Consider the following 57,671-nt stretch of genomic DNA (forward strand, 5'->3'; position numbering starts at 1 on the left):
AGGCCGGTATCGAGGTACACCGGGGTGGCGCTTTGTTCGGCGCTGAGGGCCCAGACGATGGCGTCGAACGGGCGGCGCGGGCAGAGCTTGCGCCAGTACGCCAGGTGCTCTTGGCTCGGTTCGGCCTGAACGCTGCCGCCCCAGAGAAACACCACGCCCTCCCCTTCGAACCAGAACTGCTCGCCCAGCCCAGGCTGCACCGCCTCGATCTGCGCCGGCTCGCCCACCACCAGGATGATGCGCACCTGGCGCCGCCAGAAATAGCCGTAATAGCGCTTCAGCTCTTCCAGCAGCCGGCTCGGCTGCCAGGCTTGTTCCGCCAATTGGGCCGCCTGGCGCCGGCGCTCCAGCGCCTCGGCCAAGTGCCCATGGCCGGCGGCGAAGCGCCAGGCGGCCAGCTTGCCGAGGGCCATCAGGCCCATGCCGTCGAGTACCACGAAGGCCAGGCAGGCCAGTAACCAAGCCACGCTCCAGCGCCATTTGCTGAGGTCGCCCTCCAGCGCGAACAGCGGGTTGTCGGCCCAGATCAGGGTTACGCCCACGGCCAGTGCGCACAGCACAAATAGCCAGAGGCTGGTTTTTCCGTTCATTACGCATTCCTTGTCAGGGTAACGGGCTGCACCACACAGCCGTGCAAGGCGCCATCGCCGAGCAGTACACATTGAGCGGCCGCGGTAGCCTGGGCATCGGCCAAGGCGGCCATCAGGGCCAACTGGCCGGCGGCCTTGCCGGGCCTGCCGAGCGAAGCGTCGAGCCCATGCACCTGGCCCGGCGCCAGGCCATCGAGCCGCGCCAGGGTGGCGGCCGGCACCTGGCTGGCCCAGGTGAACGGCGCGGGCGCCCCAGGGGCTAGCCGCCCCCAGTTCAAGGCTTGCGCCCACCAGCCATCGCCCTGCTCGGCCGCCACTGGCCGGTGCAGGTGCGCCAGGGCCGGCACGCCGTGGGTGTTGCGCCAGGCCGGGTGCGCCAACAGCACGGCAGACACGTGCTCGGCCTCCCCCTCGCGGGGCTGCAGGAACAGGTTGATCTCCAGGCTCAGCACCACCGCGCAAGTGCGCTCGGCGTCCAGCCAGGTGTCTAGCCACATCAGCCCGCCAGGCCCGGCGAGGGCGCCCTGCACCTCCAGCGGCCAGGCCGGCAGCACGGCTTGCCAGAGGGCGATCACCTCACGGTTGGCCAGGGCACCGTCGTGGCGCAGGCGTAGGTACACCGGTGTGTCCTGGCGCAGCCGCGGGGGTGGCCCGAGCAAGGTCGCCAGTTGTTCGAACGCGAGCACCAGGCGCTGGCGGTAGTGCGCGACCGCAGGGCCCTCGGCGCCAAGCTCAAGCTGGCTGCAGCGCACCACGCGGTTGGCTGTGGGCAGGTACAGCGGCTGCAACGGCTTGAGGCCGCTGGCCAGTGCCCGGCCCAATTGGTTACAGCCCGCCGCCGTGCAATAGGCCATGGCCAACACCGCCAGTGGCCGCTGCGCCTCGGCCGTCATCAGCCGCGCCTGGCGCGCGCGCTCGGCGTTCCATTGGCGGGTGTATTCCACGCCCCGCTCGAAGGCGCGCATGCGCAGCGCCACCAACAAGGTGCCGGCCGCGCACGGCAGCAGCGTGGCGCACAACAACGACCACTGCGTGTACGGCGCCCAGCGCGGCGGCCAGCACCACAGCAGCAACCCGCCGAGGGCCAGCGCCACCACCAGCGCCGCCACGCACCAGCGGATCAGCCTGGGCGCCTCGGGCGGCGCGAGTTCAGCCGGCAGTTCGTTCAGGCGCACGGGCATGGGCACACCCCCGCGCGATTCAGGCAGGTGTACCGCATCAGCTCACCTGCCCGCTTTCGTGCAACTGGTAGTTCGACAGGTCACCCCGCTCAACCTGCACCGGCACGCGGCCTCTGCGGCGGGCCAGCTCCACCTCCGCGTGGCTCATCAGCTCAAGGATAAAGGCATGGGCCTCGCCGGTGTGGGGGTGTTTCCAAAAGGCACTGGCGCGGTAGCTGGCCTCGCTGTCTGCCTGGTATTCGTCTTCCTTTTCGACGTTCAGCAGGGTCGCCTGCAACACCTGGTAATTGCTGTTGAGCCGCGCACGGCGCTGGTCCTCACGGCGAAAGGCCCACATGAGGGTGCCCGCGAGCCCACCGAGCGCCAGGGCGATCAGGCAAAGAATAACGACGCCACGCAGCGGAAACAGCTGATGGCGCAACCAGGCGCTTTGCGGCAGCGCCGGGGAGAAATACACCGTCACTACCGTGCCCGGCTCCAGCGCCTCCGGGACCTTGCGCAGGGTACCCTCAGGCATTTCGACCCAGCTGTAGCTGCCGGTTTTCAACTTCACACTGCGTTGCACGGTGCCTTCAGCGTCCAGGTACTGCGCGCGCTTCTCGGCCATCTGGTACCCCAAAAACCCCGCCCAGCTAAATAACGCCAAGGAAATCCCCAAGATCACACGTAACAGCATCTCAAGCCCCCTGGTGCTGGCGTGGCATGAACGACAGGTCCAGCGCCAGGCCCAGGACCTGGCCGTTCACGCGGTGCACCTGCACCGGCACCTTGCCACCGCGAATGTGCGGTTGCGGGTCTACCGCGAAGTCATCTTTCTCCACCCGGTAGGTGATGCCGGTTTGCGGGTCAGCCCAGTTGGCGACCAGGGTGTATTGGAACAGGTCGTTGATGATCAGCTCGTCACTCAGGAACACCTGCTGCACATTGGCCTGAACGGTGTGCACGGTGGTGGCGGGCATGGCGGGCGGCCGCGCCTTCATCGCGCGCTGATGGGCCCAACCCATGCCCACGAGCAGGGAGGCCATCGGCAGGAACATCATCACGTAAATGCCCTCGTGGGAGGTGTACGTGGCAAACGCGAGTAAGGCGAAAAAGCCAATGATGAAGCAGAACAGGCTTCGGCATAGGCCTTTGAACAGGAAACTGAGCACGGGTAAGTCCTTTTAGTGGGTGCCGGGTTGGGCCGAGGGGGTAATGGGGGTTGGGGCGTTAACGGCGCAGCGGGCGGTTTTATTCGCCACAAAGATGGGCTTGCCGCCCTCCGGGCCAGGGATGAAAGAATTGGGATTACTGAAACTTCTGGAAACCGTGTACCCCATCCGCCACCCGGCAGAAGGGAAATCGATACCTCGCAGGGTTTTCAGGTAAAGGCCAGGAACAGGGCTCTCGACAACCGGTTGATCGGGCCCTTGAGGGTTCAGGCGGGGCGACACGCTGTAGTAGTTAGGGTCATACCAATCGTTGACCCATTCATAGCCGTTGTCGGTCATTGCATACAGCCCGAGTGGATTGGGCGGAAAATAATCGACAGGGGTGAGTGTAAAGGTGTCCCTGGGCCAACCCATGGATTGCGCGTAATCCATTCTGTTGCCATCTGTTGATAGGTTCCTGCCTCGGTACAGGTCGTCATCATAGGAAGAGGCGCCTACATAACTAATGTCCCAGTCGCCGGTATCGGTTGAAATGGGTACGAACAGGCCGCGGCTGCGGGCGGCGTATTCCCATTGGGCTTCTGTCGGGAGGGCGAACGGCAGGCCGGTTTCGGTAGCGGCCCATTTGCAGAATGCTTCAGCTTCGTACCAGTCGATCAGGGCGGGTAGGTTGGGGATGGTTGAGCCGAGTTGGTCACCCTCAAGCAGATATTTCCGAATAGGCTCCCCTTTCGTACTCAAATAGGTGTGATACGCATCATTGGTGATCTTGAATTTGGAGATTGAGTATGAAGACAACTCCACCTCGTGCGTGGGTTTGCTGGACTCATTGATGTCCACGTAGCCTTTCTTTTGGCCGTAGTGGACGCCATAGTCGCCCATTATGAAGGTACCGCCCTGGACCCATACCAACTCATCAGTGAGTTGATCTAAAACCCTTCGAATCCGCTGAGCGTCAACCTCCGGCGCTGCCGTATCAGGACGTGCAGCCTGAGGGTAATTGCAACCTGAAATAGTTACAGCCGTAGTAATTCCAACGAAGCAGCAGGCAAGGCCTCGACAGTGGATTTTGGGGCGAGAATTGAACACAGGAAAATCCTTTTAATGTGCACCAGTAGTGAGTGGGCTTTCCCCAGAGATGGGACCGGGGGAATTGACGACGCAGCGGGCGGTTTTAGCACGCAAAGAATAAAATCTCATGCCGGAAGGCTGATTCACATAGGCGGCATCCGGAGCTTCGTAAGTGCGCTGCACGGTCGCACCGATGTTGAAATGTGGATCAGACACGGTAGCCCCACGCAATGTCTTGGCAGGCACGCCGCCAGTAACTTCATTCTTAAATACGCCCGTAACTGGGCCTTGTGGATCAACCCCCGGAGACGACTTGTAGTAATTCGGATCGTACCAATCCTTTACCCACTCCAGCCCGTTATCAGTCATGGCATAGATACCGAGCGAACCAGGCGGATAATAATCAACGGGGAGCGGAGCATGATAATCAGTACCCCACCCCATTTTTAAACTGTATTGGTTTCGATCCCAATCGGTCGCGGCATTCAGCCCTCTGATACCCCTGTCATTTTCAGCGACAGGCGCCACCCGAACCACATCCCAAGTGCCACTAGCCGTTGCGACCGGAATGTCCAACCCTCGAGCTCTGGCTGCGTATTCCCATTGCGCCTCAGTAGGTAGTGAAAACGGGAGATTGGTAATGCTTGCCAACCAATTACAATATTTCTCGCTCTCATACCAATCAAGGTGGGCCGGATTGTTTGGCGCAGACCTGAACTTCTCAACCGCTCGGCTTGCAGATTCATTATAAGAGCCATTAGTAGCGAGCAGATAGAGCTGGTAATCTCTGTTGGTAATTTTAAATTTTGCGATATGAAAATCACTCAATTTAACAGCATGGACGTAGCTATTATTCCCCGACAAAGACATCATAAGCTTGCCCTGGCTATAATCGCCCATCATGAAGCTGCCTCCCTCAATAAAAACCAAGCCTTTCATGATCGAGAGTTTAAAATTCTCAACATCAAGCTCTGAAAACAATGGCCCGCTTGTTCTGACCTCTGGCTCGACCTGATCACAGCCGACCTGGGTAGCGGCAAGCAACAACACAAAAGCCTTAGAATAACGTACAGGAAATTCATTCATACCGAGCGCCGAACCACGTCAGAAGAACCATCAAGACAACAGGCGGAGTCGCATTTCGGCTCAATACCAAGGGCCACTTTCATGAAGATATTATTGCTCGCACCTAATACCCTCAAGTAGCTCCCGGTTTTTCTGGATTCTTCTTGTGCGCCTGTACTACGCTGTGCTCCCCAAGGCGGCGAATGCAACTCTGCAGCAATGCCATACCTCATACTCCAAGTTGGATCATGCTCATATTTCGGCTGCGCTTCCTCCACGCTGCCCTTTATGCGCACTGTGGCGTTATGCGTGGCAGCGGGCTCCCTTTTGACAATCCGGTGCGGGCTGCCAGATAAGGTATTGGCTTCTCCATACACTTCAGCGGTCCCGACACCATGAAGGTTAGGAGCAGCTACAATCGGATGGGGAGAATTGACGGCACAGCGGGCTGTCCTCCCACCGAGGGAGATATAACCTTCATGTTGTTCTGACGCCTTCAACAGCGCCAGGGGATTGTCATAGCTCCTGCGTACCGTTACGCCAAAACGCCACGTCGAGGGAGAATAGTCATCTCCTCTCAACACCTTCATGTACAAATCGGTACCAAAGCCATACGGAACGACAGGGTGCGGGGGGCCTTTCGGATCCAGCCTTGGAGAGTAGCTATAATAATCTGGATCATACCAATCACTGACCCATTCAAAACCGTTGTCAGTCATGGAATCAAAGCCATGTTTATTCGGCGGATAGCTACCCACTGGAATAAGTGTAAACACACTATTACGCCACCCTTGAGATTTTGCATACTCTGTTCGCGACCAAAATGTTGATATATTTACCCCCCGAACCCCATCGTCATCCGAGCCCATTGGCGCCACTTGATAATCCTGCCAGTCCCCCGTGTTGGTCGCGACGGGTACAAACTCCCCACGGCTTCGTGCAGCATATTCCCATTGAGCTTCAGTCGGGAGCGAGAACGGCAAACCGGACTGATCGGCCAGCCAACTACAAAATCTTTGTGCCTCGAACCAATCTACAGTAGCGGGCAGATCAGGCACTCGTACAAACGCCTCGAGCCGGTCATTAAGGTCTTGCCGCAGAGGCAAATCATTCGCAGCGAGATAAATCTGATAGGCACGATTAGTGATTTTGAACTTCGACATCGAATACGACGAAAGCTCAACCTCATGCGCTGGCTTACTGGACTGCTGAATATCAATATAACCAGCTTTTGTTCCGTAATCTTTGCCATAGTCCCCCATGACAAATACGCCTCCCTCCACCCACACCAGTTCGCGCTTTAATTGAGCCACCAGTTCAAGAACAGCCCCAGCATCCGCCTTTTCAGGAAGAAAATGACTTACAGACGTTTCATCAGGTGATGAGTCACAGCCCAACATCGCCAAAAAAAATCCAGCGAGAAAATACTTACCTGCTTGATAAACCATCAAACTGCCCCCCGGATCGGACCAAAAATACAAGCATGCGGATAGTTCGGGTTGTCACAATCCGACAGTTGATAGCTTAAGGAGGTATTAACTGAAAGCGCATACCCTGTGTAACCCTTCTCTTTGAGGCGGCCTTGCAAGTCACGAACGATAGAAATCCCATAACGACTTGCGGCCAAAAACTCAGCGCGTTCATTTCGGCGCTCCAGCAAGCGTAAATTGAAGGCTTTAGGGCTGCCAAACATCAAAAACCTGATAAGCTCTTTTCTCTTCTCGAAAAAAAGTTCTTGCTGATTAACGCCCTCCGGCAGGGAACCATCGATATTAACTCTACATAACACACACCACCACTCGCGCTTTGTCTGTACGGACTCCAAAATCTTCAGCACGGCAGCTTTTCGATCCTGATACAAGTCCGGCCCCATACGTCCAAAACCCCAGCTAGTGTGATCCAACCTATCCCAGTATCTATAACGTGTTAATAAAAACAATAAAATCGCTTTGGCCTCGGGAGTCCACAAGAGCAAGTCTATACTTTGCCCCAAAACCTCTTCAGCCAATTTGTTTCTTCGCCGAGAAGCCTCTATATTATCTTTAGCAACATCTTTAATTCGAGAAGCTTCGGCACGCACATATTCAACGATACGTTCCGGCGACCACAAAATTTCGCCATAATCTACCTGTTCTTTCTTATCTTCAAAAACCACCCTCATCAAGCAATGTGCAGTGTATGCACCAAATGTCAATGCATCCATGACCACCAGCGTCGTATAATTCGAAACATACAACTGATACGCCACCCACTTCCCAAACTCCCACAACTGACCGACATTCACTTCCGCGATTAAAGCCCCCTTCGCCCCACTCCCAGCACACACACTTGCGGACACATGGAAATAAAACTTCCCATTGACAAAAGTGCAGAAAAACTTACCCCCTATGCCTCGCCCTTTCAACTCAGCCAGGCTCCCCCCCAACGTGGCAAAGTCCACAAACTCGCCACTCGCCCCCGTTTTGGCCACCGCCTCCGGCTCCAACGGTTTCATCCACTGCAGGCTGCCCTTCAAACTCTGTTCCAAACGCAGCCCAGCGAACGCTTCAAACGAAATGGCCAGCCCTTCTTCCTCAGCCTCCAGTTGCTGATGAAAGAGCTTGCTTTCAGTTCTGATTTGACGAAACCGCGGCAACCGGCTACCGGGCTGCCCTGCCAGGGTTTGCTTGGTCAGGTCAGGGGTGGTCAGCACTTGCATCTGCGCCTCCAACTGGAGGGATGCGCCTAGAAAACCCGAATGTTCATGAGCCACCGCCAGCCGAAAGATCCCGAGGTCCATCCCGCGCAAACCACGGTAATCCGCCACCTTGAGGTGCCAACCCAAGCGGTTAGGCCGATAAAAGGTCGCTGAATACATGGCCGACGCCAGTGCCAGGCTATAACTGCCTTCGGCCTTGATGGCCATGTTCTTCTTGTTGGGGTCATATTCCGCGCTGGCGCCCAGGTTGGCGGCGTGGCGCATAAACTGCGCGGCATAAGACACGTCCACGCTGTCACGGGACTCATCAGCGCCTACCAACGAGTTATTCCAGGCCTCTGCCCACTCCAGCAGGTTGGCCCCAAATGCGTTCCATTCAAGGGTTCTGTCGAAATTGAATGTGTCCAGCAGCGCCTTGCCCCAGGCAAAGTCCTTGAGCTCCGCCTTGAACTCCGGTTGCTTGGCCTTCAGTTGCTCTTTGAGCTTTTTCGTGTCGATCCGGGTTTTGCCGCGTTTGTCTGTGCGGTAGATGCTTTCCTGTGCACCGGTCACATCCTTGGGTTTGATCTTGACGGTCTTGACCTGGCCGGTTTTGCCAAGGGCGTCGTAGTGTTTCTTTTTGACGTAGACGTAGCGCTTGCCGACTTTTTTCGGGTTGCCGTCTGCATCTTTAACCGTGCGCCGGGTATTGGCGATCGGCAGCAACTCGACAACATCGTCATACTTCAAGTTGCTGGTGGAAAACTGCCCCAGCTTTTCCAGGACGGCCTTGCGCTGCGCGTCCAGCTTATCTTCAGCATGGTCGATCGCTTCTACCTTGGCTTCGATCTCCAACAACGCCGCATCACGCTGGGCCTGGGTTTTGCCGTAGTACTCGATGGCCGTGGAGTAGTCCTCCATGGCCAGGTGAAAACGGTTCATGCTCTCGACCAGGTCTTGCCAGTGCAGTTCGAATTCGCCGGCAACGCTGGGGCTTAGAAACAGAAACTCTTCTGTGTCTGGGCGGAAGTAACATTGCCCGGAGGCATACTCCACCACGGTCACGCTGGGCTCTCGGGCCGTGACACCGACACCGGCGGGTACTTCGCTTTTACTCATCGTGCTGCCTTCCTTATTCGAAAAACACTTTCAGCGTCTTGGCATCCAGGCCGTAGTGGCTCTGGGTATAACCTTCGTCGTCGGTGACGCCGCGCAGGGCCGTGCCGTCGTCGTTTTCAACGCGGTAGCGCACGTTGCGCCGAGGCGCGCCCGTTCCGCGTTCCACCACCTGAAACCGCCCCTGCGTGGCACTGCGAAACACTGGGTCTTCAACCCTCACCGGTGCGAACGCCTTCGCCAGCGACGCCGCCCCGCCCCACTCGATATGCTCGTTGCGAATGCGGATGTCGCCGGGCGCGCCGATCTCGATGGAGCCGTCCTTGAGCTTGATGTAGGCACCCCGGCTGACCAGGGTGATGCCGTGTTCCGCGGCGATGACGGCCTCGCCGGCGCGGCTGTCGAGGTTGAGGTTTTGCTCTGCCCGCACGGCGATGGCGCCGGTCTGCGCTTCGATCGAGACGGGCCCGCGGGCGGCCAACAGCTTCAGCCCCAGGCGTTGGGCGAACAGGCTGATGGCTTCGCCGGCGGCGACCCGAAGGCGCTTCACCACGTTGACTTCAGCGCCTTGGCCGGCGGTGGCGATCAGCTCTTTGCCGGCGGACAACTGCAGGTTTTGCGGGGTGACGACGGCAATGCCGGCGGGCGCCGAGGCCACCAGGCCGGGTTCGGCGAGGGCACTCAGGGCGGCCTTGAGTTGCTGCTGGGCGGTGAGGTCAGAGACCACCAGGCTTGAGGTTCTGGCACTGCTGGCCAGGGTTTTGGCGATCTCCAATGCCTGCTCCAACTGGGCCACGGCGGCGCTCATGTCGAGGGCAGTGCCCCCCGCCTTCACCTGCTCATCAGCACTGACCAACACCCCCTTCCCCGCCCTTAACACCCCCCAGGCATCGGTACGCAGTTCAAACCCCTCGCCGCGCTTGTGCTTCGCGGCATCCACCAGATGCCCCAAGTTCAACTGGCTCTTGCCGCCAAACTCGGTGCTCAGCTTCACGTGCTCCTCACCGCGGCGGTCTTCCATGCGCAGCTTGTTGTTGGCCGGGGTGCGCAGCACGTTGCGGGTTTCGTTGAAGCGGTTCACGGGGTCCACATGCTGTTTGTCGTGCAGCGCGTGGGCGATGTAGGGGCGGTCGGGGTCGCCGTGCTCGAAGGCGATCGCCACTTCGGTGCCGGGTATCAGCGGCAGGTGCAGGCCGTGCTTGGCGCCGGCGTAGGGCCGGGCCAGGCGTAGCCATTGGCTCTCCTCGCCCTTGGGCCAGGGGTGCAGGTCGAACACGAAGCGCACGCGGTAGCGGCCGTCGTTGTCGAGGTCGGCGTAGGGGCGGCCGGGGTCGAAACGTTCGGTGACCCGCGCCGGCAGGGTGCCGGCCATCACCGGCTTGGGCTTGAGTGGCGGGCGGTAGGCGACGCTTTCTATAAAGGGGATGCCGCTGAACTGCACCTGGTAGTTGCGCTGGCGGTGGCCGCGCACGCGGGTGTGGGTGATGCTCACGCCTTCGGCGAAGGCCTGCGGCGGGCCGTTGCTGATGGGCAGGGTTTGCCCGGGGGCAAGGCTGGCGCAGCTGCTTTCGCCGCTCAGGCGGGTTTGCCCGTTGAGGTAGCGTTCGTGCAGCAGCCGCGCGCTGAAGTAGGCGCTGGGGCTGGGCAGTTGGCGGCCGCGGTCGATGGTGTCGCCGACCTCGACGAAGCAGTCGTCGAGGTGGTAGGCCAGGCCGCGGGTGGTGGTGGCGTTGCCGCGGGTGTGGTCCACGCCCACGTCTTCGTCGTAGGCGCGGCCGGCGTCGACCCCGCCGTTGGACAACGGGCTGAGGTCCATGTAGCTGTAGTGGCGCACGCGCACGGCTTTTTCCACCACCTGGTGCTCGGCGCGCAGGGCCCACACGGCGTCTTCGCCGTCGTTGGCCAGGCCCGCTTCGGCCACGCAGGGCAGCGCCGTGACGGTGGGCGGGGTGAACTGGTCGTCGTGAAAGTGCATCACGCCGATGCCGCCGCTGTGGATCTCGGCGAAGCGGTACCAGATGCCCACCTCGGCCAGCAGGCGGTCGATAAAGGCCAGGTCGCTTTCGGCGTACTGCATCACCTGTTCGCGCTTGGCGTACTCGCGGGCGAGTTCGAAGCGGCATTCGTAGGTGGGGAATTGGTTGTGCTCCACCAGCACGCTTTTGACGATTTCCGGGATGCTCTGGTGCTGGAAGATCCGCGAGTACTGGCCGCGGCCGAGCAGCGCCAGGCGCGGTTGCAGGGTGACCTGGTAGTGGGTTTGCTCCTTGCTGCGCTTGAGGTGCTTGAAGCCGGTGATGAAGCCGAAGATCGAGCGCAGTGGGGCCGGTTGTTGAACCTGCTGGCCGACCCAGGCGGGTTTGACCGGGGCGGCGTGCAGCACCAGGCTGGCCTCCTTGGCCAGGACCTGGTCGGGGTGGATGTCCAGCGCGCTGGAGTCGAATTCGATCTGGTAACTGAAGGGCTGGCTGAGGTGCTCTTCGCCGTCGAAGGCGATGACGTCAATGGCGGCGTCGAGGCCTTGAATGGTGAGGGAATAGCGGGTGTAGGGGGCGAAGGCTTGGCTCATGGGCGGCGCGCCTGTGGGGCGGGCCACCGTGAGGGAGCGTGTGGCGGCATGGCTGGGCATCCTTGGACGGCGGAAGGTCGCGGGGGATTGTTTCCCGGTGCCCTGGCCGCTGTATGCCAGACAAATCGCAAAGTGGTGCGTGAAAATGGGAAAGTTGATGTAGGAATCGCCTGCAAACGCCGCTTGGCCTGATCGGCGTCATGCTTTGCAAAACTGCCACCCTGCCCCAGGCGCCGTTCCCATGTAAGATACGCGCCCTTCTATCCGCGTAACCGGCGGGGCGCGTGCCCTGCCCCTGAGGAACCGCCTCGCATGAGTGACCCGCAAACCCCCGCGCAGCTGCACCGGGGCCTTAAAAACCGCCACATCCAGCTGATCGCCCTGGGCGGGGCGATCGGTACCGGGCTGTTCCTGGGCATCGCCCAGACCATTCAGATGGCCGGCCCATCGGTCATCCTCGGCTATGCCATCGCCGGGCTGATTGCGTTCTTCATCATGCGCCAGCTCGGCGAAATGGTCGTGGAGGAGCCGGTGGCCGGCACCTTCAGCCACTTCGCCAACCGTTACCTGGGGCGTTTCGCCGGGTTCATGTCGGGCTGGAACTACTGGGTGCTGTACGTGCTGGTCGGCATGGCCGAGCTCACCGCGGTGGGCGTGTACGTGCAGTACTGGTGGCCGGAGGTGCCCACCTGGGTGTCGGCGGCGGTGTTCTTCGCGCTGATCAACCTGATCAACCTGTGCAACGTGCGCCTGTACGGCGAGATGGAGTTCTGGTTCTCGCTGATCAAGGTGGTGGCGATCGTCAGCATGATCGGCTTCGGTGCCTGGCTGCTGGCCAGCGGCCAGGGCGGCCCGGAGGCGACCGTGGCCAACCTCTGGGCCGACGGCGGTTTCTTCCCCCATGGCGTGGGCGGGCTGGTGATGGCCATGGCGGTAATCATGTTCTCCTTCGGTGGCCTGGAGCTGGTGGGCATCACCGCCGCCGAGGCCGACGACCCGCAGCGCAGCATCCCCAAGGCCACCAACCAGGTGATCTGGCGCATTCTGCTGTTCTACGTGGGCGCGCTGGCGGTGTTGCTGTCGCTGTACCCGTGGCAGAAGGTGGTCAGCGGCGGCAGCCCGTTCGTGTTGATTTTCCACGCGCTGGACGCCCAGGTCGTGGCCACCCTGCTCAACGCCGTGGTACTGACCGCGGCGCTGTCGGTGTACAACAGCTGCGTGTACAGCAACAGCCGCATGCTGTTCGGCCTGGCGCGCCAGGGCAATGCCCCGCAAGCGCTGCTCAAGGTCAACCGCCGTGGCGTGCCGTTGGCGGCGCTGGGGGTGTCGTCGCTGGCCACTGGGCTGTGCGTGCTGGTGAACTACTTCCTGCCGGGCGAGGCGCTGGGCCTGCTGATGGCGCTGGTGGTGGCCTCGCTGGTGCTGAACTGGTGGATCATCAGCATCACCCACTGGCGCTTCAAGCGGGTCAAGCAGGCTGAAGGCCACAGCACCCGTTACCCCAGTTGGGGCTACCCGCTCACCAACGCGCTGTGCCTGGTGTTCCTGGCGGGCATCCTGGTGGTGATGTGGTTGACGCCAGGCATCCGTATTTCGGTGATCCTGCTGCCGATCTGGCTGGCGGTGCTGGCCGCGGCGTACTTCACCACCCAGCGCCGATAGCGGCCAGCCGAGTGGCGCAAGGCGTGATATGGTTGTACTACAACCACATCATGCCTTGCAGCGCCAGCTGAGCCGAACCGATGCCACGCACACCTGCCTCCCCCAGCGTTACCCTGACCATCCTCTCCATCGTGCTCTACACCTTCATTGCCTTCCTCTGCATCGGCTTGCCGATCGCGGTGTTGCCTGGCTATGTGCACGACCAACTGGGCTTCAGCCCGGTGGTGGCGGGCCTGGTGATCGGCGCGCAGTACCTGGCCACCTTGTTGATCCGCCCGTTCGCCGGCCGCCTGGCCGACAGCCAGGGCACCAAGACCATCATCAACTGGGGCCTGTACGGGATTGCCGGCAGCGGCGTGCTCACGCTGATCGCCACCCTCTGCGAAGCCTGGCCGAGCGTGAGCCTGGTGCCGTTGTTGGCCGGGCGCCTGCTGTTGGGCTGTTCCCAGGGGATGATCGGCGTCGGCACCGCCAGTTGGGGCATCGGCGCGGTGGGCGCGGAGAACACCGCCAAGGTGATTTCCTGGAACGGCATCTGCTCGTACGGGGCGATTGCCTTTGGCGCGCCGATTGGCGTGGTGCTGACCGGTACCCTAGGCTTCAACACCCTGGGCCCGCTGTTGATCCTGCTCGCCCTGGGCGGGGTGGCGATGCTGCGCAACAAGCCGTCGATGCCGGTGGTGCGCGGCGAGCGCATGCCGTTTTGGTCGGCGTTCGCGCGAGTCGCGCCGTATGGCCTGGCGCTGACCCTGGCGTCGATTGGCTATGGCGCGCTGACCACCTTCATCACCCTGTATTACCGCGAGAACGGCTGGGCCGGCGCGGCGTATTGCCTGACCGCCTTTGGCGTGTGCTTCGTGATCGCCCGGTTGATTTTCATCAATGCCATCAACCACTACGGTGCCACCGCCACCTCGCTGGCGTGCATGGCGGTGGAGGCGCTGGGGTTTCTCGTGCTGTGGCTGGCGCCCTCGCCGGCCTGGGCGCTGGTGGGCGCCAGCCTGACCGGTTTCGGCCTGTCGCTGGTGTACCCGGCGCTGGGGGTGATCGCCATCCGCCAGGTGCCCAGCAGCAGCCGTGGCGCCGGGCTGGGGGCGTTCGCGGTGTTCTTTGACCTGGCGTTGGCGGCGGCCGGGCCGCTGATGGGCGCGCTGGCGGCCCATACCGGGTACGGGCCGGTGTATTTGATGGCAGCGCTGTTGGCGTTGCTGGGGTTGGCGCTGGTGGTGCTGATGGGCCGCAAGGCCCGAGGCTGACCTGGCGGGCCCTTGCCTGGCGCGGCGCTATTGCTGGTCCGCCGTCTGCAACCCGGCCCGGCTCGGCTGGCTCAGCGCCTGGCCAAAGAAGGTGCCCGCCTCGGCCACCAGGCCCTTGTGGATCGACACCCGGTCGACGCCCTCGGCATCGGCGCACAGCGCCGGCGAGCGGGCGGCCTGCTCATCGGTGCAGGGCGCCAGGAACACAAAATGCCCAGCCCCGGCCAGTAAACGGTATTCCGGGTGCTGCGGCAGCTTGCGCGCCAGGGCGCCGGCGTTCTTGTCCGGGGCCACCAGTTGGTCGTGGTCGCCGGCGTAGATCAGCGTCGGTACCTTTACCTCTTCCAAGGTGTGGCGGCCGAACATCAATGACAACGGCGCCATCAGCAGCAGCGCGCGCACCCGTGGGTCGGCATGGGGGGCGAGGTCGTCGCGGTCGGCCACCAGTTCGCCGTGGGCCTTGCAGGCATCGAGGTCGGCGGGGAATTTCAGGCAGTAATCGCGCAGGCGCTGCAGGTCGGGCTGGGCGCCGGAGAGGATCAACGCGGTTTCGCCACCGGCCGAGTAGCCGATCACACCGACCTGCTCGGCGTTGACGAACGGCGACAGCATCGGCTCGCCCAACGCGGCGGTGATCGCCGCGGAAATCTGCATCGGCCGGCCGTAGAGGTTGCTCAGTTTGCCCAGGCGGCTTTGGTCAAGGTAGTTGTCGCCGGGGTGCAGCACCGCCACCACCACGAAGCCCTGGCGGGTGATCGAGGTGATCAGGTCGTGCAGCGCCAGTGGCGTACCGTTGTTGCCGTGGGAGAGCATCAGCATCGGGAAGCGGCCGATGGCGATGCGCGCGTCTTCCCCGGCGGCCACTTCGAAGCCATCGATCACGCTGCCGCGCACCCGGGAAGGCGTGGGGTAGAAGGCGTAGGCGTTCATCGGTTGGCCATCGAGCGGGTCAGCGAAGGTCAGCCGGTGGTAGCCCACCGAGTAATGGGCCGGCGGCGCCGCCAGGGCCTGCACCGAAACGAGGCTCAGGCTCAACAGCCACAGCACGGTTGCACAACTGCGCATCATCCGTATGCCCTCTTTCACTCCAATACCCCTCGTTCACTGTAGCCGACATCGCCGCCCACGCGCGGATCAACAGGACGCAGCAAAAGACGGGCCAGGTGGTACAGCAGTCACAAAAAAAGCCGCTGAGCCCAAGGGCACAGCGGCTTATCTGTTACGACTGCGCCGCAGCGCGGCGGTTCAGGCGGCGCTGAACTGGCCTTCGATGCTCGCCTGGGCATCGGCCATCGCCTTGCCGCGGGCTTCGTCGCCATAGGCCAGGCCTTCGGCGGTGACCACGCTGACGTCGGTGATGCCCAGGAAGCCCAGCAGCAGCTTCAGGTAGTCGATGTGCGCGGCGCCCGACGCCTGGTTGGCGTGCAGGCCGCCGGCGGTAGATACCAGCACTACTTTTTTGCCGCCGCACAGGCCTTCGGGGCCGTTCTCGGTGTAGCGGAAGGTTTTGCCGGCCACGCAGATGCGGTCGATCCACGCCTTGAGCTGAGTCGGGATGGTGAAGTTGTACATCGGCGCGCCGATCACCAGTGCGTCGGCGGCGAGGAATTCTGCCAGGGCCGCGGCGTTGAGCTCGGCTTCGCTGCCGGTGCCTTGCAGGCTGGCGGCGGAGAAGTGGCCCAGGGCGTCTTGCGCCAGGTCGCGGTAAGTCACTTCAACACCCGGTTGCGAGGCCTTCCAGGTGTTGGCGACCAGGGCGGTCAACTGGCGCGATGCAGAGTGGTCACCGAGGATGCTCGAATCGATATGCAGCAGTTTCATGTGTGGCTCCTGGAAAGGGTGCGGTTCGTCAATGAGGCCATCCTACCCAAAGTGCCAATGGATGATTAGCGGGCGAAAATGCATTAGATTGTTCCACCAGTAGAACGATGGGGGCCGGCATGCGCGACCTGAATGACCTGTATTACTTCGCCAAGGTGGTCGAAGCCGGTGGCTTCGCCGCGGCCGGGCGCCAGTTGGGCGTGCCGAAGTCGCGGCTGTCGCGGCGCATCGCCGAGCTTGAGGAGCGCCTCAACGCGCGGCTGCTGCAGCGCACCACGCGCAAGCTGCAGCTGACCACGGTCGGCGAGCGCTACCTGCGCCACTGCCAGGCGATGCTGCTCGAAGCGGAAATGGCCGACGAAGTGGTGGCCAGCGTCAGCAGCGAGCCGCGCGGGCCGTTACGGGTCAGCTCGCCGGTGGGCCTGGCCACGCAGTTCCTGCCCGGCATGGTGCGCGACTTCATCGCCCGCTACCCGCTGGTGCAACTGGAGCTGATGCTGGTGAACCGCCGGGTCGACCTGATCAACGAAGGCATCGACGTCGCCCTGCGCGTGCGCGAGCCCGGCGATGAAGACCCGAACCTGGTCACCCGCCGCCTGCGCGAGGCGCGCACCGAGGTGGTGGCCTCGCCGGGCTTTGCCGCCGAGCACCCGATCCACCACCCCAAGGACCTCTACGCCCTGCCCTTTCTGAGCGCGCTGGACGCCGACCGGCTGGGCCGGATAAGGCTGTTCAACGAGGCCGGTGAGCGTTTTGAACTGGCGATGCCGGCGCGGCTGGGCATCGACGACTTTGAAGTGCGCAAAACTTCGGCGCTGGCCGGGCTGGGCTTTACCGTGCTGCCGATGATGCACTGCGAGGAAGAACTGGCCAACGGCAGCCTGGTGCGCCTGCTGCACGGCTGGGCCTGCCCCGGCGCCTGGCTGCAGGCGGTGTACCCGCACCGGCGCGGCGTATTGCCGGCGGTGCGGGCCTGGATCGACCACCTTAACCATGCCTTCAGCCGCTGTGAGGACCGCCCGCTATGACTCCCACACTGCGCAATGGCGGAGATATCAACGTCCGGATGTAGCCAGCATCGACATACATGATTAGTGGGCAGGTTCCACATGTCCTGATGAGGCAGCCTCAGCAATCGATTTTGTGAAGCATCTAAATTGCCCAGAGGCAGGGAAAACCTAGATCGCTGGAGTCAGATCGTTAGGAAACTAGCGAGAAGTCCCCGCTCAAAGCCGTTCGTCTGCGGCTCTGCCAGCGGCGGTGATAGGGCTCGATCAAACTGCAGACTCGCGCGCATCCAGACCAGACTGCTCCTCATCTGACCGTTTCCCCAAACGCCATCCCAAGTACCCACAGATCATTGCGCTCAGGGCACCGACTATTGCCACCAAACCAGCCCCCTGGCCTATCAAGTCCAGAGTGTTTTTCACCCAGCCGCTAGCGGCATCTCCAGCGCGATAAACCACGGTGTCGATGAAGTTTTTCGCTTTATATTTGCTCTCGGCGTCGAAAGGCACAAAGAGCATTTCACGTGCAGGCCTGATGAATGCGTACTCACCTATCCTGCGTACCACCATGAGCACCACGAGGAGGGCGAAGCTCGGAACGAGCGCCAGGCCAACAAAGCCTATGAACATCAACACCGGCACAATGGCCAACACCACCCGAACGCCTAACCTCTGAGCCAGTCGCCCTGTAACGAGCAGCTGAGATAGCAATGCACCCGACTGGACGACGAAGTCGATCATGCCAAATATGCGTATCTGCGCTTGCCGATCCGGGAAGAGCGTCGACACCAATCGTGCCTGCTCGAAGTAGAGGAATGTGCTCAAGGTAGACAGCAAAATGACGAACAGTGATATGCCGATCAAGTAGCGGGACGTCAAAACTCTGGTCAATCCACTAAAGGGGTTTCCAGGAATGGGGTCACGCGGATTCTCCGTGACACTGGCCCCCGTTCGGCCTGCACCACCGATGTCTCGCCATCGCATCAACGAACGCTTGACGACTAACGTTACAGCCAGCAGCAGGCCTGCAATCACCATCAGTCCTGCTTCGCCCAGGACACCCACCAACAGCGCACTGAGCGCAGGGCCGACAAGCCCTCCCACACTCGCTCCAGCAGCGATGACTGCGAACAAACGCTTGGCCTGCGCCCCATCAAAAACGTCGGCCATCAAACTCCAACCAACGGATATAACGAACAAGTTGTAAACCGAGATCCAGACGTAAAACGCACGCGCCGTCCATTGGCTTTCTCCGAGTAGCTCGAAGATCACTGCGAATGCCAGGAGGTTGGAACAAAAGAAGCCGTACGCCCAGTCAATAAAGTGCCGTCGCGGCACATGGGAGCTCAGCCAAGCGAATACGGGCACCGCCACGAGCATGGCCAGGAATGTCGCTGTAAAGAGCCATTGCAGGTTTTGAACACCAGCAGAAATCCCCATGGACTCTCTGATGGGTCGTAGCATGAAATAGCCTGCGAACAGGCAGAAGAAAAACACGAACCCCTGCAGCGCTGGTATCAGCTCGTGGCATCGAGCATTGATGCTTCGGCTTACACGAATCTGGATGGATTTGCCGCTCATGGGCACTCCTCAAGGCAGCAGAATTTAGACCTGACTGTCGGCATCGCAACGGCGGTTCGGAGGTTCTGGATCTGGCCATGGCCGGCAGGTAAAGCGTTTTGAAAATACGCATGCTTTACGTTGGCGTTTGAACCATGCGATTAACTGCGTAGAGACGGCCGTGGCATCAGGGGTATAACTTGCGCCCCTGACACCGGGAGTGCTGCTACTGAGGCAGCGCGTACGCCACTACGTAATCACCCTTCTGCGTCGTAGCCGAGTTGCCGCCTGCGCTGATGATCACGAATTGCCTGCCGGTCTTTGGCGAGACGTAGGTCATCGGGGTTGCCTCGGCGCCCACTGGCAGCCGCCCCTTCCAGAGCTCCTTGCCGGTACGGACATCGATAGCTCGGATATAGAAATCCTGAGAGGCCGCGATAAACACCAGGCCCGTAGACGTGGTGATTGGCCCTCCTCGGGTGGGCATCCCGATCGGCATAGGAAGGTGCGTAGCAATGCCCAACGGGCCGGTCTCTTCGGTTGTTCCCAATGGCGTCGACCATGCAACCTTTCGCGTCGCCAGATCGATAGCGCTAATGGTGCCGTAGGGCGGCTCTTGGCACGGAATACCCAGGGGTGACAGGAAGCGGCCTTGCTCGATACCCCACGGAGTGCCCGCCTGGGGCGCGTTACCTTCATGTCCACCGCCACTGAGGGATTTCTCGTCGTAGGCGGCGCGTGGAATCATGCGATTCCAGATTGCAACGCGGGTGTCATTAACGATTAGGTAGCCAAGGTTTTCCGCGACAGAAACCGACCCCCAATTCATGCCTCCCAACCAGCTTGGATACTGAATCGTCAGGCGCTCGCTGGGCGGCGTAAATTCACCCTCATAGCGTGCCTTCAGGAAATCTATGCGGCAGATCAACTGGTCGACCGGGGTCAGGCCCCACATGCGTTTTTCACTCAATGGCTCTGTGCCAATGGAGGGCATGCCCACTGAGTAAGGCTGGGTAGGCGAACTACGATCATCTGCCACTCCCCCCTGGGGAACCTGATGCTCTTCGACCTTGGCAATTGGCTTACCGGTGCGGCGATCAAGCATGAAAATCTGGCCACGCTTGGTCGTCTGGATCAGAGCTGGCAAGGTACCGCCCTGCCCATCCGGTACATCATAAAGGGCCGGTTGAGAGGGTACGTCATAGTCCCACCGATCGTGATGCACGGTCTGGAAGTGCCAGCGCTCTCGTCCCGTTGCGATGTCCAGCGCAACAATGGATGAGGAGTAACGATCATCAGCTTCAGAGCGTTCGCCGCCCCAGAAATCAGGCGTCGCGTTACCGGTGGGCAGATAGATCAGCCCCAGCGCGTCGTCAAAGGCAGGCGTCGACCAGACGTTGGGGGTACCCGGGGTATAACTTTGGCCTTCCGGAGGTTCGCGGGTAATTGCAGGGTTACCCAAGTCCCATGCCCAGACAAGCGCGCCTGTTTGAACGTTGAATGCGCGTACGACACCAGAAGGCTCACCGGTTTTCTGGTTGTCCCAAACCAGGCCACCGACTACCACAAGATCACGTACGACTGTGGGAGCCGCTGTTGGAAAATAGAGGTTTTTATCAGGACTTCCCATCCCGATCTGCAAGCTCACGCTTCCGTGATCACCAAAGTCGGCGCACGCCTCACCCGTTTGCGCATCGACGGCTATAAGGCGAGCGTCAACGGTTGTGGCAATGATCCGGCGTGTGCACGCAGCCACAGGCACCTGGCTGCTGGTGTCCTGCGCTTGAGCTGAAGCATCGTGATAACCCACACCTCGGCAACGCGGATAGACATTATTGGGTTGAGCCTTGGGATCGTGGTGCCAGATCTCCTTACCAGTATCGTCATCCAGGGCAAACAATTGGCTGGACTGGGTACAGCCGTACAGCACTCCATTGACGTGCAGCGGTGTCACCACGTGACCTTCGTTGCTGCCCTTAGGGATTTCCCCCGTCCGGTATGTCCAGGCAACCTTGAGATCGGAAACGTTCCGCGGGGTGATCTTGTCCAGCACAGCATGTCGGGTACCCGATGGCGTATGTCCGAAATAGCGCCAATCTGTAGCGGGCTCAACCGTCCCGACCGCTTTGCCAGCGATTGGACTCGGTGCTCCGTCAGCAGTTTGGATAGGCTGAGGTTGCAGCGCCGCATAAAACGTCACCGCAAGCCCCAGAGCCACAACGAAAGCGCCTACGAAGGAAATTTTGGCGCCCGCCGCTTTGCGGCTGGCGAGAAGCGAAGGTATTGCGAGCAGCACCAAAACGGCCAGCACCGCCAACGCTACCAATCGGGAGAACAGCGGCCAGAATGCCAGGCCAACGTCCCACACAGACCATGCGAGGGAGGCAATGAAGACAGCGAGATACAGGAGTGCACCGGGCAAGCGGCGGCGTGCGAGGAGCACGCCCGCAATAATCATCCCCAGGCCAGCTAATGCAAAGTACCAAGAGCCGCCCAGACTTATCAGATAGCCTCCACCGAACAGCATGAAGAGCCCAGGAAGCAGGGTGAGAATCCCGAGGGCAATAAGTAGCCCCCGGACTGTCCGAGTTGGATTTTTTTCCGGCATGGATCAGTTCCTTGATGCTTTATTAGGCGGCGGTGGTCTTCGTACCCGCCTGGGGTGCGCGCAGAACGAGAGAGCCCTGCAGGGTCAACGCATGATGAAACCGCCATCCACCGAAATGGATTGGCCGGTCACATAGCTGGAGGAAGTGCTGCTCAACCAAAGCACTGCATCCGCAATTTCTTCGGGCTGGCCATGACGCCCCATCGGGACTGCTTTAATCATGCCTTCGAGCGCTTCACCCTGCCCGGCGGCAACCATCTGATCGGCCATCGGAGTCCAGATAAGCCCTGGGCACACAGCGTTGACCCGGATGTTCTGGGCGGCATATTCAAGCGCAGCACTTTTGGTCAACCCGATCACGCCGTGTTTGGCTGCGTGGTAGTTTGCGCGTTGTGCACCACCGACAAGGCCACCCAGCGATGAGCAGTTGACGATGGTGCCACTGCCCTGGCGACGCATGTATTCGAGTTCAAACTTCATGCAAGCCCAGACACCACGAAGGTTGACGGACATGACCCGGTCATAATCCTCGACGGTGGCATCGGCGATTTCGGCCAGGACGTTTTGGATACCTGCGTTGTTGAAGGCGGCGTCCAAACGCCCAAATGCCGCTACCGTCTCATTGACCATTGCCTCCACCTGACCAATGTCAGAAACATCACAGCGAAGGCCAATCGCCTTATGACCAGCAGCAACCAGAGCCTCGGCTTGGGCCTGAGCGGCTTCACCGTTGACGTCCACAATGGCAACAGCTGCACCAGCCTTTGCAAATGCCTGGGCAGTCGCCAAACCAATGCCGGAGGCTGCGCCGGTGATCAATGCAACTTTGTTCTCAAACGAAAAGCTCATCTCAGTATCCTCAATTTCAAAGGTGATCAGTTTTTATGCGTTGTCCGCAGCACGCACGCTGCGCTGAGCAGGCAGCCGAGACTGCAAACTCCCACCACGAGGCCCATGGGCCACGGGGTACCGTTTGCAAATTTGGCGACTAGCGCCGCCCCCAGCATTCCTGCGCCATACTGCAAGGCACCGGAAAGTGCCGATGCAGTACCGGCAAACTTGGGTAGGCAGTTCAGCGCCCCGGTAAGGGCATTTGCCAGGACAAAGCCGGTCGCAGTGACGAATACGAAGCACCCAGCGATAAGCAACGGCAACCCGCCCCAGTCCTTCCACGTCGCGATCGCGATAACGCTCCCGGCAACGGCAGAAAGAAGCCCACCGGCCATCAAAAGCTGGTCAATGTCGTACCGGTTGAGCAATCGCGCATTAAGCTGGTTCGTCACCATGAGCCCCACAACCCCAGCGCCGAACAGCGCTCCATACCACTGCGGATCAACATGGTGATAAGCGATGTAAGCGAAGGGTGAACCCGCGATGTAGGCGAAAGTACCTGCGTAGAAAAAACCGCCTGTGGCGATGTAGGCCAAGAACTTTGGCGTTCGCAACAGCACTCCATAGCGGTGAGCAATGTCTCTCATTGACGTTGGGCTACGCTGCTCGGGGGGCAAGGTTTCAGGCAGCAGCATCAGGCTGGCGAGCGTTAACGACCCAAAGAGCACCAGTGTCCAGAAGATTGCTTGCCACGAAAACAGATGCAGGATCTGGCCGCCCACGGTGGGGCCCGCCAGCGGCGCAACTGCCATGATAGTCATCAACGTCGACATCTTTTGCGCGGCATGTCGACCCTCGTAAAGATCTCGCACCATTGCCCGGGCAAGAACCACGTTAGCGCAAGCGCCTAAGGCTTGAACGACACGCCAGCAGACCATTGCCGTACCGGTCGTTGCCAGGGCACAGCCGGCTGCACCGGCGATAAACAACAGGCACCCAATCGCTATCGGCAGTCGCCGTCCAAATCGATCGCTGAACGGCCCCCAAAACAATTGCCCACCGCTGAACCCTGCGAGGTATCCACTCACGGTCAGTGCCAATACCCCATCGCTGGCATGCAGAGATGTCGCCATTATGGGCATAGCGGGCAAGTACAAATCAGTGGAGACCGACGCGAATGCCAATAGAGCGCTGAGGATCAGAAGGATACGCAAACCATGTTGTGGCTGATCCCCCATCCCCGGTTTTTCTTGGGCATCACGTTCGGCGCTAGCAACTCCGATCTGGTTCACTGCGTGCTGCCCTTGGGCAGTATGCGAACAGTTGCGGCTCGAGATCGCTCACTGATCATGGGGGCCAAGTAACTACTAGAGCTGTACTTGGCTCGGTAGGCATCGTCTATTTGATCGTTGATTCCACCATTCACTGGCTCGAAGCTGACGTCAAAGGTTTTCCCGGCAGCGATAATTCTTCCTGCCTTTTGCTTAAGTGCAGCCTGGTACCAGCGAGACTTGGTGCCATTATACGCACGAACGTACAGATCCCCCCCCACCTGTACACACCAGATAAAGGTCGGCGTACCGTAGTTCACCATGTCTTCACGGAAAACAGAGATATGCAAATCGTCAGCTTTGACGATGGCATCGAGCTCATCCTGATCCCACTTCATAGTTGTCCCCTTTTGCTCCTGCCCTATCGCGGCGTCGGCAGCAGTGGCGTTAACGCTCACACCACCAAAAAAGACCAAAGCAGCAAGCGCTGCGCTGGGTAAACCTCGTGCGTTCATATTCAAATCCTCTCCGGGCATGAAGGTCAGTGATCGCTGAATACGTCGGAATGTTCATGTGCCACCAAGCTAATGAACACGAGAGGCTCTGAGTACCCGGCTAATGCTGGATGCTCTACTGAGTGACGCTCATCAATTGCTGAGGTCGAAGGGATATAAGGGCCAGGGGCAACGATAGGCACGTGCAGCTGGATTAATGAGCCGCTCTCATCTGATCATGTTGAATTCAGCGGGTAGTCCAAGAAAAGTTTCTCATTTAGCGTGATAGCTCAACCGCCCATGAGCAGGAGCTAACTAATGAGAGCACTCATCAAGACTTCTATGATGGCTGCAATATTCGGCACCGCTGTGTCCGCGCACAGTGCGGACATCCCAAGAGATCAGGCTATGGCTATAAGCCGAAATGGCGAGCAATCGTCGATCATGGGTGCTCCTGCCAACTTTGTTGGGAACGCCCGCATTGACCCGCTATTCGCAGCGCGCGCGCCCTCGACCGTCTCTGCTGGCGCCGTTACCTTTCAGCCAGCGGCCCGTTCGGCCTGGCATACCCATCCGAAAGGCCAGACCTTGATCGTCACTTCGGGTACCGGTTGGGTACAGCAAGTGGGCGGTGAGAAAATTGTTATCAAGCCAGGGGACGTCATCTGGACGCCGCCTGGTGTGAAGCACTGGCATGGCGCTACAGCCACCACGGGGATGACTCACATTGCGATCCAGGAAGCTATCGACGGAAAGAATGTCGAGTGGATGGAGCCGGTCAGTGAAGCGCAATACGAGGCTGCTCGATGAGTCTCGCGAAGGCGGGTATCGCCTGCTTCACCCTTCTGCTGGCTGCTTGCTCGACGAGCCGAGCGCCTGACGAGAGCTCACCTCCAGTCCCAACGCTGGACGACATGCGTGCGGTATCTCCGGCTCTGGCGCATAACACCGAGTCCACTCTGCTGGGGGAAGTGTGGAAACGACCAGGCCTGTCACCACGCGATCGCAGTCTGGTCACGCTGGCCGTCCTTATTTCCAAGCAGCAAACGGTGGAACTCGCATTCCACCTGAACCTGGCTCTGGATAACGGCGTCAAGCCTTCGGAGATTTCCGAAGCCATCAACCACCTTGCGTATTACACCGGGTGGGGCAATGCGACCGCGACGATCCTGATCACCAAAGGCGTGTTTGCGAAGCGCGGTATCACGCCGGATCAATTGCCGCCTGTTTCACCTCCCCTGCTCCCTATCGACCAGGCATCCGAGAAAGTGCGCACGGCGTATGTCGACAAGAACGTCGGCCCCGTTTCGCCAGGGCTGGTTCACTACACCAGCGCTTCGCTGTTCCACGACTTGTGGCTGCGCCCGGGGCTGGCACCGCGTGATCGAAGCATGATCACCGTCAGTGCGTTGATCGCCACGGGACAGGTCGCTCAACTCGCCGCTCACCTTAATCGCGCCATGGACAACGGACTGACTCAGGCACAAGCCTCGGAAATGTTGACCCAACTAGCGTTCTACACCGGCTGGCCCAATGTGTTTACCGCCGTGCCGGTCGTCAACGAAGTATTCATCAGCCGACAGAAATCCTGAGGAGAACGCAAGGATGAGTGACGAAAGCAAAACCGGCCAGGGGCCTGCCACCATTGGCCGCCGCAAGATCATGCTGGCAGGAGCCAGCCTCGCCGCCGCCCCGTTGTTTGCAGGCGCCGGCAGCGCAGCGGCCGCCACCGCTGAACCGGCACCTCTTAAAGGCCCATTCACAGTGCGAGCCTACGCCACCAAAGGTGCCAAGTCGGGCTTCGCTCCCATGCAGATCCAGCGCAGAGCCGTAGGGCCCAAAGACATATTGATCGACATCGAGTACGCCGGGATCTGCCATTCGGACATTCACACCGCGCGCAGCGAGTGGTCGGAGACACCCTATCCCTGCGTGCCTGGGCACGAAATCGTTGGCAAGGTTACAGCGATTGGCAATCAGGTGACCCAATTCAAGATTGGCGACTATGCCGGTGTGGGCTGTATGGTCGACTCCTGCGGTGAATGCGAGAACTGTCTGGCGGATCGGGAGCAGAACTGCCTCAAAGGCACCACTTTCACCTATGCCTCGCCTGACAAGGTGATGGGCGGCATGACCTACGGCGGCTATTCCGAGCGGATCGTGGTCAAGGAGCACTTCGCCATTCGAATGCCGGCGGGTGCGAACCTCGCGGCCATGACACCGCTACTCTGTGCGGGTGTCACGACGTTCTCGCCAATGCAGCATTGGCAGCTCAAGCCTGGACAACGAGTGGGAGTCATCGGCATGGGCGGGCTGGGCCATGTGGCAGTGAAGCTGGGTGTAGCTCGGCGCGCGGAAGTTACCGTCTTCACAACGACATCCAGCAAGCTCGAAGACGCTAAGCGGATGGGCGCCCATGAGGCGGTACTGTGGAGCGACAAAGCGGCTTTCGCACGTCTGGCCAACCACTTCGATCTGATCATTTCGACGGTGCCGGAATCCTACCCGATGCAGCAGTTCGTCGATCTGCTGAAGCTCGATGCAACCTTCGTCAACGTGGGGGCACTCGGAAAACTCGAAGGCCTCGACGGCATGCTCATGGCATTTGGACGCAAATCCTTTGCGGGTTCATTGATCGGCGGGATTGCTGAAACCCAGGAAGTCATTGACTACTGCGCCGCCCGGAATATCACCGCCGATATCGAGATGATCAAGCCGGAACAGATCGATAAAGCGTATGAGCGGGTCATCGGCAAGGACGTACGGTACCGCTTCGTGATCGACTTCGCCTCTGCCCGCAAGGCATAACAAATACGGGTATCCACCAAGCTCCGATTCAGGGCATTTTTCGCAGCGCCGACCACTGCACCCCTCATCTGGTTGATGGGTGCAGTGGTAAATTACAATAGTCCTTATGAGCAGCCGAGGCCTGGTATCAGATCACCTAAGCTGCTGATCACCAGGCATAGGCCTGCGGGGCTTCACCTTGAGTCGGCCAAATCTCGTCCAGGCGTTCAAGAGTACTGGCCGAGAGTTCTACCTTCAGCGCCTGCAGGTTATCCTTCAGCTGTGCCACCGTCCTGGGCCCAATGATAGGCGCGGTGACCGCCGGTTGGTGAAGCAGCCAAGCCAGTGCAACATCGGCAGGTGACTCGCCAAGCTCAGCGCACAATGCCTCGTATTTTTCCAATTGTGGGCGCAAGCGCTCGATCTGATTGGCGACCTTTGGCTTTGCACGCCGGCCCTCGGTGATTTTTTGCAAAGCACCACCCAACAGGCCACCTCCCAGAGGGCTCCACGGCACTACTCCCAGCCCGAGATACCGGCAGGCTGGAATGACCTCTTGCTCGATTGCACGATTTGAGAGGTTGTAGATGCTCTGCTCTGAGACCAGGCCCATGAAGGAACGGCTGGCCGCTGCTGCCTGCGCGGTGGCGATGTCCCAGCCTGCAAAATTACTGCTGCCAACATAGATGACTTTGCCCTGTTGAACGAGCAACTCCATGGCCTGCCAAATCTCCTCCCAGGGGGTGTTACGGTCGATGTGGTGCATCTGGTAGAGATCAATATGATCAGTCTTCAGCCTGCGCAGGCTTTCCTCACACGCCTTCCGGATACGGTAAGCCGAGAGACGCCGATCATTCGGGCCAAGCTCCATCGGCTGATAGACCTTAGTGGCCAGCACAATCCGATCACGACGGCCACCTTGAGCAAGCCAGCGGCCGATGTACTCTTCTGAAATCCCATACCCTTTGGCCATATCCGGGGAATTAGGGCCCCCATAAACGTCTGCAGTATCGAAGTAATTGATGCCCGCATCGAGTGCTTCATCCATGATGTTGAAGCTCGTGGTCTCATCTGTGAGCTCACCAAAGTTCATGCTGCCTAGGCACAGCCTGCTGACTTTAAGTCCCGACCGACCAAGATGCTTGTATTCCATATCTACCTCGTGACTAAAGAGTGTTTTCCCGCACACGCCAAATTGGCTGTACCGAGCCCATTAGTTAGTACCTACGGGGGTTGCCAGCGATTCATGAGATCCGCTCACTGCTGCTCGCGCTTTACGGGATGAATAGCTATTTGATCGCCACACCTTCATATAGGCGGCGACCAGTGGCTATTCGCCGAGAGGATGGATTTCTCGAATGAGATCTATCAGCAACCGCAGCCCCGTTGGCACCTGCCGGTGACTGGAAAAATACATATGGTAGCCAGGCGCGACGCTAGCCCAGTCATCTAGGACGGTGACGACTTCACCGCAATCGATCAAGGGTTGCATGGCGGGCTCAGGGGCATACATCAGACCTGCGCCATTACGCACCAAAGCCAGCCCCACACGCGTTTCATCGATCGTGATCGCTCCGGGCACGGCAATCGCGAGCCTCTGCTTACCTTTTTCAAATTCCCAGTCGTACATTGCGCCGCTGCCCAGGCGAATACGCAAGCAGCGATGGTTATGCAAATCATTGGGGTGCTTGGGGATACCGAAACTCTTGAGGTAATCGGGCGTTCCGGCAACGACCCATCGAATGTCCGGCGATAAACGCTGGGCAACCATGTCTTCAGGAACTGTCCCACCGTAACGTATACCTGCGTCGTGGCCTCCACCGATCACGTCGACGATCAGGTTTGTTACGGTCAGGTCTATCTGAATCTCCGGATAGCGCTCTGTGAATATCGGGAGCACAGGGCCAAGCAAGAGCTCAGCGGCGTCACTCAGGATATTTAATCGAATGCGACCTGTCGGCTCGTCGCGAAACTTGTTCAGGATCTCCATGGCTCCGTCGATTTCCTGCATCGGCGCGCTAATCACCTGATGCAACCTCTCGCCGGCGTCGGTTAACGTCACACTCCTGGTTGTGCGATTGAGTAACCGTACGCCAAGCCTGATCTCTAGGCCTTTGATCGCATGGCTCAGTGCGGACGCACTGATTCCGACTTCCTGGCTCGCTCGGCTGAAACTTTGGTGCCGCGCAATGGCGAGGAAATAAACAAAATCAGCGAGATTCGCACGGCTAATGCTCATGGAATATCCTTGGCGATCGGGTTGTCGGCGACCAGGATAGGACGCTTCGTAAGGGAATTTTACTTACCCAGGGTCAGGATATTAATGAGTATCCCTCATTACAAGATCGCATAATCCTCAGTAGTACTTATCCGCTTGCCGCACCCGGACAATCGGGCGCATTGATGTGGGCTTCAGCTGGCTACCCTTTAAATCGCACAGCCTCCAAATGTGAATTGCTCTTCGCTAGGCGGATTGGTCGGTTTACCAGGTCGCACTGCCTACCACGGAACCAAGCACGGTGTGCTCGGAATCACCAAATGCGCAGCCTTGGAGTTTGCAACCAAGAACATCCGGGTTAACGCCGTTTGCCCTGGCACGTTCGATACACCCATGGTTGAGGGTATTGATCAGGACTCCATTACCGAGTTTATGCGCAGCCAGCCTATTGGCAGGATGGGACGCCCCGAAGAACTGGCAGCAGCCGTACTGTGGCTGTCCAGTTCCGCCGCCAGTTTCGTGATTGGAGCGGCGCTCTGCGTGGACGGTGGGTTCACCACCCATTAAGCAACAGCGCTACCGTCGACAGCATCAAGGCGCTATGCGCGTGCCTCGTCATGGGAACTGATGAGGCCTGCTAACAAGTGCATCAACAATTGCCCTTCTTATCACCCAGCCCTACGGCCGGTAACTTCACAACTCGAATTTGAAGACGCCATACAAGGGTTATGACTATGCTTGCTGCTGTTCTGCACGGGCCAAGAGACATCCGTTACGAGGAGGTTTCCGAGCCACGGATAATTGAGCCCACCGATGCGATCATTCGCGTCTCAGCCGCGTGCGTATGTGGCTCCGATCTGTGGCCTTATCGAGGCATCCAAGCCATCACCGAACCTATGCCCATGGGGCACGAGTATTGCGGCGTAGTTGAGCAGGTTGGCGGCGCAGTAACTTCCGTCAAACCAGGGCAATTCGTCATCGGGTCGTTTTTCGCTTCCGATAACACCTGCCCGGTTTGCGAGCATGGCTACCAATCATCCTGCAACAGCGCTGAGTTCGTGGGCGGAGCACAAGCCCCAAGGATGAGGGTTCCACTCGCCGACGGAACATTGGTGGCGACACTGGGCATGCCGCCTCCCGAAATGATTCCAAGCCTGCTGACAACCTCGGATGTCTTGGGTACCGGCTGGTTCGCTGCGAAGGCCGCTAACGTTGTGCCGGGCGCGACCGTGGTAGTGGTGGGTGACGGTGCTGTAGGGCTACTCGGCGTGCTGTCGGCCAAACAGATGGGCGCCAAACGCATCATCGCCATGAGTCGGCATGAGTCCCGACAGAAGCTCGCGCTTGAATTCGGGGCCACCGATATCGTCGTTGAACGAGGTGATGAAGGTGTCGCGAGTATCCTCCAACTCACCGATGGGTTGGGCGCAGACTCCGTTCTAGAATGCGTTGGGACACACGAGTCGATGATGCAAGCGATTAAATCCGCACGCCAAGGCGGTCACGTCGGTTACGTCGGAGTACCTCACGGTGTGACGCTCAATGCCGAAGAACTGTTCTTCGAACATGTGCACCTGCATGGCGGGCCAGCGCCAGTTCGACAGTTCTTGCCGGAACTGATCGATCTCGTCTGGAGCGGCAAGATCAACCCCGGAAAAGTCTTCGACCTAACCCTACCGCTCGATCAAGTAGAAGAAGGCTACAAAGCCATGGATGAGCGCCGAGCGATCAAAGCATTGCTCATCCCCTGACCAACCTTAATGGGCTGTGAGACGCGCGTCATCGGCAGCCGGAATAGCCGCCGTTTACGCTGTTTTCTTGCAAAGGTGCAGTGGCAATCCCCGAGACTTGGTCAGTAAAAGGCCAGCAGCAGCAAGCGCCTCATCTCAGTACCCTTGATATGGTTGACCTTTCAGGGGAGTGCGCGCGAGTATTTCTGGCCCCCCACTTCAGATACTCCGAGACACTGGAGCATTCGATGATGCACTGCGAGGAAGAACTGGCCAACGGCAGCCTGGTGCGCCTGCTGCACGGCTGGGCCTGCCCCGGCGCCTGGCTGCAGGCGGTGTACCCGCACCGGCGCGGCGTATTGCCGGCGGTGCGGGCCTGGATCGACCACCTTAACCATGCCTTCAGCCGCTGTGAGGACCGCCCGCTATGACCCTCGATGAAGTGGCCGCCTACTGCCTGAGCCTGCCCGGCGCCCGCGAAGACTACAAATGGGGCGGCGTGCGGGTGTTTTCCGTGGCCGGCAACAAGATGTTCGCCGTGGCTGAACTCAGCGGCAGCACCAGCCTGGCGTTCAAGGTCGAGGCAGAGCTGTTCCTGGGCTACTGCGACCGCCCCGGGTTTCGCCCGGCGCCTTACCTGGCGCGGGCGAAATGGGTGAGCCTGGAGGGCCCCGCGGTGGTGGCGGCCGAGGAATTACAGGATTTGCTCCGGCGCTCGCACCAGTTGGTGGTGGCCAAGCTGCCCAAGCGGGCGCGGGTGGGGTTGCTGCTGGATTAAGGCCCGCTCACCCCTAAGACGTCGCCTCCTGCGGCCACAGTTCGTGGGCGAGCAGATCGTCCAGCGCCAGCGGCCGGGCAAAGTGGTAGCCCTGGGCCTGGCCGGCGCCCATGTCGCGCAACAGGTTGAGCGCGGCGAGGTCCTCCACCCCTTCGGCGACCACGCTCAGCCCCAGCGATTCGGCCATCCGCACAATCGCCCGCACAATCGCCCGGCTGCGGCTGCTGGTGGTCAGTTCGAGAATGAACGATTTGTCGATCTTCAGCCCCGTGAAGTGGAACTGGTGCACATAGCTGAGCGAAGAGAAGCCGGCGCCGAAGTCGTCGAGCACTACTGACATACCGCACTCGGCCAGCTTGCGCATGGTCTGCCGGGCCAGCTCCGGCTCGGCCACCAGCGCGCCTTCGGTCAGTTCCAGGCAAATACGATGAGGCGCCACATTGAAGCCGGCGAGCAGGTCGAGCACCTCGCCAGCGAACTCCGGGCGGGTGATGCTGTAGCTGGAGCAGTTCACGTGCACCGTCGGCCAACTGGCGTGCTCCGGGCGCGCCAGCAGTTGCGCCACGCAGCGCAGCATGTAGAGGTCGAGCCGGCCAATCAGGCGCAGGCCCTCGAGCGCGGGTAAGAACAACCCGGGCACCAGCACCCGGCCATCGGGCAGGCGCCAGCGAATCAACGCCTCCAGCGCCACCAACTGGCCGCTGGCGACGTCGACGATCGGTTGGAAGTACGGGATCAGCTCATCACTGCGCTTGAGCGCGTTGCGCAGCGCGCCCTCGCGCTCCACCTGGTCGGAGAATTCCCGGCGCAGCTCGTGGTTGAACACCGCGAAGCTGTCGCGCCCGGCGTTCTTGACCCGGTACATGGCCATGTCGGCGTCGCGCAGCAGGTCGCTGGGCTCGCGGTGGAATTGCTCGTCGGCGCTGACGATGCCGATGCTGCACGAAGAAAACACCGCGTGGCCGTCAATATGAAACGGCAGGTCGAACGCCGCGAGAATCCGCTCGGCGATGCCCACCGCCACGTCTACCGGGGCGTACGGCGCCAGCACGGCGAACTCATCGCCACCCAGCCGCGCCAGCAGGTCGCTTTCACGTAGGCAAGAGCGCAGGCGCGCGGCGGCGGCCATCAGCAGCAGGTCGCCGAAGTGGTGGCCGCGGCTGTCGTTGATCAGCTTGAAGCGGTCCAGGTCGAGGAACATCACCACCAGTTGCCGGCCGTCTTTGCGGAATTGCCGCCATTCCCAGTCGAGTTGCTGTTGCAGGTGGCTGCGGTTGGGCAGGCCGGTGAGCGAGTCGTGGATGTTTTCGTGAAGCAACTTGGCGTTGGCCAAGTCAAGCTCGCGGGTGCGGTCTTGCACCCGCGCCTCGAGGCGCAGGTTGGCCAGGTGAATGGCCTCGGCGGCGCTGCGCCGCGACAGCGCGGTGTCGATGTGCCGCGAGACGAACGTCAGCAGTTCCTGGTCGCGCAGGCTGTAGCGCACCGAGGGGCTGTAGCTTTGCACCACCAGCACGCCGCGCACGCGGTTTTCGTCGAACAGCGGGATGCCCAGCCACGACTGCGAACGCACCGGCTCGTTGGTGTTCTGCACCTCGCCCATTTCCATCAGCCGGGTGGCGTCGTCGTAGTCGATCAGGCACGGCCGGCGCTGGCGGATCACGTATTCGGTCAAGCCGCGCCGGCCGCGCCGCGAACCCGGGCGGCGGGTGAGTTGTTCGTCGATGTAATAGGGGAAGTTCACCTCGCCGGTTTCACCGTCGTACAGCGCGATGTAGAAGTTTCGCGCGTACAGCAGTTCGCCGACGATCCCGTGCAGTTGCGGGAACAGTTCCGCCATGTCACCCGGTTGGCTGGACAGTTCGGCGATCTGGAACAGCGCGTTCTGCAGGTGCTCGGCGCGTTCGCGCTCGGTCACCTGCTGGCGCAGCGCCTCGTTCAACTGCGACAACTCGCGGGTGCGCTCGGCCACCACTTCTTCCAGGTGAGCACGGTGGAGAATGCGGTCCAGGGCCATGGCCACGTGCCGCGCCACCACCAGGAACAGCGCGCGGTCTTCGGCGCTGTACACCCGTTGGGCGTCGTACACCTGCATGGCGATCATCCCGAACACTTCGTCGGAGGCGTTCTTCAGCGGCGCGCCCATCCAGAATTCCGGCACATGGCCCAGGCAGTAGAAGCGCCCGCTTTCACGGGCACGGTGGATGTCGTCGCGGGTGACCAGCAGCGGCTGGCCGCTGGTCAGCACCATGCCGGTCATCGACAGGCGCTGGGTGTCGAGGTACTCGCGGCCATCGCTCTCTACCGCTTCGTCGTCGGTGGTGTCGACGTAATACGGGTAGGTGATTTCCCGGCTGCGCACATCGTGCAGGGCCAGGTAGAAGTTTTCCGCGTCGATCAGCGTGCCCAGCTCCTGGTGCAGGCGCGCCATGAAAGTGCCGCGGTCGCGCACCGAGGTGGCCAGGTGGGTGATCGCGTACAACACCCGCTGGGTGTGCTGGGCGCGGGCCAGCGCCTCGCTTTGCAGGCACAGCCCCAAGCGCAGCGCCAGCCCGGCCAGTGGCGGCGATTCATGCAGCGCCCGCGGCGCCAGCAACCAGCCCAGCACCTGCTCGCCGTGGCCGGTGGCCCAGCGGTGCAACTGTTGCTCGGCGCAAAAGGCATCCAGCGCGCCGTCGTCGAGGGTGGCCGGCCAGTTGAAGGCTTCTTGCCCGTGGCCGGCCAGTTGCAGATGCTCACCGACCCGGTAGAACCCCCACTGCTGGCTGTGCCCAGCGTGCGTGGCCTGCCTCAATACCTGGTCTAGGTCTCGCAACTCCATGGGTGCTCCAAGCGGTATGGCGGAAATATTTAGTCATGATCCAGTGCGCCGGTACCTCATGGCAAGAGGCCACGCGCGCAGCGGGCTGCAACGGATACGCGGCAGGTCGCTGGCAGACACGCGGCCCCCCACCACTGGCAGGCAGGGCTGAACCTGCTACGGTCGTACGATGTCGTATTTTAGCGACAGCCCGTGACCCTCCACACGGGCCCCTACAACAAAAACAATGGGAGACACACGCCTATGGCGCGCGCCAACTCTGCTCAGAAAACCGCGGCGGCCCCGCAAGAACAAGGCTTCAGCCTGGCCCGCCTCGGCAAGATGCTCGGCCCTGGGATCATCGCGGTACTGGCCTGGCTCGGGGCCGGCGACCTGATCACCTCTTCGGTGGCCGGGGCCAACTACGGTTACAGCATGATGTGGGTGCTGGCCGTGTCGTTGCTGCTGCGGTTTCTGATCGTCAATATCATTGCCCGGTTCCAGTTATGCAATACCCAGGGGATGAGCATCCTTGGCGGGTACGCGCAACTGCACCCGGTGTTCGCCTGGTTCATGCTCGGTTACGCGCTGATCATGGGCCACCTGACCAACGCTTACATGCTCAAGGGCGCCGGCGAAGCGCTGGCCACCTTGCTGCACCTGCCCTACCCCCTGCTGTGCTCGTTCGCGGTGATGCTCGGGGTGTGGCTGCTGGTGGGGCGCAACATCTATGGGCAGATCGAGAAGGTGATGAAGTGGCTGCTGTGCCTGATGACCCTGGCCTTCCTGGCCTTGGCGATCATGTCCAAGCCCGACGTGGGCGGCATCATCAAGGGCACCATCGGCTTCAGCATCCCGCCTGACAAAGGCGTGCACGGCGCGCTGCTGGTGGCGGTGTCGGTGATCGGCGCGGTGGCCGGCTCGATCGCCAACTTCGTGCACCCCTACGTGATGAAGGAAAAAGGCTGGACCGGCCCGGAACACCGCCGCGTACAGCGCAACGACCTGCTGTTCGCGGTGTTCGTGGGGATCATCATCAACCTGGCGATCTGGGTGGTCGGCGCGGAGATCCTCGGCCCCAACAACCTCAAGGTTGAGACCCTCGACGACCTCGGCCAGGCGCTGCGGATGTTTTTCGGCGAGGCCGGCTGGTACGTGTTCTTCGTCGGCGCCTTCGCCACCCTGTTCGCCAGCGTGGCCGGCAAGACCACGGCCTTCCCGCGGCTGATCACCGACGCCCTGCAGCACATCGTGCCAGCGCGCAAGGCGCGTTACGGCGAGGTGCTGCACAAAGACCCCGCGCACAAGTGGTTCATGATGTTCATCCTGGTCACCCCGCTGGTGTGGTCGCTGCCGGGCATGCCGGACTTCGTCACGCTGACCATTGGCGTGAACGCGCTGAACATCGTCGGGCTGCCGATCATCTCGCTGGGGCTGCTGGTGATGAGCAACCAGAAAACACTCATGGGGCCCTACCGCAACAACCTGTTCGAGAACCTGGCGCTGGGCTTCGCCACGGTGCTGGCGGTGTGGGTGGCGTTTCAGTTGGGGGCGCAGTTGTTGGCCTGATGGCTAAGCGGCCCTTCGCCCGGCACAGCCGGCCTCCCACCAGATTTATGTAAGTCCCTGATTTAAGGGGCAACACAGAACCCGTGGGAGGCCGGCTGTGCCGGGCGAAGGGCCAGCCAGGTCATGCGCTCGGTAAAACCACCTAGAAAATTCAGGGCCTAACCCTTGGTTTAGCGCACTGATTGCTTAAGTGAACAGCACTATGGCAGCGCCGGGCGAAAAGCCATTAGGTGAACCCGATCACACGATTGGATCCGCCACCCGACCAGCGGCATCACCTTTCCTCGGAAAGTGCCGATCACCTGATTGTCCTGAACCGCGCCAGTGGCATGCTGGCGCTTGGGTATCAGTACGTTCTGGCCGGAGAGTCACATGAAACGTTCCCGCACTGCCTCGATTCGCCTTGCACTGGAAGCACGCTTGATGTTCGACGGGGCCGCCGTGGCCACCGCCGAGGCGACCGTGGCCAACCACCCGGCCAACACCGCAGCCGCGGCCGACGCCCATGCCGCCGCGCCCGACCACCAGGCCGACGCCGCCCACACTAGTGACGCCAGCCACGACGCCGCGCTGCACCATGCCCTCACCGCCACCGACCCCGGCCACAGCGACGCGCCAAGCGCCGCGCGGCAGGAAATCTACTTCATCGACAGCAGCCTGCCCGACCGCGACACCCTCGCCGCGGCGCTGCCGGTGGGCGCCCAGGTGGTGTGGCTGAACGATAACGAAAACGGCCTGACCCAGATCGAACAGGCCCTGCAGGGCCGCAGCGGGATCGACGCGATCCACATCATTACCCACGCCAACGAAGGCGACCTGCAACTGGGCAACATCGACCTGACCACCGCCAGCATCCAGGGCCAGTATGCCGACGCCCTGCATGACATCGGCACGCACCTGAGTGCCAACGCCGACGTGCTGATCTACGGCTGTAACTTCGCCGAAGGCAGCGTCGGCGATGCAGCCGTGCACGCCCTGGCCAGCGCCCTGAGCGCCGACGTCGCGGCCTCGACCAACACCACCGGGGTGAGCGGCGACTGGGTGCTCGAAGACCAGACCGGGCACATCGAAGCCACCACGCTGGTGGCGGCCGCCTGGCAGCACGACCTGCTGGCGGTGGCCAACGGCGACACCGCGACCACCAACGAAGACACCGCGGTGACCATCAACGTACTGGCCAACGACACCGGCCTGGGCACCTTGAGCGTGACCAGCGCCAGCGCACTGCACGGCACGGTAGTGATCAACGCCAACAACACCCTGACTTACACCCCGACGGCCAACTACAACGGCGGCGATACCATCACCTACGGCCTCAGGGACAGCACGGGCAATGCCTTGCTGCCTGGCCTGGTAGCGGTCACGGTGAACCCGGTGAACGACGCGCCAGTGGTCAGCCTGCCGAGCCTGGGCGGCCAGACCGAAGACATCGCGGTGACCTTCTCCAGCCTGCTGGGCCGGCCGATCACCATCAGCGACGTCGACAACACCACCACCACCGTGACCCTGACGGTGCCCCAGGGCAGCCTGAGCCTGGGCGCGCTGGGCCTGGTGAGCATCACCGCCGGCGCCAACAACAGCTCGAGCATCACCATCAGCGGCAACATCGCGCTGGTCAACCTGGCCCTTGATGGCCTGACCTACACCCCGGTGGCCGACTACAACGGCCCGGTCAACCTCAGCGTGACCGCCAACGACGGCGCCCTGGCCAGCACCGCCACCCTGCCGATGAACTTCGCCGCGGTGCCCGACATCGTCGCCGACAGCGCCACCACGCCGTTGAACACCCCGGTCAGCTTCAACGTGATGGCCAACGACAACTTCGAGAACAGCGGCGCGCGGGTGACCGCCCACAGCAACCCGCTGCACGGCACCGTGACCATCGATGCGTTGGGCAACACCGTGTACACGCCGACTACCGGCTACAGCGGCAGCGACAGCTTTACCTACACCGTGACCAGCGGCGGCGTGACCGAAACCGCCACGGTCACCGTGACCACCTACATCCCCAACTACGCACCGACCATTGCCGCGCCCAGCACCACGGTGAACTTCAACGAAGACACCCCAGTGGTGTTCTCCACCACCAACGGCAACGCGATCAGCGTCAACGATGCCAACGGCGACACCCTGACCGTGACCCTCACGGCCAACCACGGCACCCTGAACCTGGCCCAGACCAGCGGCCTGACGCTGCTCAGCGGTACCGGCCTGGGCGACAGCCTGGTGACCATGCGCGGCAGCATCGCGGCGATCAACGCCGCCCTGCAGGGCATGAAGTTCACCCCGGTGGCGGACTACAACGGCAGCGCCGGCATCGCCATCAGCGCCAACGATGGCCAAGTGACCACCACCTCCAGCGTGGCCATGAACATTGCCGCGGTCACCGACGGCGTGCCCGACGCGGTCAGCACCAGCCTGGCCTTGCCGGTGACCTTCAGCCCACTGGCCAACGACACCTTCGCCAGCACCGCGGTGATCAGCGGCGTGACCCAGGGTGCTCACGGCCTGGTGGTGGTGGGCCTGAACAACCAGGTCACCTATACCCCAGCGCTGGGCTACACCGGCACTGACTCCTTTACCTACACCGTGCTGAGCGGCGGCGTGACCGAAACGGTCAGCGTCAGCGTGACCGTGGGCGACCATGCCCCCACCTCGACCAGCCTGGGCAGCATGAGCACCCTCGACGGCGCCATCGTGCTGCAACCCACCGCCGGCGCTTTCCACGACGCCGACGTGCTCGACCTGCTGACCTACAGCGCCAGCAACCTGCCCCAGGGGCTGAGCATCGACCCGCTCACCGGGATCATCAGCGGCGTGGTCAACACCCACGCCTCGGTGAGCAACGGCAGCGGCGGCGGCACCTACAACGTGGTGGTCACCGCCACCGACCTGGCCGGCCAGAGCGCCAGCTCCACCCTCGCCGTGACGGTGATCAACCCGCCGCCAATCCCGCTGGTCGGGCTGGTGCTGGGCGGCAACGAGAACTCGCCACTGCACATCAACGTCAGCGCGCTGGCGATTGTCGACCCCGACGGCGACACCGTGACCGTGACCGGTGCCACCGCCCTGCACGGCACCGTCACCGTGGGCAGCGATGGTTCGCTGAACTACGTGCCCAACACCAGCTACAACGGCCTCGACACCATCACCTACACCGTGCGCGATGCCGACGGCGGCACCGCCACCGGCTACGCGCTAGTGACCCTCGCCGCCCTGCCGCACCTGCCTGGCCTAAGCCTGCCGACCATCCCGCTGCTGACCGAAGACACCCCGTTGATCTTCGCCAACCTGCTGGGCCAGCAACTGAGCGTGGGCGACATCGACGGCAACGTGCTGAGCCTGAGCCTGAACGTGCCGATCGGCGCCCTGAGCCTGAGTGAAAGCGCCGGCGTGACCCTGACCCAAGGCACCGGCAACATGGACCAGGTGGTGACCATCACCGGCACCGCCGCCAACATCACCGCCGCCCTCGCCCACTTGATCTACACCCCGGCCGCCGACTACAACGGATTGGTGACCATCGGTATCGACCTCGGCCAGCTCACCGGCGGCCTGCTGCACGTGACCGCGCAGTTGCCGATCACCATTGCCCCGGTGGCCGACATCAACGACGATTACGTCAGCGCCACCCTGAACACCCCGGCCAACTTCAACGTGCTGGCCAACGACACCTTCGAATACGCCGGCCGCTATGTGTCGAGCTTCACCCAGCCGGCCCACGGCACAGTGACCCTCGACGCCCAGGGCAATGCGGTGTACACCCCCACCAGCGGCTACCTCGGCGCCGACACCTTCACCTACACGGTGACCAGCGACGGCACCACCGAAACCGCCACGGTGCACATCAACACCGCGCTGCCGAACTACCCGCCGACCATCAGCGCGCCGACCACCCAGACCAGCGCCGAAGACGCCACCCTGGTGTTCTCCAGCGGCAACGGCAACGCCCTGAGCGTGGCCGACGCCAACAACGACACCCTCTCCGTGACCGTCAGCGCCAGCCACGGCACCTTCAACCTGGGCAGCACCAGCGGTGTCACGCTGGTCAACGGCACCGGCAGCGGCGACACCAGCGTGACCCTGCAAGGCAGCGCCGCGGCCATCAACGCCGCGCTGCAAGGCGCCAGCTTCCACCCGGTGCCGGACTACAACGGCACCGCCACGGTGGCGATCAGCGCCAACGACGGCCAGGCCACCACCACCAGCAGCGTGGCGCTGACCATCACCCCGGTCGCCGACGGTGTGCCCGACACCATTAGTACCGGGCCGTTGCAGCCGGTCAGCTTCTACCCGATGGCCAACGACACCTTCGCCGCCGGCGCCAGCATCAGCGCCTTCAGCCAGGGCGCCCACGGCACCGTGGTGCTGGGCCTGAACGGCCAGATGGTCTACACCCCGGCGCTGGGCTACCTGGGCAACGACAGCTTCACCTACACCGTGACCAGCGGTGGCGTGACCGAAACGGTCAGCGTCAACGTGATCGTGGGCGACCATGCCCCGACCAGCACCGGGCTGGTCAACGTGACCACGGTAGACGGCGGCCTGGTCGCGCTCGCCGCCGGCCTGGCCTTCCATGACAGCGACGCCCTCGATGTGTTGCGCTTCAGCGCCAGCGGCCTGCCCGCGGGCTTGAGCATCGACCCACTGACCGGCACCATCAACGGCATCGTCAACACCCACGCCTCGGTGGGCAACGGCAGCGGCGGCGGCACCTACAACGTGCTGGTCACCGCCACCGACCTGGCCGGCCAGAGCGTGACCTCGAACTTCCAACTGACCGTGCTCAACCCCGCGCCGATCCCGCTGGTGGGCGTGAGCGTGGCCGGCGTTGAGAACAACCCGCTCAACATCGGCGTGAATGCCCTGGGCATCGTCGACCCGGACGGCGACCCGGTCACCGTGACCGGCGCCACCGCGCTGCACGGCACCGTGACCATCGCCGCCAATGGCGACTTGGTGTACACCCCCAACACCAACTACTACGGCATCGACACCATCACCTACACCGCCCGCGACAGCGACGGCGGCACGGCCACCGGCTACGTGGCGGTGGTGCTGACCCAGGTTTACCAGGCACCAGTGATCAGCCTGCCGGCGCTGCCGCTGCTGACTGAAGACACCCCGCTGCTGTTCGCCAACATCCTTGGCCAACAACTGAACGTGGGCAACGTCGACGGCGGTATCGTCGATGTCAGGCTGAGCGTGCCGATCGGTGGCTTCACCCTGGCCGAGCACGGCGGCGTGAGCATCGCCGAGGGCACCGGCACCATGGACCAGGTGCTGGTACTGCGCGGCACCGTGGTCGACATCAACGCGGCCCTGGCCAAGCTGGTGTACACCCCTGGCGCCGACTACAACGGCAACCTGAACATCACCCTCGACGTGAGCCAACTCACCGGCGGGCTGCTGCACGTGCAAGCGATCCTGCCGATCACCATCGTGCCGGTGGCCGACATCGTCGACGACCACGTGTCGGTGACCGAGAACACCAGCGCCAGCTTCAACGTGCTGGCCAACGACACCTTCGAGTACGCCGGGCGCTATGTGTCCAGCCACACCGACCCGGCCCACGGCACGGTGACCCTGGATGCCCAGGGCAACATGATCTACACCCCGGCCGCCGGCTACCTGGGCAACGACAGCTTCACCTACACCGTGACCAGCGACGGCACCACCGAAACCGCTACGGTGTACCTCACCGTGGCCCAGGCGCCGAACCACGACCCCGTCGGCCAACCCATCGGCGCCCAGCAAGGGGTGGACGGCAGCCCGTTCAACCTGGCGGTGGCCAGCCGCTTCAGCGACGCCGACGGCGACACCCTGGCCTACAGCGCCACCGGCCTGCCGGCGGGGCTGAGCATCAACAGCCAGACCGGCCTGATCAGCGGCACCCTCGACGGCCACGCCTCGACCGCGGTGACCAACGGCGTGTACACCGTGGTGGTGTCTGCCGCCGACGGCCATGGCGGCATGGCCAGCCAAAGCTTCACCCTGACCGTGAGCAACCCACCGCCAGTGGCCGCCAACGCGACCTTCAATGGCAGCGAAGACGTGGCCATCAGCGGCACCCTGCAAGCCACCGACCCGGACGGCGACGCCATCGCCTTCAGCGTCGCCAGCGCGCCGGCCCACGGCAGCGTCAGCATCGCCAGCAACGGCACCTTCACCTACACCCCGGCGCCCAACTACAACGGCGACGATAGCTTTACCTACCAGGTGCGCGACAGTGACGGCGGCGTTGCCACCGCCACCGTGATGATCCACCTGGCTGCGGTCAACGACCCGCCAGTGGCCACCGGCAGCATCGCCGCGCAAGCCAGCAGCGACGGCGCCGCCTTCACCCTCGGCACCGCCGGCAACTTCACCGACGTCGACGGCGACACCCTGACCTACAGCGCCAGCAACCTGCCGGCCGGGCTGAGCATCAACGCCCAGACCGGGGTGATCAGCGGCACCCTCGACGGCCATGCCTCCCAAGGCGGCAGCGGCGCCACCGGCCAGTACGCGGTCGTGGTGACCGCCACCGACCCCAGCGGCACCAGCGCCAGCCAGAGCTTCACCCTGACGGTGACCAACCCGCCACCGGTGACCGCCAGCGTGACCCTGCAGGCCACCGAAGACACCCCCTACAGCGGCACCCTGCAAGCCACCGACCCGGACGGCGACGCGATCGCCTTCAGCACCGTCACCGCGCCGGCCCACGGCAGCCTGAGCCTGGCCGCCAACGGCAGCTTCACCTACACCCCGAACGCCAACTACAACGGCACGGACAGCTTCACCTACCAGGTGCGCGACGCCGACGGCGGTATTGCCACCGCCACCGTGACGCTGAACATCGCCGCGGTGAACGACGCGCCCAGCGCAACGCCGATCCCGGCGCAAAGCGCCAACGACAGCACCGCGGTCAACCTGCCCGCCGGCAACTTCTTCAGCGACGTTGACGGCGACACTCTGAGCTACAGCGCCAGCGGCCTGCCCAGCGGCCTGGTGATCAACGCCCAGACCGGGCTGATCAGCGGCACCCTGGGCAGCAGCGCCTCGACCCAGAGCCCGACCGGCGACGGCCATTACAACGTCACCGTGACCGCCAACGACGGCCATGGCGGCGTGACCAGCCAGACCTTCAGCTTCGATGTCAGCAACCCGGCACCGACCACCGCCGGCGGCAGCTTTACCCTGAACGAAGACACCCCGCTGAGCGCCACCCTCAGCGCCACCGACGCCGACGGCGACGCGCTGAGCTTCAGCGCCACCAGCCAGCCGGCCCATGGCAGCGTGGTGGTGAACGCCAACGGCACCTTCACCTACACCCCGGCGGCCAACTACAACGGCAGCGACAGCTTCACCTACCAGGTGCGTGACGCCGACGGCGGCATTGCCACCGGCACCGTGACCCTGAGCATCACCCCGGTCAACGACGCCCCCACCGTGACCAGCCAGATCGCCACCCAGGCGGCGCTCGACAGCGGCGCCTTCAGCCTGAACCTGGCCGGGCGCTTCAGCGACGTCGACGGCGACAGCCTGACCTACAGCGCCAGCGGCCTGCCAGCCGGGCTCAGCGTGAACCCGCAAACCGGCCTGCTCAGCGGCGTGCTGGGCTCCAGTGCCTCGCAAGGCGGGGCCAACGCCGACGGCCACTACAGCATTACCGTAAGCGCCGACGACGGCCACGGCGGCACGGTCAGCCAGACCTTCACCCTGGTGGTGAGCAACCCACCGCCGGTGACCAGCGACGCCAGCTATGCCCTCGACCAGGGCGGCAGCGTCAGCGGCGTGCTCGCCGCCAGCGACCCGGACGGCGACAGCATCGCCTTCACCGCCACCAGCCAGCCGGCCCATGGCAGCCTGACCCTCGGCAGCAACGGCAGCTTCGTCTACACCCCGGTGGCCGGCTTCAACGGCCAAGACAGCTTCACCTACCAGGTGCGCGACGCCGACGGTGGCCTGGCCAACGCCACGGTGACCTTCAACGTGGCCGCGGTGAACCACCCGCCGGTGGTCGACAGCCCGGTCGGCACCCAACAGGCCACCGACAGCGGCGCGGTGCACGTGGAGGTCGCCAGCCACTTCAGCGACCCCGATGGCGGCGCCCTCACCTACAGCGCCAGCGGCCTGCCCAATGGCGTGAGCATCGACCCGGCCAGCGGCCTGATCAGCGGCGCCCTGGCGCACAACGCCTCAACTGGCGGCAGCCAGGGCAATGGCCAGTACACCGTGGTGGTCACCGCCACCGACGCCCAGGGCGCCAGTGTGTCGCTGACCTTCGTGCTGGTGGCGACCAACCCGGCGCCGATCACCGCCGACACCACCTTCCCCGGCACTGAAGACACCGTGCTCACCGGCAACCTGGTCGCCAGCGACCCGGACGGCGACCCGATCAGCTTCAGCGCCACCAGCCAGCCGGCCCACGGCACGCTGGTGGTGAACCCCAACGGCAGCTTCAGCTACACCCCCAACGCCAATTACAACGGCACTGACAGCTTCACCTACCAGGTGCGCGACAGCGACGGCGGCATCGCCACCGCCACCGCCACCCTGGTGATCGCCGCGGTCAACGACGCGCCCACCGCCACCGGCACCCTCGGCACCCAGACCGCCGCCGACGGCAGCAACGTGCACGTCAACCTGGCGGGTTACTTCACAGATGTAGACGGCGACACCCTGACCTACAGCACCAGCAGCAGCCTGCCGCTGGGCCTGACCCTGAACCCCAACACCGGGGTGATCGGCGGCGTGCTCGACGGCCATGCCTCGGTGGGTGGCCCTGGCCTCGATGGCCAGTACAGCATCACCGTGACCGCCGATGACGGCCACGGCGGCAGCGTGAGCCAAACCTTTACCTTCGTCGCCACCAACCCGGCGCCGACCACCAGCGGGCAAACCCTGAGCGGCACCGAAGACACCCCGCTGCAAGGCACCCTGACCGCCACCGACCCGGACGGCGACGCCCTCAGCTTCAGCGTGCCCACCGGCCCGGCCCACGGCACGCTGACCCTGGACGCCGCCACCGGGGTGTTCACCTACACCCCAGCGGCCAACTTCAACGGCACTGATAGCTTCACCTACCAGGTCACCGACGCCGACGGCGGCATCAGCACCGCCCAGGTGGTGCTGAACATCGCCGCGGTCAACGATGCGCCAGTGGCCAGCAGCCCGCTGACCCAGGTGAACGCCAACGACAGCGCGGTGATCGCGCTGAACCTCGGCAGCCACTTCACCGACGTCGACGGCGACACCCTGACCTACACCGTGGGCAACCTGCCCGCCGGGCTGAGCTACGACCCGGCCACCGGCCTGGTCAGCGGCCAACTGGGCAGCAGTGCTTCCCAAGGTGGGCCCAACAACGATGGCCACTACAGCATCAGCGTGAGCGTCAGCGACGGCCAGGGCGGCGTGCTCAATCAGAGCTTCGAGCTGGTAATCAGCAACCCGGCGCCGGTCTCGCCCGACAGCACCATCACTCTGACCCAGGGCACCAGCGCCAGCGGCACCCTGGTGGGCTACGACCCAGATGGCGACGCGATTACCTTCAGCGTTGCCACCGGGCCGGCCCACGGCACCTTGGTGCTGAGCGGCAATGGTGATTACACCTACACCCCGGATGCCAGCTTCAGTGGCGCCGACACCTTCACTTACCGGGTGACCGATGCCGATGGCGCCTTCACTGGCGCCAATGTGGTGGTGACTATCCTCGCCGACACCGGCGGGCCGGCGATCGCCTCGCAGATCGGCACCCAGACCGCCGCCGACGGCACCATGCTCAACCTTGACCTGGCCAGCCACTTCAGCGACGGCAACGGCGACACGCTCACCTACACCAGCACCGGCACCCTGCCCGCCGGGATCACCCTCGACCCGCAAACCGGGCTGTTCAGCGGCCAACTGGGCAGCAGTGCGTCCCAAGGCGGCGATAACCACGACGGCCGCTACACCATTACCGTGACCGCCGCCGACGATCACGGCGGCAGCGTCAGCCAAACGTTCATCCTGGTGACCAACAACCCGGCACCGCTGGCCGGCAACGCCAACTACACCCTGGCCGAAGACGGCGCGCTGTCCGCGCAGCTGCAAGGCAGCGACCCAGACGGCGACGCGATCACCTTCAGCGCCACCCAACTGCCGGCCCACGGCACCCTTACCCTCAACCCCGACGGCAGCTTCCTCTACCTGCCAGCGGCGGATTACAACGGCACCGACAGCTTCACCTACCAGGTGCGCGACGCCGATGGCGCCGTGGCCACCGCGGTGGTGACCCTGATGATCACCCCGGTCAACGACGCGCCGGTGGTGAGCAACCCGGTCGGCACCCAGACCTACAACGACAGCAGCGTGGTCAGCCTCAACGTTGGCGCCAGCTTCAGCGACGTCGACCACGACACCCTGACCTACAGCACCAGCAGCACCCTGCCGCCAGGCCTGAGCTTCGACAGCAGCAGCGGCGTGCTCAGCGGCACCCTGGGTTCCAGCGCCTCCACCGGCGGGCCCAACGGCAACGGCCAGTACAGCATCACCGTGACGGCCGACGACGGCCATGGCGGCAGCGTCAGCCAGAGCTTCACCTTCGTGGCGGTCAACACCGTGCCGGTGACCACCGGCATCACCCTCAACGGCACCGAAGACACCCCGCTGCAAGGCAGCGTGAGCGCCAGCGACGCCGACCACGACGCACTGACCTTCTCGGTCACCGCGCAGCCGGCCCACGGCACCCTGGTGTTCGCCGCCGATGGCAGCTTCACCTACACCCCGGCGGCCAACTTCAACGGCACCGACAGCTTCACCTACCAGGTAGCGGACCCAGACGGCGGCGTGGCCTCGGCCACCGTGACCCTGGCCATCGCCGCGGTCAACGACGCGCCGGTATTGAGCAGCCCGATCGGCACCACCAGCGCCGCCGACAGCAGCGTGGTGAACCTCAACCTGGCCAGCCACTTCACCGACGTAGACGGCGACACCCTCAGCTACAGCACCAGCAGCACCCTGCCGCCGGGGCTGACGCTGAGCAGCACTGGGCTGATCAGCGGCACCCTGGGCAGCAGTGCTTCCCAGGGCGGCGACAACCACGACGGCCACTACACCATCACTGTGAGCGTCAGCGACAACCACGGCGGGGTGGTGCAGCAAGACGTGCTGATCATCGCCACCAACCCACTGCCGGTGGCCGCCAACGCCACCTTCAGTGGCAGCGAAGATGCCCCGGTCAGCGGCCAACTCAGCGGCAGCGACCCGGATGGCGACAGCATCAGCTTTGCCGCCGCCACCCAGCCGGCCCACGGCACGGTCACGGTCGATGCCAACACCGGCGCGTTCGTTTATACCCCGGCGGCCAACTTCAATGGCCAGGACAGCTTCAGCTACTCGGTGACCGACGCCGACGGCGGCGTGACCACCGCGGTGATCACCCTCAACATCGCCCCGGTCAACGACGCCCCGGTGGTCAGCAACCCGCTGCCCACCCAGGCCGCGCAAGACGCCGGCAGCGTTGGCATCAACGTGGCCGCAAGCTTCAGCGATGTCGACGGCGACACCCTCACCTACAGCCTGGGCAATGGCGTGACCCTGCCCAGCGGGCTGACCCTCAACCCCCAGACCGGCCTGATCAGCGGCACCTTGAGCAACAGCGCCTCGGCCGGTGGCCCGAACAACGACGGCCACTACAGCATCAGCGTGGTCGCCAGCGACGGCCACGGCGGCAGCGCCACGGAAACCTTCGAGCTGGTGGTGAGCAACCCGCCACCGCTGGCCAGCAACCAGAACGTCAGCACCCAGGAAAACGTCGCGGTCAGCGGCACCCTGCAAGCCAGCGACCCGGACGGCGACGCGCTGAGCTTCAGCGTGACCACCGCCCCGGGCCATGGCTCGGTGGCGATCAACCCCGACGGGACCTTCAGCTACACCCCGGGCGCCGGCTACAGTGGCGCCGACAGCTTCAGCTACCAGGTGCGTGACGCCCAGGGCGCTACCGCCACCGCGACGGTGAGCATCAGCGTGGCCGCGGTGAACGACGCCCCGGTACTGAGCAGCCCGTTCACCCCCACCAGCCTCAACGACGGCAGCACGGTGAACCTGGACATAGCAGGCCACTTCAGCGACCAGGACGGCGACACCCTGACCTACAGCGCCGTCGGCCTGCCGGCTGGCCTGAGCATCACCCCGGCCGGGCTGATCACCGGCACCCTGGGCAGCAGCGCGTCTCAGGGCGGGGCCAACCACGACGGCAATTACCAGGTCACCCTGACCGTCAGCGACGGCCATGGCGGCACCCTGGTGCAGGCTTTTACCCTGGTGGCGGTGAACACCCTGCCAACGGCAGCCACGGCCAACTTCAGCGGCAGCGAAGACAGCCCCATCACCGGCAACCTGGCGCCCAGCGCCCAGGATGCCGACGGCGACACGCTGACCTTCAGCGCCGCCAGCCAACCGGCCCACGGCAGCGTGGTGGTCAACCCCAATGGCACCTTCACCTACCTGCCCAACACCGACTACAACGGCAGCGACAGCTTCACCTACCAGGTGCGTGACGCCGACGGCGCGGTGACCACCGCGCTGGTCAACCTGACCATCGCCCCGGTCAACGACGCGCCTACCCTGCTCAGCCCGGTGGGCACCCAGCAGGGCAACGACGCCAGCGCGGTGAGCGTGGATGTGGCCGCGCACTTCCGCGACGCCGACCAGGACACCCTGCACTTCAGCACCAGCAGCACCCTGCCGCCGGGCCTGAGCCTGAGCGACAGCGGCGTGCTCAGCGGTGTGCTCGACGGCCATGCCTCGGTGGGCGGGCCCAACAACGACGGCCACTACAGCATCACCGTGGTCGCCAGCGATGGCACCACCACCACCTCGACCACCTTCGTGTTCGTGGCGCTCAACCCGGCGCCGACCGCCCCGGGCGACAGCTTCAGCGGCCCGCAGAACACCCCAATCAGCGGCCAACTGCCGGCCTCCGACGCCGACGGCGACGCGTTGCACTTCAGCACCGCTACGCCGCCGGCCAACGGCAGCGTGGTGGTCAACGACGACGGCAGCTTTACCTACACCCCGGCGGCCGGCTTCCACGGAAGCGACAGCTTCAGTTACCGGGTGACCGATGCCGACGGCGGCACCACCACCGCGGTGGTGACCCTGACCATCGACGCGGTCAACAGCGCGCCCACCCTCAGCTCGCCGGTCGGCACGGTCAACGCCGTCGATGGCGGCAACCTGAGCGTGGCGCTGGGCAGCCACTTCAGCGACGCCGACGGCGACACGCTGACCTACAGCACCAGCAGCACCCTGCCGCTGGGCGTGACCCTGAACGCGCAAACCGGGCTGCTTAGCGGCATCCTCGACGGCCATGCCTCCCGCGGTGGTGACAGCGCCAACGGCCAGTACAGCATCACCGTGGTCGCTAGCGACGGCCATGGCGGCAGCGTGAGCGAAACCTTCTTGCTGGTGGCAAGCAACCCGGCGCCGGTCAGCGCCGATTCCAGCGTGACCCTGCAGGCCAACAGCAGCTTCACCGGCACCTTGCAGGCCAGCGACCCGGACGGCGACCCGATCAGCTTCAGCATCGGCACCGGCCCTAGCCACGGCAGCGTGGCCATCAGCCCGGGCGGCAGCTACACCTACACCCCGCTCAACGGCTACACCGGCAGCGACAGCTTCACCTACCAGGTGACCGACAGCGACGGTGGCAGCGTGACCGCCACCGTGACGCTGAACATCACCGCCCAGGGCAACCATGCGCCGCAGGTGATCCCGCTGCCGGCGCAAACCGCCAGCGACGGCCAGGCCTTTGCCCTGAACGGCGCCGCCGGCTTCAGCGACAGCGACGGTGACACCCTCACCTACAGCCTTGGCAGCGGCAGCACGCTGCCCGCCGGCTTGACCCTGAACGCCCAGACCGGGCTGATCAGCGGCCAGATCGACGGCCACGCCTCGGCCCAGCACGGCGGCGTGTACAGCGTGGTGCTGGTGGCCAGCGACGGCACCACCACGGCCAGCCAAACCCTGACCTTCACCATCAGCAACCCGCCGCCGGTGAGCGCCGACAGCAACCTGGCGGTGAACGAGAACGCCAGCGCCAGCGGCACCCTGATCGCCAACGACCCCGACGGCGACACGCTGACCTTCACCCGCGAAAGCGGCCCGGCCCACGGCACCCTGGTGCTCAACCCTAACGGCACCTACCAGTACACGCCCACGGCGAACTTCTACGGCAGCGACAGCTTCAGCTACCGGGTGACCGACGCCGACGGCGGCTTTACCACCGCGGTGGTGAGCATCACCGTCAACGAAGTCAACCAGCCGCCACAGGTGACCAGCAGCATCGGCACCCAGACCGGCGCCGACGGCACCGCGGTCAGCTTCAGCGTGGCCGGTAACTTCAGCGACCCTGAAGGCCACGCCCTGAGCTACAGCGCCGCCGGCTTGCCGGCCGGCGTGAGCATCGACGCCCAGACCGGGCTGATCAGTGGCACCCTCGGCGGCCATGCCTCGGTGGGCGGCCCAGGCAACCTCGGCCAGTACAGCGTGACCGTGACCGCCAACGACGGCCAGGGCGGCAGCGTCAGCCAGAGCTTCACCCTGGTGGCCACCAACCCACCGCCGCAGGCCAGCGCGCTGGGCTTCAGCGGCAGCGAAGACACCCCGCTGCAAGGCACCCTGACCGCCAGCGACCCAGACGGCGACACGATCACCTTCAGTGCCGCCACCCAGCCGGCCCACGGCAGCGTGGTGGTCAACCCCAACGGCAGCTTCACCTACACGCCGAACGCCAACTTCAATGGCACCGACACCTTCACCTACCAGGTGACCGACGCCGATGGCGGCATCGCCACGGCCCAGGCCACCCTGACCATCGCCGCGGTCAACGACGCACCGGCGGTGACCAGCCCGGTCGGCACCCAGCAAGCCAACGACGGCGCGCCGGTGAACCTCAGCGTGGCCAGCCACTTCAGCGACGTCGACGGCGACACCCTGCACTACACCGCCAGCGGCCTGCCCGCGGGCCTGGCGATCAGCGACGACGGTACCATCAGCGGCACCCTCGGCACCCACGCCTCGGTCGGTGGCCCGGCCGGCAACGGCCAGTACAGCGTGACCGTGACCGCCAGCGACGGCCACGGTGGCACGGTCAGCCAAACCTTCACCCTGGTAGCGATCAACCCGCCCCCGGTGGTGGCCAACGTTAGCTTCAATGGCAGCGAAGACACCCCACTGGCCGGCACCCTGACCGCTACCGACCCGGACGGCGACGCCATGACCTTCAGCGTGGCCAGCGGCCCCGCCCACGGCAGCGTGACGCTCAACCCCGACGGCACCTTCAGCTACCAGCCGGCGGCGAACTTCAACGGCAGCGATACCTTCGTCTACCAGGTGCGCGACGCCGACGGCGGCCTCGCCACGGCGGTGGTCACGCTGAACATCGCCGCGCTCAACGACGCGCCGATCGTGACCAGCCCGATCGCCACCCAGCAAGGCAGCGACGGTGCGCCGGTGAACATCACCCTGGCCGGCCACTTCGCCGACGCCGACGGTGACAGCCTCACCTACAGCAGCAGCGCGCTGCCCACCGGCCTGGTGCTTAATGCCCAGACCGGCGTGATCAGCGGCACCCTCGACAGCCACGCGTCGGTGGGCGGCAGCAACCAGGACGGGCGCTACCTGATCACCGTGAGCGTGAGCGACGGCCATGGCGGCAGCGTCAGCCAGAGCTTCGTGTTCGAGGCAAGCAACCCGCCGCCGCAAACCAGCGACCGGCAAATCACCGTGCAGGCCGGCAGCACCTACAACGGCGCGCTGCTGGCCACCGACCCGGACGGCGATGCGCTGAGTTTCAGCCTGAGCAGCCCGGCGGCCCACGGCAGCGTGGCGGTCGGCCCCAACGGGCAGTTCAGCTACACCCCGGCCACGGGCTTCACCGGCAGCGACAGCTTCACCTACCAGGTGCGCGACGCCGACGGCGGCCTGGCCAGCGCGACGATTACCTTCAACGTCAGCGCCCAGCCGGACCAAGCCCCGGCGGTGGTGCAACTGGCCGCCCAAAGCGGCCAGGACGGCGCGCCGTTCACCCTCAATGCCGGCGCCGGCTTCAGCGATGCCGAAGGCGACACCTTGATTTTCAGCGCCAGCGGCTTGCCCGCCGGGCTGAGCATCAACGCCCAGACCGGGGTGATCTCCGGCACCCTCGACGGCCACGCCTCGGTGCCCAACGGCGGCCATTACGATGTGCTGATCAGCGCCAACGACGGCAACTTCAGTGTTAGCCAAACGGTGAGCTTCACCATTACCAACCCGCCGCCGCTGGTGGCCGACTCCACCCTGGTGGTGGCGGCCAATACCCCGGCCGGCGGCCTGTTGCAAGCCACCGACCCCGACGGCGACAGCATCAGCTTCAGCGTCGCCAGCGGCCCAAGCCACGGCAACCTGGCGCTGGGCCCCAACGGCAGCTACGTGTACACCCCCGCCAACGGCTACACCGGCAGCGACAGCTTCAGCTACCGGGTAACCGACGCCGACGGCGGCTTCAGCATCGCGGTGGTGAGCATCAGCGTGGGCACCAACCAGGCGCCGGTCAGCACCAGCCCGGTGGGCACCGTGGTCGCCAATGACGGCGCCAGCGTCAGCCTGCCGGCGGCCGGCCACTTCAGCGACCCTGAGGGCGGCGCCCTGACCTATAGCGCCAGCGGCCTGCCGGCCGGCCTCAGCATCGATGCCCAGAGCGGGCTGATCTCCGGCAGCCTCGGCGGCCATGCCTCGGTCGGCGGCCCGGCCGGTAACGGCCAGTACAGCGTGACCCTCACCGCCACCGACAGCGGCGGCGCCAGCGTCAGCCAAACCTTCACCCTGGTGGCAAACAACCCGCCACCGGTCACCGCTGACACCAGCCTGGCGATCCTCGCCGGCGCCAGCAGCAGCGGCGTGCTGCTGGCCAGCGACCCGGACGGCGACGCGATCACCTTCTTTGTCGGTGCCGCGCCCAACCACGGCACCCTCACCCTGGCCGCCAACGGCAGTTACACCTACACCCCGGCCAACGGTTTTACCGGGGCCGACAGCTTCACCTACTCGGTGCGTGACGCCGACGGCGGCATCGCCACCGCTACCGTCCAGATCACCGTGGCCAGCGTGCTGCCGCCAGTGGTCACCGGCCCGGTGGGCACCCAGGGGGCCAATGATGGCAGCCCGGTGAACATCGACACCGGCAGCCACTTCAGCAGCCCCATGGGCGACCCGCTGACCTACACCGCCAGCGGCCTGCCGCCGGGGCTGAGCATCAACCCCAGCACCGGGGTGATCAGCGGTACCCTGCCGAGCAATGCGTCGTCGCAGGCCAACGGCGGCAATTACACCGTCAGTGTGATCGCCACCGACGGCCACAGCGGCAGTGCGTCGCAGAGCTTCACCCTGCACGTGAGCAACCCGGCGCCGGAGGCCGCCGACAGTACGCTCAACGCCAACGGCGGCGTGCCGCTGGTCGGCACCCTGCCCGGCCGCGACCCAGACGGCGACGCGCTGACCTTCACCCGCATCAGCTCGCCGGCCCACGGCACCCTGGTGCTCAACGCCAACGGCAGCTTCAGCTACACGCCAGACACCAACTACCAGGGCAGTGACACCTTTACCTACCAGGTGCGCGACAGCGACGGCGGCGTGGCCATCGCCACGGTGACGATCAACGTTTCGGCGCAAGTCGACCGGCCGTTCATGGATGCCGAGAGCACCTTGGGCGTGCAGCCCGACGCGGTGGACCACGCGGTGTTGATCTTCCACCGCGACGCCAACTACACCCCGGTGTTGCTCGACGCGGTCAACGGCGTCAAGCGTCTGGAAGGGCTGAACGTGCTGACCGGCAACGCGCCGATGGAACAGGTCGCCGATGCCATGGGCGATTTGGCCGACCATGCGGAAATCGCCGCGGACGCCTCACCCATGGCCTCGGCCGTGGGCGACATGAACGCGGCCAGCCGCACGCCGTTGGACGTCGACTCGCTGCGGGAAGGCCCGTTCGGCACCCAACTGCAGGCCGCGCCTCAGGCGCCCGCGCCGGCGGCCGATACCCAGGCGGCACCGGAGCCAGCAACACCGGAGCAGGCCCAGGCACCGACCTTCGACCAGCAGGTTCAGTTCGCCGCGCAGCAGCGCCAGGCTGAGATGGATGCGTTGATGAAGATGCTCAGGGGGTAACCTTCAAGGGCCGTTCGGCTGGCTACGCCGGGCGAGCGGCCCTTGAACACGCCGAAGGCTCTAGGGCGAGCGTTAACAAGCACCCTGGATCCAACCCCTACCGCTCGGCGGAAAAAAACCGCCCGCGCCTTAAGCTTGGCGCCAATTCGCCGATGAAATAAGTACAACGGATCCCATCCCAGGGCCCGGCTTTTTCTTTGGCGGAACAGCGTTCATGCACATGCCCTTACTGCCTCTTCGTCTTGCCATTGCCCGGCCCTGGTTGCTGGCAGCCGCCTGCTGCCTGGGCCTTCAGGCCTGCACCATCGTGCCGGCACCCATCGATGTCGACGCTCAAGCCCGTAACTACAAGGCCAAGCTCGAGGCCTCGGTAGCCGAAGAAGAACCGGTGTCGGGCCCTATTTCGCTGTACGAGGCCATGGCCCGCGCGCTCAAGTACAACCTTGACCAGCGTATCGAGCTCATGGACGAAGCCTTCCGCCAGAAGCAGCTGGACCTCAACAGCGCCGGCATGCTGCCGACCATCGCCTCGAACTTTGGCTTCAACAGCCGCAACAACGATGCCGGTGCCAGCAGCAAGTCGCTGCTCTCCGGCCGCCAGTCGCTGGAGCCTTCCACCTCGACCGAGCGCAGCGGCAACACCGCTGACCTGGCGGTGAGCTGGGACGTCCTCGACTTTGGCCTCTCTTACGTGCGCGGCCTGCAAGACGCCGACGAAAAGCTGATTGCCGCCGAGCGCCGGCGCAAGGTGGTCAACCGCATTCAGGAAGACGTGCGTACCGCCTACTGGCGCGCCGTGAGTGCCGACCGCACCTACAAAAAGCTGGTCGACCTCGAAGCACTCGCGCAAAAAGCCCTGCAGCAAACCCAGGAATTGGCTGACCGGCGCTTGGTGCCGCCGCTGACCGTGCTTAACTATCAGCGTGACCTGCTGCAAGTCGAAGGCGATGTGCAGAAGCTGCAACGTGAACTGGCCCTGGCCAAGAACCAGTTGGCCGCGCTGATCGGCCTGAAGCCCGACACCCGCTTCACCTTGGTGCTGCCAGACCGCACCGACGTAGTACCGGAACTGCCCGGCTCGGCCAACGAGATGGTGATGGTCGGCCTGCGCTTTCGCTCGGAACTGCGTGAAGGCGCCTACAAGCAGCGTATCAACCAGAACGAGCTAACCGCCGCATTGATCCGCGCCCTGCCGAGCCTGAAGGGCGTGCTGGGGCTGAACTATGACTCGAACCAATACCTGTACAACAACAGCTGGCTCAACGCCAGCGGCCAGATCAGCTGGAACCTGATGAACGTGTTCCGCTACCCGATGCAAAAAGAAGCGCTGAAAGCCGAAGGCCAGGTGATCGAACAACGCCAACTGGCCCTGACCATGGCGGTGATGACGCAGATCCACGTCGCCCGCGTGCGCTTCATCCGCTACTCCCAGGAGCTGGGCACCCAACGCAACGCCGAAGACGTGCAGCAGCACATCGTCGAGCTGTCGCGTGGAGGCTTCCAGGCCCACACCGTGAGCCAGCGCGATCTGGTGCGCGAAGAAATGAACTCGATCCTCGCCGAAGTGCGCTACGACTCGGCCTACGCAGACGTACAGAACGCCTATGCCAACCTGTACGCCTCGATGGGCCTGGACAACTTCGACGTCGACATTCAACCCCAAACGCCGATCGCTGACATCGCCGCCAAGCTCCAGGAACACTGGACCGAGCGCGCCAGCAGCCTTCCGGCCATGCCTGAAGAAACCGGGAGTGCCTCGCTATGATCATCCGTAAACCTGCTGGCCTGATCGTGCTGTGTGGGGCTCTGGGCTACTCGGCCTACGCCCTGTTCGGCGGCCACGCGGCGCCGCCCAAGGCCCCGGTGGAGCTGGTGCCCCAGGCCGCCGCGGTAGAAATGCCGGCGCAGGCGATCACCACCCCGGCGCAAATGGCCCCGGCCCAAGCCAGCCCTGCCGCCGCCGTGGTTGCCCCGGCCCCGGCCAGCGCTGCCAGCCCGGCGGTGGCCGACAAGCCCGCCAGCGACGATGCCGGTAACGGCCAGGTGCGCGGCGTGGTCCGCGCCGTGCGCGAAGCCAAGCTGAGTTCGGGCATGGTCGGCCAGGTGATCAAGATGCCGTTCAGCGAAGGCCAGGCGTTCAAGCAGGGCGACCTGCTGGTGGAGTTCGACTGCGACAAACCCGCCGCCGAACTGCGCGCCGCCGACGCCGCCGTGCAGGTGGAGCAAAAAACCGTAGAAACCAACCAGGAGCTGGAGAAATTCAACTCCATCGGCAAGTTCGACCTGTTGATTTCCGAGAGCAAACTGAACAAGGCCAAGGCCGAGTCCCAGGCGCTGAAGGCGCAGATCAAGCAGTGCAAGATCTTCGCCCCCTACAGCGGCCGGGTCACCGAGCGCATGGCGCGGTTGTACGAATCGGTGTCGGTGAGCGAACCGCTGTTGAAGATCGTCGACACCAGCGCGCTGGAACTCGACCTGATCGTGCCGAGCAAATGGATGCAGTGGCTCAAGCCCGACACCGCGTTCAGCTTCCGCGTGGATGAAACCGGCCAGACCGGCCAGGCCGTGGTAGACCGCCTGCTGCCCGCCGTTGACCCGGTCAGCAAGACCGTGAAGATCATCGGCCGCTTCAGTGGCAAGGCCAACGGTTCGGCCATTCCGGGCATGAGCGGCACCGCCCGTTTCGACGACAGCCTGGCCAGCCGCCCATGATCAACGTTCAGTTGCCGACCCAGCCGCCGAGCGCGCACGTCTCCGCCGGCGACGCCGAAAAGGCCCACCGCGCCGCCCTGCAACTGCTGGCGATCGAGGCCGAAGTGCGCCGCCAGCCCAGTGAGCGCGAGCTGTTTTTCCACTGGGCCAACCACCTGCAAGACCTGGTGCCCCATGGCCAGGCGATGATCTGGCGGCGTGGCGGCGTGGGCAAAGGGTTGCAACTGAACACCGTCAACAGCCTGCCGGCGCCTGACCGCCACGCCCCTCTGGCGCAGGCCATGGGCGCCTGGCTGGGCGCCTGCGAACAACGCGGCGAGCTGGCCAAGCCGGGGGCCCTGCTGCTGCCCAGCGGCGGCGACCCGACCCTGGCCGAGTTCCCCCTGCGCCATGGCTTTTGGCAACCGCTGCTGGACCGCGAAAAACGCCTGCAAGGCGGCGCGCTGTTCCTGCGCGAGGGCGAATTCGCCCCCCGCGACGGCGTGCTGCTGCAACGCCTGGGCGAAACCTACGGGCACGCCTGGCGCGCCTTCGGCAAACCCCGCAGCCTGCTCAGCCGGCTGCCCCTGGGCCGGCGCAACCTGGCGATCGCCGCGGCGGTGCTGGTGGCGATCGGTTGCGTGCCGGTGCGCTTGTCGGTGATGGCGCCGGTGGAAGTGATCGCCGACCAGCCGTACATCCTCACCGCGCCGATCAACGGCGTGATCAAGAAGCTGTTGATCGGGCCGAACACCCAGGTCAGCGCCAACCAGCCACTGGTGCAGTTCGAAGACATCCAGCCGCGCAATGAGATGGTCCTCGCCCAGCAAGAGCTGGCGGTGGCCGAAGCCCGTGACCGGCGCACCTCGGCGGCGGCCTTCAACGACCAGGACGCCGCCCACGAAATGGCCATCGCCGCCGCCGAGCACGACCTGGCCAAGGTCAAGTACAACTACGCCGTGGAAGTGCTGCAGCGCACCCTGGTGCGCACCCCGATCAACGG

Annotated in this window: 32 protein-coding genes and 2 pseudogenes (1 of these 34 running past the window's edge); 15 read left to right on the plus strand and 19 right to left on the minus strand. The window is 63.5% G+C overall.

The genetic code is table 11. The features are described 5' to 3' along the window. The 9 genes and pseudogenes from ACFZCE_RS17355 to ACFZCE_RS17395 all read right to left on the minus strand — a co-directional run. A pseudogene (locus ACFZCE_RS17355) lies at positions 1-590 on the minus strand (hypothetical protein); the annotation flags it as partial. Then, on the minus strand, positions 590-1,771 hold the full coding sequence (locus ACFZCE_RS17360; RefSeq protein WP_390941192.1) for a hypothetical protein: 1,182 nt from the start codon (positions 1,769-1,771) through the stop codon (positions 590-592). The pseudogene ACFZCE_RS17355 and the gene ACFZCE_RS17360, both read right to left, overlap by 1 nt. Before the next feature lie 37 nt (positions 1,772-1,808). Further along, positions 1,809-2,447, minus strand: coding sequence for a hypothetical protein (locus ACFZCE_RS17365; RefSeq protein ID WP_390941194.1), 639 nt, complete (start codon positions 2,445-2,447; stop codon positions 1,809-1,811). A 1-nt stretch (position 2,448) separates the two neighbouring features. Next, the gene (locus ACFZCE_RS17370; RefSeq protein ID WP_390941195.1) at positions 2,449-2,922 is read right to left on the minus strand and encodes a hypothetical protein; all 474 of its coding nucleotides are present in this window, start codon (positions 2,920-2,922) and stop codon (positions 2,449-2,451) included. Positions 2,923-2,934: 12 nt separating this feature from the next. Then, positions 2,935-4,011 (minus strand): SUMF1/EgtB/PvdO family nonheme iron enzyme, encoded by a 1,077-nt coding sequence (locus ACFZCE_RS17375; protein WP_390941197.1) that lies wholly within the window; start codon positions 4,009-4,011, stop codon positions 2,935-2,937. A gap of 12 nt (positions 4,012-4,023) precedes the next feature. Further along, positions 4,024-5,079 carry an SUMF1/EgtB/PvdO family nonheme iron enzyme gene (locus ACFZCE_RS17380; protein ID WP_390941199.1) on the minus strand — a complete coding sequence of 352 codons (1,056 nt, stop codon included), beginning with the start codon at positions 5,077-5,079 and terminating at the stop codon, positions 4,024-4,026. Beyond that, entirely contained in the window at positions 5,076-6,506 is a 1,431-nt protein-coding gene (locus ACFZCE_RS17385; RefSeq protein ID WP_390941201.1) for an SUMF1/EgtB/PvdO family nonheme iron enzyme, read from the minus strand. Before ACFZCE_RS17385 ends, ACFZCE_RS17380 begins: the two co-directional genes overlap by 4 nt. Further along, positions 6,506-8,854 carry a hypothetical protein gene (locus ACFZCE_RS17390; protein ID WP_390941203.1) on the minus strand — a complete coding sequence of 783 codons (2,349 nt, stop codon included), beginning with the start codon at positions 8,852-8,854 and terminating at the stop codon, positions 6,506-6,508. The genes ACFZCE_RS17385 and ACFZCE_RS17390 overlap by 1 nt, the downstream gene beginning before the upstream one ends. A gap of 13 nt (positions 8,855-8,867) precedes the next feature. Next, entirely contained in the window at positions 8,868-11,420 is a 2,553-nt protein-coding gene (locus ACFZCE_RS17395; RefSeq protein ID WP_390941205.1) for a type VI secretion system tip protein VgrG, read from the minus strand. A 312-nt stretch (positions 11,421-11,732) separates the two neighbouring features. Between ACFZCE_RS17395 and ACFZCE_RS17400 the strand changes: the two genes are divergently transcribed. Together ACFZCE_RS17400 and ACFZCE_RS17405 are read left to right on the plus strand one after the other, a co-directional pair. Further along, positions 11,733-13,082: an amino acid permease gene (locus tag ACFZCE_RS17400; RefSeq protein ID WP_390941207.1), complete on the plus strand. Its 1,350-nt coding sequence runs from the start codon at positions 11,733-11,735 to the stop codon at positions 13,080-13,082. 80 nt (positions 13,083-13,162) lie between these two features. Beyond that, positions 13,163-14,338, plus strand: a complete 1,176-nt coding sequence (locus ACFZCE_RS17405) for an MFS transporter (protein WP_390941209.1) — start codon at positions 13,163-13,165, stop codon at positions 14,336-14,338. 27 nt (positions 14,339-14,365) lie between these two features. On the opposite strand, the gene ACFZCE_RS17410 is transcribed toward ACFZCE_RS17405, so the two are convergent. Together ACFZCE_RS17410 and ACFZCE_RS17415 are read right to left on the minus strand one after the other, a co-directional pair. Beyond that, positions 14,366-15,406, minus strand: coding sequence for an alpha/beta hydrolase family protein (locus tag ACFZCE_RS17410; RefSeq protein WP_390941211.1), 1,041 nt, complete (start codon positions 15,404-15,406; stop codon positions 14,366-14,368). 177 nt (positions 15,407-15,583) lie between these two features. Continuing rightward, positions 15,584-16,159, minus strand: a complete 576-nt coding sequence (locus ACFZCE_RS17415) for an NAD(P)H-dependent oxidoreductase (protein WP_390941213.1) — start codon at positions 16,157-16,159, stop codon at positions 15,584-15,586. A 119-nt stretch (positions 16,160-16,278) separates the two neighbouring features. On the opposite strand from ACFZCE_RS17415, the gene ACFZCE_RS17420 reads away from it, so the two are divergent. After that, complete coding sequence (locus tag ACFZCE_RS17420; protein ID WP_390941215.1) at positions 16,279-17,187, plus strand: LysR substrate-binding domain-containing protein; 909 nt, start codon at positions 16,279-16,281, stop codon at positions 17,185-17,187. Positions 17,188-17,433: 246 nt separating this feature from the next. Here ACFZCE_RS17420 and ACFZCE_RS17425 read toward each other — a convergent pair whose 3' ends face one another. The 5 genes from ACFZCE_RS17425 to ACFZCE_RS17445 all read right to left on the minus strand — a co-directional run bounded on the left by ACFZCE_RS17425 (position 17,434) and on the right by ACFZCE_RS17445 (position 23,951). Continuing rightward, a complete protein-coding gene (locus tag ACFZCE_RS17425; RefSeq protein WP_390941217.1) occupies positions 17,434-18,747 on the minus strand; it encodes an MFS transporter in 1,314 nt (437 codons plus the stop codon). Positions 18,748-18,952: 205 nt separating this feature from the next. After that, the gene (locus tag ACFZCE_RS17430) at positions 18,953-21,334 is read right to left on the minus strand and encodes a membrane-bound PQQ-dependent dehydrogenase, glucose/quinate/shikimate family (RefSeq protein WP_390941219.1); all 2,382 of its coding nucleotides are present in this window, start codon (positions 21,332-21,334) and stop codon (positions 18,953-18,955) included. An 84-nt stretch (positions 21,335-21,418) separates the two neighbouring features. Next, the gene (locus ACFZCE_RS17435) at positions 21,419-22,183 is read right to left on the minus strand and encodes a glucose 1-dehydrogenase (RefSeq protein ID WP_390941221.1); all 765 of its coding nucleotides are present in this window, start codon (positions 22,181-22,183) and stop codon (positions 21,419-21,421) included. A gap of 26 nt (positions 22,184-22,209) precedes the next feature. Further along, on the minus strand, positions 22,210-23,457 hold the full coding sequence (locus tag ACFZCE_RS17440; RefSeq protein WP_390941223.1) for a Bcr/CflA family efflux MFS transporter: 1,248 nt from the start codon (positions 23,455-23,457) through the stop codon (positions 22,210-22,212). Further along, positions 23,454-23,951, minus strand: a complete 498-nt coding sequence (locus ACFZCE_RS17445; RefSeq protein ID WP_390941225.1) for a DUF2255 family protein — start codon at positions 23,949-23,951, stop codon at positions 23,454-23,456. The genes ACFZCE_RS17440 and ACFZCE_RS17445 overlap by 4 nt, the downstream gene beginning before the upstream one ends. Before the next feature lie 297 nt (positions 23,952-24,248). On the opposite strand from ACFZCE_RS17445, the gene ACFZCE_RS17450 reads away from it, so the two are divergent. From ACFZCE_RS17450 to ACFZCE_RS17460, 3 genes are read left to right on the plus strand one after another with little or no spacing between them, the layout of a single operon-like run. Further along, positions 24,249-24,740: a cupin domain-containing protein gene (locus ACFZCE_RS17450; protein ID WP_390941227.1), complete on the plus strand. Its 492-nt coding sequence runs from the start codon at positions 24,249-24,251 to the stop codon at positions 24,738-24,740. After that, the gene (locus tag ACFZCE_RS17455; RefSeq protein ID WP_390941229.1) at positions 24,737-25,522 is read left to right on the plus strand and encodes a carboxymuconolactone decarboxylase family protein; all 786 of its coding nucleotides are present in this window, start codon (positions 24,737-24,739) and stop codon (positions 25,520-25,522) included. The genes ACFZCE_RS17450 and ACFZCE_RS17455 overlap by 4 nt, the downstream gene beginning before the upstream one ends. A gap of 13 nt (positions 25,523-25,535) precedes the next feature. After that, a complete protein-coding gene (locus ACFZCE_RS17460) occupies positions 25,536-26,738 on the plus strand; it encodes an alcohol dehydrogenase catalytic domain-containing protein (protein WP_390941231.1) in 1,203 nt (400 codons plus the stop codon). 148 nt (positions 26,739-26,886) lie between these two features. On the opposite strand, the gene ACFZCE_RS17465 is transcribed toward ACFZCE_RS17460, so the two are convergent. Further along, positions 26,887-27,870 (minus strand): aldo/keto reductase, encoded by a 984-nt coding sequence (locus tag ACFZCE_RS17465; protein WP_390941233.1) that lies wholly within the window; start codon positions 27,868-27,870, stop codon positions 26,887-26,889. A gap of 177 nt (positions 27,871-28,047) precedes the next feature. Continuing rightward, positions 28,048-28,956 (minus strand): LysR substrate-binding domain-containing protein, encoded by a 909-nt coding sequence (locus ACFZCE_RS17470; protein ID WP_390941235.1) that lies wholly within the window; start codon positions 28,954-28,956, stop codon positions 28,048-28,050. A 210-nt stretch (positions 28,957-29,166) separates the two neighbouring features. Here ACFZCE_RS17470 and ACFZCE_RS17475 point away from each other — a divergent pair, with 210 nt between their 5' ends. From ACFZCE_RS17475 to ACFZCE_RS17490, 4 genes and pseudogenes are all read left to right on the plus strand, one after another. Continuing rightward, positions 29,167-29,502 carry an SDR family oxidoreductase gene (locus ACFZCE_RS17475; protein WP_390941237.1) on the plus strand — a complete coding sequence of 112 codons (336 nt, stop codon included), beginning with the start codon at positions 29,167-29,169 and terminating at the stop codon, positions 29,500-29,502. 167 nt (positions 29,503-29,669) lie between these two features. After that, positions 29,670-30,686: a zinc-binding dehydrogenase gene (locus tag ACFZCE_RS17480; RefSeq protein ID WP_390941238.1), complete on the plus strand. Its 1,017-nt coding sequence runs from the start codon at positions 29,670-29,672 to the stop codon at positions 30,684-30,686. Between the two features lie 227 nt (positions 30,687-30,913). Beyond that, positions 30,914-31,096 (plus strand): annotated as a pseudogene (locus ACFZCE_RS17485) (LysR family transcriptional regulator); the annotation flags it as partial. Next, positions 31,093-31,443: an MmcQ/YjbR family DNA-binding protein gene (locus tag ACFZCE_RS17490; RefSeq protein ID WP_390941240.1), complete on the plus strand. Its 351-nt coding sequence runs from the start codon at positions 31,093-31,095 to the stop codon at positions 31,441-31,443. The pseudogene ACFZCE_RS17485 and the gene ACFZCE_RS17490, both read left to right, overlap by 4 nt. Positions 31,444-31,456: 13 nt before the next feature. Here ACFZCE_RS17490 and ACFZCE_RS17495 read toward each other — a convergent pair whose 3' ends face one another. Continuing rightward, positions 31,457-34,261, minus strand: a complete 2,805-nt coding sequence (locus tag ACFZCE_RS17495) for an EAL domain-containing protein (RefSeq protein WP_390941242.1) — start codon at positions 34,259-34,261, stop codon at positions 31,457-31,459. Between the two features lie 243 nt (positions 34,262-34,504). Between ACFZCE_RS17495 and ACFZCE_RS17500 the strand changes: the two genes are divergently transcribed. The 5 genes from ACFZCE_RS17500 to ACFZCE_RS17520 form a co-directional block, all read left to right on the plus strand. Then, positions 34,505-35,809: an Nramp family divalent metal transporter gene (locus ACFZCE_RS17500; protein ID WP_390941244.1), complete on the plus strand. Its 1,305-nt coding sequence runs from the start codon at positions 34,505-34,507 to the stop codon at positions 35,807-35,809. Positions 35,810-36,181: 372 nt separating this feature from the next. Next, positions 36,182-53,977, plus strand: coding sequence for an Ig-like domain-containing protein (locus ACFZCE_RS17505; protein ID WP_390941245.1), 17,796 nt, complete (start codon positions 36,182-36,184; stop codon positions 53,975-53,977). Positions 53,978-54,191: 214 nt separating this feature from the next. Further along, positions 54,192-55,742 (plus strand): TolC family protein, encoded by a 1,551-nt coding sequence (locus tag ACFZCE_RS17510; protein ID WP_390941247.1) that lies wholly within the window; start codon positions 54,192-54,194, stop codon positions 55,740-55,742. Continuing rightward, the gene (locus tag ACFZCE_RS17515; protein ID WP_390941249.1) at positions 55,739-56,689 is read left to right on the plus strand and encodes an efflux RND transporter periplasmic adaptor subunit; all 951 of its coding nucleotides are present in this window, start codon (positions 55,739-55,741) and stop codon (positions 56,687-56,689) included. Before ACFZCE_RS17510 ends, ACFZCE_RS17515 begins: the two co-directional genes overlap by 4 nt. Further along, positions 56,686-57,671: the 5' portion of an HlyD family efflux transporter periplasmic adaptor subunit gene (locus ACFZCE_RS17520; protein WP_390941251.1), read on the plus strand. 394 nt of this gene lie beyond the right edge of the window; the window shows 986 of its 1,380 coding nt (coding positions 1-986); it begins with the start codon at positions 56,686-56,688; its stop codon lies beyond the right edge, outside the window. The genes ACFZCE_RS17515 and ACFZCE_RS17520 overlap by 4 nt, the downstream gene beginning before the upstream one ends.

It is taken from the genome of Pseudomonas sp. NPDC007930 (assembly GCF_042958985.1).
Classification (GTDB): Bacteria; Pseudomonadota; Gammaproteobacteria; order Pseudomonadales; family Pseudomonadaceae; genus Aquipseudomonas.

Coding starts and splice junctions, on each gene's coding strand:
- ACFZCE_RS17500 (WP_390941244.1), top strand. CDS start 34,505: ATGGCGCGCGCCAACTCTGCTCAGAAAACCGCGGCGGCCCCGCAAGAA.
- ACFZCE_RS17360 (WP_390941192.1), bottom strand. CDS start 1,771: ATGCCCGTGCGCCTGAACGAACTGCCGGCTGAACTCGCGCCGCCCGAG.
- ACFZCE_RS17455 (WP_390941229.1), top strand. CDS start 24,737: ATGAGTCTCGCGAAGGCGGGTATCGCCTGCTTCACCCTTCTGCTGGCT.
- ACFZCE_RS17480 (WP_390941238.1), top strand. CDS start 29,670: ATGCTTGCTGCTGTTCTGCACGGGCCAAGAGACATCCGTTACGAGGAG.
- ACFZCE_RS17390 (WP_390941203.1), bottom strand. CDS start 8,854: ATGAGTAAAAGCGAAGTACCCGCCGGTGTCGGTGTCACGGCCCGAGAG.
- ACFZCE_RS17420 (WP_390941215.1), top strand. CDS start 16,279: ATGCGCGACCTGAATGACCTGTATTACTTCGCCAAGGTGGTCGAAGCC.
- ACFZCE_RS17430 (WP_390941219.1), bottom strand. CDS start 21,334: ATGCCGGAAAAAAATCCAACTCGGACAGTCCGGGGGCTACTTATTGCC.
- ACFZCE_RS17400 (WP_390941207.1), top strand. CDS start 11,733: ATGAGTGACCCGCAAACCCCCGCGCAGCTGCACCGGGGCCTTAAAAAC.
- ACFZCE_RS17405 (WP_390941209.1), top strand. CDS start 13,163: ATGCCACGCACACCTGCCTCCCCCAGCGTTACCCTGACCATCCTCTCC.
- ACFZCE_RS17510 (WP_390941247.1), top strand. CDS start 54,192: ATGCACATGCCCTTACTGCCTCTTCGTCTTGCCATTGCCCGGCCCTGG.
- ACFZCE_RS17505 (WP_390941245.1), top strand. CDS start 36,182: ATGAAACGTTCCCGCACTGCCTCGATTCGCCTTGCACTGGAAGCACGC.
- ACFZCE_RS17460 (WP_390941231.1), top strand. CDS start 25,536: ATGAGTGACGAAAGCAAAACCGGCCAGGGGCCTGCCACCATTGGCCGC.
- ACFZCE_RS17380 (WP_390941199.1), bottom strand. CDS start 5,079: ATGAATGAATTTCCTGTACGTTATTCTAAGGCTTTTGTGTTGTTGCTT.
- ACFZCE_RS17385 (WP_390941201.1), bottom strand. CDS start 6,506: ATGGTTTATCAAGCAGGTAAGTATTTTCTCGCTGGATTTTTTTTGGCG.
- ACFZCE_RS17515 (WP_390941249.1), top strand. CDS start 55,739: ATGATCATCCGTAAACCTGCTGGCCTGATCGTGCTGTGTGGGGCTCTG.
- ACFZCE_RS17450 (WP_390941227.1), top strand. CDS start 24,249: ATGAGAGCACTCATCAAGACTTCTATGATGGCTGCAATATTCGGCACC.
- ACFZCE_RS17495 (WP_390941242.1), bottom strand. CDS start 34,261: ATGGAGTTGCGAGACCTAGACCAGGTATTGAGGCAGGCCACGCACGCT.
- ACFZCE_RS17435 (WP_390941221.1), bottom strand. CDS start 22,183: ATGAGCTTTTCGTTTGAGAACAAAGTTGCATTGATCACCGGCGCAGCC.
- ACFZCE_RS17395 (WP_390941205.1), bottom strand. CDS start 11,420: ATGAGCCAAGCCTTCGCCCCCTACACCCGCTATTCCCTCACCATTCAA.
- ACFZCE_RS17470 (WP_390941235.1), bottom strand. CDS start 28,956: ATGAGCATTAGCCGTGCGAATCTCGCTGATTTTGTTTATTTCCTCGCC.
- ACFZCE_RS17415 (WP_390941213.1), bottom strand. CDS start 16,159: ATGAAACTGCTGCATATCGATTCGAGCATCCTCGGTGACCACTCTGCA.
- ACFZCE_RS17410 (WP_390941211.1), bottom strand. CDS start 15,406: ATGATGCGCAGTTGTGCAACCGTGCTGTGGCTGTTGAGCCTGAGCCTC.
- ACFZCE_RS17445 (WP_390941225.1), bottom strand. CDS start 23,951: ATGAACGCACGAGGTTTACCCAGCGCAGCGCTTGCTGCTTTGGTCTTT.
- ACFZCE_RS17490 (WP_390941240.1), top strand. CDS start 31,093: ATGACCCTCGATGAAGTGGCCGCCTACTGCCTGAGCCTGCCCGGCGCC.
- ACFZCE_RS17365 (WP_390941194.1), bottom strand. CDS start 2,447: ATGCTGTTACGTGTGATCTTGGGGATTTCCTTGGCGTTATTTAGCTGG.
- ACFZCE_RS17465 (WP_390941233.1), bottom strand. CDS start 27,870: ATGGAATACAAGCATCTTGGTCGGTCGGGACTTAAAGTCAGCAGGCTG.
- ACFZCE_RS17425 (WP_390941217.1), bottom strand. CDS start 18,747: ATGAGCGGCAAATCCATCCAGATTCGTGTAAGCCGAAGCATCAATGCT.